At 44.8% G+C, this 57,671-nt stretch carries 49 protein-coding genes (1 of these 49 running past the window's edge); 22 read left to right on the forward strand and 27 right to left on the reverse strand.

From position 1 onward, the window contains the following. Nucleotides 1-184: 184 nt before the first annotated feature. The 6 genes from EWM62_RS16145 to EWM62_RS16165 form a co-directional block, all read right to left on the reverse strand. Nucleotides 185-1,024 carry a type 1 glutamine amidotransferase gene (locus EWM62_RS16145; protein ID WP_129877715.1) on the reverse strand — a complete coding sequence of 280 codons (840 nt, stop codon included), beginning with the start codon at nt 1,022-1,024 and terminating at the stop codon, nt 185-187. A 93-nt stretch (nt 1,025-1,117) separates the two neighbouring features. Beyond that, nucleotides 1,118-2,215: a carboxylate-amine ligase gene (locus tag EWM62_RS16150; RefSeq protein WP_129877716.1), complete on the reverse strand. Its 1,098-nt coding sequence runs from the start codon at nt 2,213-2,215 to the stop codon at nt 1,118-1,120. A 13-nt stretch (nt 2,216-2,228) separates the two neighbouring features. Further along, the gene (locus EWM62_RS16155; RefSeq protein WP_129877717.1) at nt 2,229-2,672 is read right to left on the reverse strand and encodes a DUF4262 domain-containing protein; all 444 of its coding nucleotides are present in this window, start codon (nt 2,670-2,672) and stop codon (nt 2,229-2,231) included. Between the two features lie 167 nt (nt 2,673-2,839). Further along, nucleotides 2,840-3,247: a hypothetical protein gene (locus tag EWM62_RS19600; RefSeq protein ID WP_238989372.1), complete on the reverse strand. Its 408-nt coding sequence runs from the start codon at nt 3,245-3,247 to the stop codon at nt 2,840-2,842. After that, entirely contained in the window at nt 3,211-3,918 is a 708-nt protein-coding gene (locus EWM62_RS16160; protein WP_238989373.1) for an ATP-grasp domain-containing protein, read from the reverse strand. The genes EWM62_RS19600 and EWM62_RS16160 overlap by 37 nt, the downstream gene beginning before the upstream one ends. A gap of 75 nt (nt 3,919-3,993) precedes the next feature. Beyond that, on the reverse strand, nt 3,994-4,701 hold the full coding sequence (locus tag EWM62_RS16165) for an alpha/beta fold hydrolase (RefSeq protein WP_129877718.1): 708 nt from the start codon (nt 4,699-4,701) through the stop codon (nt 3,994-3,996). A gap of 128 nt (nt 4,702-4,829) precedes the next feature. On the opposite strand from EWM62_RS16165, the gene EWM62_RS16170 reads away from it, so the two are divergent. Next, nucleotides 4,830-5,642: an alpha/beta hydrolase gene (locus tag EWM62_RS16170; RefSeq protein WP_129877719.1), complete on the forward strand. Its 813-nt coding sequence runs from the start codon at nt 4,830-4,832 to the stop codon at nt 5,640-5,642. Nucleotides 5,643-5,652: 10 nt separating this feature from the next. On the opposite strand, the gene EWM62_RS16175 is transcribed toward EWM62_RS16170, so the two are convergent. Then, nucleotides 5,653-9,675, reverse strand: a complete 4,023-nt coding sequence (locus EWM62_RS16175; protein ID WP_129877720.1) for a methylmalonyl-CoA mutase family protein — start codon at nt 9,673-9,675, stop codon at nt 5,653-5,655. Nucleotides 9,676-10,066: 391 nt separating this feature from the next. On the opposite strand from EWM62_RS16175, the gene gapS4a reads away from it, so the two are divergent. Beyond that, nucleotides 10,067-10,990 carry a GapS4a family protein gene (gapS4a, locus tag EWM62_RS16180; RefSeq protein WP_129877721.1) on the forward strand — a complete coding sequence of 308 codons (924 nt, stop codon included), beginning with the start codon at nt 10,067-10,069 and terminating at the stop codon, nt 10,988-10,990. A gap of 3 nt (nt 10,991-10,993) precedes the next feature. Next, complete coding sequence (locus EWM62_RS16185) at nt 10,994-12,148, forward strand: hypothetical protein (protein WP_129877722.1); 1,155 nt, start codon at nt 10,994-10,996, stop codon at nt 12,146-12,148. A gap of 54 nt (nt 12,149-12,202) precedes the next feature. On the opposite strand, the gene EWM62_RS16190 is transcribed toward EWM62_RS16185, so the two are convergent. After that, on the reverse strand, nt 12,203-12,586 hold the full coding sequence (locus tag EWM62_RS16190) for a helix-turn-helix domain-containing protein (protein ID WP_238989374.1): 384 nt from the start codon (nt 12,584-12,586) through the stop codon (nt 12,203-12,205). Between the two features lie 72 nt (nt 12,587-12,658). Further along, nucleotides 12,659-12,988, reverse strand: coding sequence for a type II toxin-antitoxin system RelE/ParE family toxin (locus EWM62_RS16195; protein ID WP_129877723.1), 330 nt, complete (start codon nt 12,986-12,988; stop codon nt 12,659-12,661). Between the two features lie 804 nt (nt 12,989-13,792). Here EWM62_RS16195 and EWM62_RS16200 point away from each other — a divergent pair. From EWM62_RS16200 to EWM62_RS16220, 5 genes are all read left to right on the forward strand, one after another. Then, nucleotides 13,793-14,755, forward strand: coding sequence for a TIGR01212 family radical SAM protein (locus EWM62_RS16200; RefSeq protein WP_129877724.1), 963 nt, complete (start codon nt 13,793-13,795; stop codon nt 14,753-14,755). Nucleotides 14,756-15,002: 247 nt separating this feature from the next. Next, the gene (locus EWM62_RS16205) at nt 15,003-16,244 is read left to right on the forward strand and encodes an acyltransferase family protein (RefSeq protein ID WP_129877725.1); all 1,242 of its coding nucleotides are present in this window, start codon (nt 15,003-15,005) and stop codon (nt 16,242-16,244) included. Between the two features lies 1 nt (nt 16,245). Next, nucleotides 16,246-17,547, forward strand: a complete 1,302-nt coding sequence (locus tag EWM62_RS16210) for an acetylxylan esterase (protein ID WP_129877726.1) — start codon at nt 16,246-16,248, stop codon at nt 17,545-17,547. An 8-nt stretch (nt 17,548-17,555) separates the two neighbouring features. After that, complete coding sequence (locus EWM62_RS16215) at nt 17,556-18,401, forward strand: hypothetical protein (protein ID WP_129877727.1); 846 nt, start codon at nt 17,556-17,558, stop codon at nt 18,399-18,401. Between the two features lie 12 nt (nt 18,402-18,413). Continuing rightward, the gene (locus EWM62_RS16220) at nt 18,414-20,435 is read left to right on the forward strand and encodes a tetratricopeptide repeat protein (protein WP_129877728.1); all 2,022 of its coding nucleotides are present in this window, start codon (nt 18,414-18,416) and stop codon (nt 20,433-20,435) included. Nucleotides 20,436-20,550: 115 nt separating this feature from the next. Here the strand turns inward: EWM62_RS16220 and EWM62_RS16225 are convergent, their stop codons facing one another. The 4 genes from EWM62_RS16225 to EWM62_RS16240 all read right to left on the reverse strand — a co-directional run bounded on the left by EWM62_RS16225 (nt 20,551) and on the right by EWM62_RS16240 (nt 23,347). Next, a complete protein-coding gene (locus tag EWM62_RS16225; RefSeq protein ID WP_129877729.1) occupies nt 20,551-21,018 on the reverse strand; it encodes an SRPBCC family protein in 468 nt (155 codons plus the stop codon). A 134-nt stretch (nt 21,019-21,152) separates the two neighbouring features. Then, nucleotides 21,153-21,995 (reverse strand): sulfurtransferase, encoded by an 843-nt coding sequence (locus EWM62_RS16230; RefSeq protein ID WP_129877730.1) that lies wholly within the window; start codon nt 21,993-21,995, stop codon nt 21,153-21,155. A gap of 145 nt (nt 21,996-22,140) precedes the next feature. Continuing rightward, nucleotides 22,141-22,614, reverse strand: a complete 474-nt coding sequence (locus EWM62_RS16235) for a ribonuclease H-like YkuK family protein (RefSeq protein WP_129877731.1) — start codon at nt 22,612-22,614, stop codon at nt 22,141-22,143. Between the two features lie 142 nt (nt 22,615-22,756). After that, nucleotides 22,757-23,347: a hypothetical protein gene (locus EWM62_RS16240; RefSeq protein WP_129877732.1), complete on the reverse strand. Its 591-nt coding sequence runs from the start codon at nt 23,345-23,347 to the stop codon at nt 22,757-22,759. Nucleotides 23,348-23,411: 64 nt separating this feature from the next. Between EWM62_RS16240 and EWM62_RS16245 the strand changes: the two genes are divergently transcribed. The 3 genes from EWM62_RS16245 to EWM62_RS16255 are packed head-to-tail and all read left to right on the forward strand — an operon-like array spanning nt 23,412 to nt 25,176. Next, nucleotides 23,412-24,119 carry a M23 family metallopeptidase gene (locus tag EWM62_RS16245; RefSeq protein WP_129877733.1) on the forward strand — a complete coding sequence of 236 codons (708 nt, stop codon included), beginning with the start codon at nt 23,412-23,414 and terminating at the stop codon, nt 24,117-24,119. Further along, nucleotides 24,116-24,874, forward strand: a complete 759-nt coding sequence (locus tag EWM62_RS16250) for a DUF4846 domain-containing protein (RefSeq protein ID WP_129877734.1) — start codon at nt 24,116-24,118, stop codon at nt 24,872-24,874. Before EWM62_RS16245 ends, EWM62_RS16250 begins: the two co-directional genes overlap by 4 nt. A 50-nt stretch (nt 24,875-24,924) precedes the next feature. Next, entirely contained in the window at nt 24,925-25,176 is a 252-nt protein-coding gene (locus EWM62_RS16255; RefSeq protein ID WP_129877735.1) for a hypothetical protein, read from the forward strand. On the opposite strand, the gene EWM62_RS16260 is transcribed toward EWM62_RS16255, so the two are convergent. Together EWM62_RS16260 and truA are read right to left on the reverse strand one after the other, a co-directional pair. Beyond that, on the reverse strand, nt 25,177-26,931 hold the full coding sequence (locus EWM62_RS16260) for an ABC transporter ATP-binding protein (protein WP_238989380.1): 1,755 nt from the start codon (nt 26,929-26,931) through the stop codon (nt 25,177-25,179). It abuts the gene before it with no gap. Between the two features lie 145 nt (nt 26,932-27,076). Continuing rightward, a complete protein-coding gene (gene truA / locus EWM62_RS16265; RefSeq protein ID WP_129877737.1) occupies nt 27,077-27,835 on the reverse strand; it encodes a tRNA pseudouridine(38-40) synthase TruA in 759 nt (252 codons plus the stop codon). 130 nt (nt 27,836-27,965) lie between these two features. Between truA and EWM62_RS16270 the strand changes: the two genes are divergently transcribed. Further along, nucleotides 27,966-28,433, forward strand: a complete 468-nt coding sequence (locus tag EWM62_RS16270) for a DUF4293 domain-containing protein (protein WP_129877738.1) — start codon at nt 27,966-27,968, stop codon at nt 28,431-28,433. Nucleotides 28,434-28,436: 3 nt separating this feature from the next. Here the strand turns inward: EWM62_RS16270 and EWM62_RS16275 are convergent, their stop codons facing one another. Further along, nucleotides 28,437-28,745, reverse strand: a complete 309-nt coding sequence (locus EWM62_RS16275; protein WP_129877739.1) for a type II toxin-antitoxin system RelE/ParE family toxin — start codon at nt 28,743-28,745, stop codon at nt 28,437-28,439. Then, on the reverse strand, nt 28,730-28,963 hold the full coding sequence (locus EWM62_RS16280) for a hypothetical protein (protein WP_129877740.1): 234 nt from the start codon (nt 28,961-28,963) through the stop codon (nt 28,730-28,732). The genes EWM62_RS16275 and EWM62_RS16280 overlap by 16 nt, the downstream gene beginning before the upstream one ends. 317 nt (nt 28,964-29,280) lie before the next feature. On the opposite strand from EWM62_RS16280, the gene EWM62_RS16285 reads away from it, so the two are divergent. Then, nucleotides 29,281-31,125, forward strand: a complete 1,845-nt coding sequence (locus EWM62_RS16285; RefSeq protein WP_129877741.1) for a DEAD/DEAH box helicase — start codon at nt 29,281-29,283, stop codon at nt 31,123-31,125. A gap of 107 nt (nt 31,126-31,232) precedes the next feature. Here EWM62_RS16285 and EWM62_RS16290 read toward each other — a convergent pair whose 3' ends face one another. The 5 genes from EWM62_RS16290 to EWM62_RS16310 form a co-directional block, all read right to left on the reverse strand. After that, entirely contained in the window at nt 31,233-31,553 is a 321-nt protein-coding gene (locus EWM62_RS16290) for a hypothetical protein (RefSeq protein ID WP_129877742.1), read from the reverse strand. Nucleotides 31,554-31,611: 58 nt separating this feature from the next. Next, a complete protein-coding gene (locus EWM62_RS16295) occupies nt 31,612-31,956 on the reverse strand; it encodes a hypothetical protein (RefSeq protein ID WP_203235066.1) in 345 nt (114 codons plus the stop codon). 36 nt (nt 31,957-31,992) lie between these two features. Then, nucleotides 31,993-33,000: an NAD(P)H-dependent glycerol-3-phosphate dehydrogenase gene (locus tag EWM62_RS16300; RefSeq protein WP_129877743.1), complete on the reverse strand. Its 1,008-nt coding sequence runs from the start codon at nt 32,998-33,000 to the stop codon at nt 31,993-31,995. Nucleotides 33,001-33,372: 372 nt separating this feature from the next. Beyond that, nucleotides 33,373-34,710: an efflux RND transporter periplasmic adaptor subunit gene (locus EWM62_RS16305; protein ID WP_129877744.1), complete on the reverse strand. Its 1,338-nt coding sequence runs from the start codon at nt 34,708-34,710 to the stop codon at nt 33,373-33,375. 25 nt (nt 34,711-34,735) lie between these two features. Beyond that, entirely contained in the window at nt 34,736-36,175 is a 1,440-nt protein-coding gene (locus EWM62_RS16310; RefSeq protein WP_129877745.1) for a TolC family protein, read from the reverse strand. A gap of 73 nt (nt 36,176-36,248) precedes the next feature. On the opposite strand from EWM62_RS16310, the gene EWM62_RS16315 reads away from it, so the two are divergent. The 3 genes from EWM62_RS16315 (at nt 36,249) to EWM62_RS16325 (ending at nt 41,055) form a co-directional block, all read left to right on the forward strand. After that, nucleotides 36,249-36,887: a polysaccharide deacetylase family protein gene (locus EWM62_RS16315; RefSeq protein ID WP_129877746.1), complete on the forward strand. Its 639-nt coding sequence runs from the start codon at nt 36,249-36,251 to the stop codon at nt 36,885-36,887. A 606-nt stretch (nt 36,888-37,493) separates the two neighbouring features. Further along, on the forward strand, nt 37,494-38,603 hold the full coding sequence (locus EWM62_RS16320) for a PQQ-dependent sugar dehydrogenase (RefSeq protein ID WP_129877747.1): 1,110 nt from the start codon (nt 37,494-37,496) through the stop codon (nt 38,601-38,603). A 184-nt stretch (nt 38,604-38,787) separates the two neighbouring features. Next, nucleotides 38,788-41,055: an aconitate hydratase gene (locus tag EWM62_RS16325; RefSeq protein WP_129877748.1), complete on the forward strand. Its 2,268-nt coding sequence runs from the start codon at nt 38,788-38,790 to the stop codon at nt 41,053-41,055. Nucleotides 41,056-41,209: 154 nt separating this feature from the next. On the opposite strand, the gene uvrA is transcribed toward EWM62_RS16325, so the two are convergent. Next, nucleotides 41,210-44,230, reverse strand: a complete 3,021-nt coding sequence (uvrA, locus tag EWM62_RS16330) for an excinuclease ABC subunit UvrA (RefSeq protein WP_394342865.1) — start codon at nt 44,228-44,230, stop codon at nt 41,210-41,212. 404 nt (nt 44,231-44,634) lie between these two features. On the opposite strand from uvrA, the gene EWM62_RS16335 reads away from it, so the two are divergent. The 5 genes from EWM62_RS16335 (at nt 44,635) to EWM62_RS16355 (ending at nt 50,092) form a co-directional block, all read left to right on the forward strand. After that, nucleotides 44,635-45,219, forward strand: coding sequence for an RNA polymerase sigma factor (locus EWM62_RS16335; protein WP_129877749.1), 585 nt, complete (start codon nt 44,635-44,637; stop codon nt 45,217-45,219). A 313-nt stretch (nt 45,220-45,532) separates the two neighbouring features. Then, the gene (locus EWM62_RS16340) at nt 45,533-45,730 is read left to right on the forward strand and encodes a hypothetical protein (protein ID WP_129877750.1); all 198 of its coding nucleotides are present in this window, start codon (nt 45,533-45,535) and stop codon (nt 45,728-45,730) included. A 217-nt stretch (nt 45,731-45,947) separates the two neighbouring features. Further along, on the forward strand, nt 45,948-46,709 hold the full coding sequence (gene nth, locus EWM62_RS16345; protein ID WP_129877751.1) for an endonuclease III: 762 nt from the start codon (nt 45,948-45,950) through the stop codon (nt 46,707-46,709). Nucleotides 46,710-46,893: 184 nt separating this feature from the next. Continuing rightward, a complete protein-coding gene (gene recA / locus EWM62_RS16350) occupies nt 46,894-47,901 on the forward strand; it encodes a recombinase RecA (protein ID WP_129877752.1) in 1,008 nt (335 codons plus the stop codon). 133 nt (nt 47,902-48,034) lie between these two features. Beyond that, a complete protein-coding gene (locus tag EWM62_RS16355; protein ID WP_129877753.1) occupies nt 48,035-50,092 on the forward strand; it encodes an IPT/TIG domain-containing protein in 2,058 nt (685 codons plus the stop codon). Nucleotides 50,093-50,179: 87 nt separating this feature from the next. Here the strand turns inward: EWM62_RS16355 and EWM62_RS19360 are convergent, their stop codons facing one another. Further along, on the reverse strand, nt 50,180-50,350 hold the full coding sequence (locus EWM62_RS19360) for a hypothetical protein (protein ID WP_162499859.1): 171 nt from the start codon (nt 50,348-50,350) through the stop codon (nt 50,180-50,182). A 93-nt stretch (nt 50,351-50,443) separates the two neighbouring features. Further along, nucleotides 50,444-51,445 carry a tRNA (adenosine(37)-N6)-threonylcarbamoyltransferase complex transferase subunit TsaD gene (tsaD, locus tag EWM62_RS16360; RefSeq protein ID WP_129877754.1) on the reverse strand — a complete coding sequence of 334 codons (1,002 nt, stop codon included), beginning with the start codon at nt 51,443-51,445 and terminating at the stop codon, nt 50,444-50,446. Nucleotides 51,446-51,618: 173 nt separating this feature from the next. Between tsaD and EWM62_RS16365 the strand changes: the two genes are divergently transcribed. Then, complete coding sequence (locus tag EWM62_RS16365; protein WP_129877755.1) at nt 51,619-56,100, forward strand: translocation/assembly module TamB domain-containing protein; 4,482 nt, start codon at nt 51,619-51,621, stop codon at nt 56,098-56,100. Here the strand turns inward: EWM62_RS16365 and EWM62_RS16370 are convergent. Together EWM62_RS16370 and EWM62_RS16375 are read right to left on the reverse strand one after the other, a co-directional pair. After that, nucleotides 56,097-57,302 (reverse strand): bifunctional 3,4-dihydroxy-2-butanone-4-phosphate synthase/GTP cyclohydrolase II, encoded by a 1,206-nt coding sequence (locus EWM62_RS16370; protein WP_129877756.1) that lies wholly within the window; start codon nt 57,300-57,302, stop codon nt 56,097-56,099. The two genes, EWM62_RS16365 and EWM62_RS16370, sit on opposite strands and share 4 nt — an antisense overlap. 100 nt (nt 57,303-57,402) lie before the next feature. Continuing rightward, nucleotides 57,403-57,671, reverse strand: the final stretch of a protein-coding gene (locus EWM62_RS16375; protein ID WP_129877757.1) for an LptF/LptG family permease. The gene runs 1,153 nt beyond the window's last position; only the last 269 of its 1,422 coding nucleotides appear in the window; its start codon lies off the right edge, out of view; the stop codon is at nt 57,403-57,405.

Consider the following 57,671-nt stretch of genomic DNA (forward strand, 5'->3'; position numbering starts at 1 on the left):
CTTGTCATCCTGAGGAACGAAGGATCTATCCGCGAACTTTACTATCGCCTACTGTTCTATCGGCGAATAGATGCTTCACTACGTTCAGCATGACAAATCTTTTTTAACCCTTGTCATCCTGAGGAACGAAGGATCTATCCGCGAACTTGCATGGCCGTAAGCATGGCGGCGAATAGATGCTTCGCTACCGCTCAGCATGACAAAAACTCAAAATCGCCTCATCCAAAAAATTAGGGATGATGGTGCTTTGGGTGTGCGCTATTTTGTCCGGGTCATCCAGGCGTTCCAGCATTTCTCTGTATTTGCTTTCGCCATGCTCGTTTATCACTTCTTTCTTTTTATCCTCGCGCAGCAGCATGGTTTTTATCCCGTGGGCATCTGCCTCGGGGTGAAACTGCGTGGCAAAAAAGTATTCGTTAAAACGGATGGCCATAATGGCACGTGGCAGGTCTACATAGGGGCGCTCTTTTTCGAGTGCCAGTATTTCCATACCCAGTTCCTTAAAACGTTCCATATCAGGGTTTATCACCTGCCAGCTGCGCGAATCTACCGTGTAGAACGGGTCGGCAAGGCCTTCAAAAACTTCCTCGTTGCGGCCTGCTTCGGTTAAATGCACCGGCAAGATGCCAAACGATGGCGAGCGCCTTGTATTGATATCGCCAAAGCCGTATTTACGGCACATCAGCTGGAACGAGTGGCACACAAAAAATACGTGTTTCTTTTGCGGGGCGTCGCTCCGGTTATGTTTCTCCAGCTTGTCTATCAGGCGGAAGTATTTTTTCTCCCATTCGGTACCCTCGCTATCCAGCGGACTACCCGGCCCGCCGCTTGATATATATACATCAAAGCTGGTATCGGGTACCTGTGCCTTGCGGCGTACATCAAAAGTTTGATAACTTAAATCAAGGCCATGTTGCGCCTTATAACGGTCCAGTATATCCCGGAAACCCCGCATCCCTTCATTCGCCACCCCGTCGTACAGGTCTAATATGGCTACTCTCACTTCCGGTTTATCTGTGTTCATTTAGCCTTCTCTGAATCTCCCCCGATAGGGGAGACTTTTTATTATTTGTTTAATTATTAAGCCCTCTCCTTCGGGGAGGGTTTGGGTGGGGCTTTAAATCCCCTTTAAAGTTTGCGATGTTATATAATCCACCACATCTGCAAAGTTATTATTTTGATTGTAAACGGCCAGCTGCCTGTCGGCGCCGGTGCCATTTTCCAGTATTTTGTGTACATACTGTAAATCGTCGCGGCAGCCCAGGTCGTCAACCACATCATCTACAAAGTCCAGCAGTTCCAGTATCAAGGCGCGGGTGTTTACCTCAAGCTCCTTGCCAAAATCTATCATTTTGCCGTCGATACCGTAACGCGCAGCGCGCCATTTATTCTCGTTGATCAGCGCACGGTTATAGGTAATAAACTTCATGTTACTAAGGCGCAATTTGTACAGCTTGGCGCAAATACACTGGAAAAGTGCTACAAAGGTCATGGTCTCGTCAATCAGCATCGGGCAATCGCAAACGCGGAATTCGATGGTCTCGAAGAAGGGGTGCACACGTAAATCCCACCAGATCTTTTTGGCGTTATCTATACAATTGGTTTTTACCAGCAACTTTACATAGTTGTCGTAATCCTCTATACTGGCAAAATAATCTGGGATGCCCGTCCGCGGGAATTTATCAAACACCTTGGTACGGAACGATTTATAGCCCGTGTTCCTCCCCTCCCAAAACGGCGAGTTGGTTGACAGTGCGTAAACGTGCGGTAAAAAATACCGCGCCTGGTTGGCAATATGGATCGCCATATCCCTCGACTGGATGCCCACATGCACGTGCAACCCAAAAATAAGGTTGGAGCGGGCGGCTTCCTGCAACTCGTCCACGATCTCGAAGTACCGTGGATGATCGGTAATCAGCTGGGTTTGCCAATGCGAAAAGGGGTGCGTACCGGCGGCGCCAATGCGCAGGCCAATATCGCCTGCCAGTTGAGCAACAGTGCCGCGCAGCTTACCTACTTCTTTCCGTGCCTCTTCGGTATTGCGGCATATGTGGGTGCCAACCTCCACAACGGCCTGGTGCATTTCGGCCTTTACCTGGTCTTCATGGATCTTTTGCGCGCTGTCAACAATCTTCTGGTCGTGCGATTGCAGCTCCCTGGTAACAGGGTCAATCACCATAAATTCTTCTTCAACACCTAAGGTAAACTCGTTCATAATTGGTTAGGGGTTATATATTAATTGAACCTAAAATTGGTTGTAAGTCTTTTATTTCTTTCGGCCACTTATCCTCCCATGGATAAATACCTTGTACAGTTGGATAGATGCACTGTATCAATGGGAAATCATCTCCGCCATAATAGTTTTGTGCCTGGCCAACGTAGCTATCGTAATTTTCCTTGTCTACCTCTATTATATAGCAATTAAAATCATCGATAATGTCCTCTTCATATGTTAGTGCTGCGAATACTTTGCCTTCTTTAATATCGTTAGCCATGTTATTAATTAGCGTATGCGCTAAATTCTGTTTAAGCCCAACAATAATTATTTCTGCATGTCCATAACTTTTAAATAATCCAACCGAATAACTAAATCCTGGCCCAAGTTCGTCCTCTAATACATGCTGAACCTGTAATCCGTATTGCGTTATATTATTTTCCAAACTTTGTACCATTTCGGTTTAACCCTTTGCTTTATTTAAATGCTCTATGGCGTTGCCTGCGGCCCGGGCTTTCCGCTTATACTGCACAGGCCTTAGCCACAAGGCCGGTATCCGCTGCAATCCCTAACGCGGGTATACGTAAAGCGATGGGTTTTACACCCATCGCTGTAATCGGTTTGCTATTTCTTCGCCGCTACCTTTTTCGGCGCAGCGGCTTTCTTTTTCGGTTTTGCTTCGTCGGTTATGGCGTGGTCAACCTTGCCTGCGCTTACATCTGCCTTAGCCGTTTTTGCCGCTGCCGCGATAAGTGGCTTGCCGGCCGCGCCGGTTTTAACATACTCGCCCCAGGTTAGGTTGTCGCGGTCGTCTTTTTGTGCTTTGGCGCGCTCAATGGCGTAGCTTGCGGCGGTTTCTACTACCCATTCAAAGTTGTCCTGGCCTACGCTGGTCACTTCGGCATCAGGGGCAGGGTTACAAAAGTCTATGGCATATGGTATGCCATCGCGCACCGCAAATTCTACCGTGTTAAAATCGTAGCCCAGGTACTGGTTTAATTGCAATACATATTTGGTAATGGTATCCAGCATTTTTTTGATGCCGGGGCTTTGCCATGCTCGTAACGCAGGTGGTGCGGGTTGCGGGGCTCGTACTGCATAATGCGTACGTGCTTGCCGCCAATGCAATAGCAGCGGAAGTAATCGTCAAAAATAATTTCTTCCTGCAGCAGCATCACCAGTTGGTGTGTTTGCGCAAATTTTTCCCAAAGGTCTTCTTTATCGCTTATCTTGTAAACGTCGCGCCACCCGCCGCCGTCAAACGGTTTCATGTATGCGGGGAAGCCAACGTAGTCAAATATCGCGTCCCAATCTAACGGAAAGGCCAGGTTGCGGAACGAGCGGTCGCTGGTACTTGCCGGGTGATCTTTCGATGGCAGCAACACCGTTTTTGGTACCGGCACGCCCAGCTTAACGGCTAAGGCGTTGTTAAAAAACTTCTCGTCGGCGCTCCACCAAAAGGGGTTGTTTATAACCGCGGTGCCTGTAATGGCCGCGTTTTTTAAAGATGCCCGGTAAAAGGGTACGTCCTGCGAAATGCGGTCGACAATTACGGAATAGCCCAACGGCTCGCCCTGCATCATTTTATCGATGCGTACAAACTCAGCTTCGATTCCTTTCTCGGCCTTTTGGTTGATCCGGTCGACAAACGCCTGCGGAAATGAATTTTCCTGTCCGAATAAAATGCCTATTTTCTTTTTCATGTTTAATGTTTTTATAGTGTAGTTGGTATATGCCTTGTTCTTCTGTCTTGATTCCTGACGCTTGATTTCTTAATTCTATTTAATAGTTGATAAATAATGCGGGAACATCTCTTTCCATATCGGCCAGTCATGGTCAGCAAACGGGCGGATATCCAGCCAATGGTTAATGTTCTTTTCCGTAAGGATGTTTGACATCCGGATGTTATAATCCTTACACATATCGTGCTCTGACGTACCCAGGATAATATTCATGTTCCACAGATCGGGCTTGTTGCTGCCCGGCAAAAAATCTGCCGGGTTGTTGTAAAAAATATCGTCGTTGTAAAAGCCGTCGGTAAACATTTTTATATCGAACGCGCCGCCCATGGTAAACAGGTGCGCCACCATTTCGGGGTGTTTAAACGCGAAGTTGGCCGCGTGGTAACCCCCAAAACTGCAGCCGGCCACGGCCACTTTGCCAACCCCGGTTTCGTGCATGGCCCAGGGCGCAAGTTCATCAACCAGCATTTTATCGTACCAGGCGTAGTTGCGTGCGCGGTCGGCAGGGTGTATGCCTTTATCGTACCAGCTACGGTCGTCAATGGTATCGGGGCAATATATTTTCACCAGGCCTTCATCCACAAACCATTTAACGCTTTCTATCAGCCCAAAGTCTTTATTCTGATGATAGCGGCCTTTAGTGGTAGGGAAAAGGATAACAGGGAAGCCCCTGTCGCCAAAAACCAGCATTTCAAGGTCCAGGTTTAGGTTGGGAGAATGCCAGCGGTGATATTGTTCAGTCAAAACCTTGTGTTTAAGAGGGTAATATAGCAGGATTGCATGTAAATGTCAACAACGTGCCAAATAATTATGTTTTAAGCAATTTTTAAAACTATAAAGGTATTTTTGCCCCTTTAATATTTAATACTACTATGTACTACAGTACAGAAACTGAAATGACGATAGCACAACAGGAACTTACCATACCATCAAAAATACTTGAACGCGACGTTACCTGCACTTTGCTGATGCCCGAAGACGGCGCGGTGGCCGGGCCCCTTAATTTACTTTTACTGAACGATGGCCAGGAACTGGAAAACCTTAAACTGGTTGATACCCTTGAGAATTTATACGAACGCAACTGCATAAAGCCACTGCTTACCGTAGCCATACATGCAGGCGAAGCGCGCATACAGGAATACGGCGTAGCCGGTAAGCCCGATTTTAAAAAGCGCGGCGCAAAAGCCGACCTTTACACCAAATTCATCAAAACGGAACTGCTGCCCTTTATACATGAGCATACCGGTATCGAGCATTTTGAAACCATCGCTTTCGCGGGATTTTCGCTTGGTGGTTTAACTGCTATGGATATCGCCTGGAACAACGCTGACCTGTTTGACATAGTTGGCGCTTTTTCAGCCTCGTTTTGGTGGAGGAGCAAGGACCTGGCAAAGGGTTATACTAATGACGACCGCATTATGCACAACGTTATTAAAAACGCTACCGGCAAGCCCGATCTTAAATTCTGGTTGCAAACCGGCACAAAGGACGAAACTGCCGACCGCAACAAGAACGGCATCATAGATTCCATAGACGATACTATAGATATCATAAAAGACCTGCTTGCCAAAGGCTACCAACGCCCTGCCGATATCCAGTACCTGGAGGTTTTAGGCGGCACCCACGATCCCGAAACATGGGGTAAAGCCATGCCCAAGTTTTTGAGCTGGGCTTTTGGTAAGTAATCCGCAGTAGTTACATATTGCGCCTGTACTGCCCGCCCACCGCGTACAGCGCGTTGCTGATCTGCCCTAAACTGCAATATTTACAGGCCTGCATCAACGCCTCGAAGATGTTATCGCCGGCTATTGCGCGTTGCTGTAGTTCTTTCAATAATTCTGGGGCGTGCTCCTCATTCCTTTGCTGGAACAGGTGCAGGGCCGCTATCTGGAATTGCTTCTCCTCCTCGGTAGCGCGGATAACTTCCGACGGTACGATGGTTGGCGAACCTTTCTTATTAAGGAAAGTATTTACCCCGATAATAGGATATTCGCCCGTATGTTTTAGGGTCTCGTAGTAAAGCGACTCCTCCTGGATCTTGCTGCGCTGGTACATGGTTTCCATTGCGCCAAGCACACCGCCACGGTCGTTAATGGCTTTAAACTCGGTGAGCACGGCTTGCTCAACCAGGTCGGTAAGTTCTTCGATGATGAATGCCCCCTGTATTGGGTTCTCGTTTTTGGCGAGACCAAGCTCGCGGTTAATGATCAGCTGGATAGCCATCGCCCTGCGCACCGATTCTTCGGTTGGGGTGGTAATAGCCTCATCGTAAGCGTTGGTGTGCAGCGAATTACAGTTATCGTAAATAGCGTACAGCGCCTGTAAAGTGGTGCGGATATCGTTAAAGTCGATCTCCTGCGCGTGCAGCGAGCGGCCACTGGTTTGGATATGGTATTTAAGCTTCTGTGAGCGATCGTTCCCCTTGTACTTGTTCCTGATAGCTTTGGCCCAGATACGCCTTGCCACACGGCCAATCACCGAATACTCCGGATCGATACCGTTGCTGAAGAAGAAGGATAGGTTAGGCGCGAAATCATCGATGTGCATGCCCCGGCTCAGGTAATACTCTACATACGTAAAACCGTTGCTGAGCGTGAAGGCCAGTTGGGTTATAGGGTTGGCACCCGCCTCGGCAATGTGGTAGCCAGATATAGATACCGAATAAAAATTCCTGACTTTCTCCTTTATAAAATATTGCTGGATATCCCCCATCATCCGCAGGGCAAACTCGGTGCTGAAGATACAGGTGTTCTGCGCCTGGTCTTCCTTCAAAATATCGGCCTGAACGGTACCACGCACGGTAGCAATAGCGTAGGCACGAATTTTCTCATATACATCGGCAGGTAAAACCTGGTCGCCGGTTAGGCCAAGGAGCATTAGGCCAAGGCCATTGTTGCCGGGGGGGAGAGCCCCCTCTGCTGTAGAAGCCTCACCTAAATCCTCTCCAAAGGAAGCCCCCTCTAAATCTCCCCCGATAGGGGAGACTTTAGCTTCGTCCTTTCCGTAAATATTTCGTTCAGGTTGAGAATTTAGGCGTGCTGTTATTTGCTCTGTAACATTTTTTACATTAGATAAAATTTCATCATTAGTAAAGCGTATTACATCAAACCCATAACCTTTTAAAACTTCTGTTCTAACTTCGTCTTGCTCGGATGTAAAGGTGTGATACCCACCGTCAACTTCGATAACCAAACCTCTTGATAATGAAACAAAATCGGCGATGTAACCATCAATGGCATGTTGTCTTCGTATTTTATGGCCAGTTTGTTTGTTACGTAATTGCTGCCACAAAACATTTTCGGCCTCGGTCGGGTTTTGCCTGCCTTCGATAGAGTTAGCCTTTAAAAACTCCCATATCCTTAAATCAGCAGTTTCAAACCCCAATCTTCTCACCCCCTGCTTTCCTACTCCCTCTCCTTTGGAGAGGGCCGGGGTGAGGCTTTTTTCAACTCCCTCTCCTTTGGAGAGGGTTGGGGAGAGGCTTCCTTCGGAGAGGCGTTTTCCTTTCGGAGAGGCTAATTGGTACCGTGGCCGTTCCAGCCCTTTCTCATCATAAACCCTCCTATACGCCTCCTCCACCAAGTGCTCTAAGCCGTGCTCAGTGATATACTTCTCGCATTGCTGGTCAATAGCGGCATTCATGAAGAACCCCAGCAGCATGGGGGCGGGGCCATTGATGGTCATGGATACGGAGGTACTGGCGTGGCAAAGGTCGAACCCCGAATACAGCTTTTTGGCATCATCCAGCGTGGCGATGCTCACGCCCGAGTTGCCTATTTTGCCGTAGATGTCCGGTCGCTCGTGCGGGTCCTCGCCGTACAGGGTAACCGAATCAAACGCGGTCGACAACCTGTGCGCAGGCTGACCAAGCGATACGTAATGGAACCGTTTGTTCGTTCGCTCGGGGCCGCCCTCGCCGGCAAACATGCGGGTTGGGTCTTCGCCCTCGCGCTTCAGCGGGAACACCCCTGCGGCGTACGGGAACTCGCCCGGTACGTTTTCGGTAAGTAGCCAGCGCAGTATATCGCCCCAGGCCTCGTATTTTGGAAGCGAAATCTTGGGCACCTTCAACTGCGACAGCGAGGTGTAGTACAAAGGCTGTTTTATCTCTTTATCCCTTACCTTATATATAAAATTCTCCGCCTTGTATTTAGCAACCGTCTCCGGCCATTCTTTTAAAAGGCGCTTACAATCGGCATGCAAGTGGTCTTCCAGGTGGTTGTAAATATCCTGCAAAGCCCCCTCTAAATCTCCTCCGCTGGTTAGCGGAGAGACTTTCTTTCCTGCCCCCTCTCCTTCGGAGAGGGCTGGGGAGAGGCTTCCTTCGGAGAGGCCGGTTAGGCTCATTACCCCCCTCACATTATACATCTGCTGCGCAATCTTACATTGCTCATTCACCCAATCGGTATAAGCCACGCTGCTTTCGGCAATCTCTGCCAGGTACCTGATCCTATCCGGCGGGATGATATAGATCTTCTCCGATTCCCCTTGCTCCGCTCCCCGCACTCCGCTCCCCGCACCAATCAAATCAATGCCGGTTTTTTCACGAACCGTTTTCATCAACGCCGTAAACAGCGTGTTCATGCCCGGGTCGTTAAATTGCGAGGCCATGGTGCCGTAAACGGGCAGGTCATCGTCTTTGGCATCGAACAACATATGGTTGCGCTTATACTGCTTGCGCACATCGCGGATGGCGTCTAAAGCGCCGCGTTTATCAAACTTGTTAAGGGCAACCAGGTCGGCAAAATCAAGCATGTCAATTTTCTCTAACTGGGTAGCCGCGCCAAACTCCGGGGTCATCACGTAGAGCGAGAGGTCGCAGTAATCGGTTATCATCGTGTCCGACTGGCCTATGCCGCTCGTTTCCACAATCACCATATCATATCCGGCGGCCTTGCAAATATCAATAGCTTCCTGCACGTGCTTGCTGAGGGCAAGGTTTGCCTGCCTTGTTGCCAGCGAGCGCATATACACCCGCGGACTGTTTATGGCATTCATGCGGATCCGGTCGCCAAGCAGGGCGCCGCCCGTTTTACGCTTGCTGGGGTCTACCGAAATAATGGCCAGGGTTTTATCCGTCTCCATTAAATAACGGCGAACGATCTCGTCTACCAAACTCGATTTACCCGAACCACCTGTGCCGGTTATTCCCAGTATGGGGGTGCGGTGCGTGGTTTCGGGAGCGGGGAACGGGGTGTAATGGCCATCTTCGGCTGCCGAAATATGGCGGGCTATGCGTTTTATTTTATCCGCACCCGCACCCAACTCCCGCTCCGTTAGGCTAAAATCACAAGCCTGCATCATATCGTTTATCATCCCTTGCAGGCCCATGGTGCGGCCATCGTCGGGCGAGTAAATTTTGCTGATGCCGTAGGCCTGCAGCTCGGCAATTTCCTGGGGCAGGAACACCCCTCCCCCGCCGCCGAAGATCTTGATATGGCCTGCGCCGCGTTCGGCAAGCAGGTCGTGCATGTATTTAAAATACTCTACGTGGCCGCCCTGGTAACTGGTGAGGGCAATGCCCTGTACATCCTCCTGTATAGCGCAATTTACGATCTCGTCTACACTGCGGTTGTGGCCCAGGTGTATCACCTCGGCACCGGTGCTTTGCAAAATGCGGCGCATAATGTTAATGGTAGCGTCGTGCCCGTCGAACAACGAGGCGGCAGTAACAAAGCGAATTTTGTGTTGCGACTTATAATGGGCAATAATTTCCATGCAGGCATATAGTTGGTACCCGCAAAATTAATGAATTTAAAGAACTATGCATGCATAATAATTGGAAAGGAAGGCAGGTGGTCAATAGTCCATAGCGAGTGCGCCGGTAGTTCATATGTCTATACACCATAATTCGGCAATGTAGCCACTATGGGCTATCGACCATGAACTACGGACTAATTCGTAAAGGTGCTGTTCCGGTGATTCGGATGCGATAGCCCCGCTATTCGCTTATACGCCCGCAGGCCTTAGGCGCGAAGGCCGGTATCGCTGCTATCGGGTTTAGGAGGCGGAGCTTTCTTTGTAGTTAATTGAAAAACAGGTATTTATACGTGGTTGTAAATTGATATTTAAATCATATTTTTATAGCATAACCTAATTAATATAACCAATGGGAGAACAGGCTAAACGAATTGGTGAGCTTGGAGAAGAAGCTGCATTTAAATTTTTAGAACGAATTGGATGGACACATGGACAAAGAGGTGTTTCTATACCATGTAATGATACTGTGAAACATCCAGATAGAGAAACACATGGTGTTGATTATTTAAAAGTTTATTCGTGCCCTTTAATACAGCAAAGATTAGTAAATGCAGTCGTCTCAATTAAGGCTAAGGAGGATACGTACGATAAATATCCGAATTCGGTATTAAAGAAACATTTAAAGGAGTTATCCGATATATGTAATTGCTACAATAGATCAGATATTAAAAGTGAAACTTTAAGCAATTTTATAGTTGATCAGATCTTTGAACATGAAAGTATTGTCGGCGTATTAATATGGATAGTTAACAATAAAGAAGAAATCAATCGTGATCTTTTGAAAGAAACCTCTACGGCCATAATAGATGGTATAGAAGATTACCAGTTTGAAGCAGCATATTTAGTCGATTTACGAAGAGCAGAATACATTTGGGAAATACTTAATCATGCCGATAAAAACTTTGATGGGTGGGAGTTTTTATATATCGAAACAGGGTTAAATTATAGAGAAGATATTAAAATCAAGAGCGGTAAGCTTTTACCTGTAGAATATATAAATTCATCAGTAATACCATTTAAACAATCGAAAGGTTCTCAGGAAAATATCGTATTGTACACAATTGATAATTTTCATGAAGATGATCTAAGGAAACTTATTGGTTTAGCTAATAAACTTTCGTCTTCTTTCGCCTCAACAATATTTATAATTTTTCCAGATTATACGAACCTCAAACACGAAAATGTTGTGAGAAAGGTACTTGCATCCTTTAGTGATGCGGACATTATGGAAAAAATTAAAGTTATTTCTTACAAAGACTATTTAGTAAATTAAAATATGGCGAATATAAAAGTTAATCCAAATTCATTTATTCCAAGTGGAGAAATGATTAGAGAACTCGCTAATCAAAGCTATATAAGTGAGTCAGATGTAAAAACAATTTTACGACAAAGAGGCATTTTTACACCTACTAATAATAAGGATAAAACGGTATCCATACTTTCTTGTTTGTTATTATCACCTCCTGAATTTGAAGTTCTTGTTGAGAGACAAACTGTTAAAGAAGACAATTTAAAAAGTGCTGGCAGCGGAAAAATAGCTGTAAACTCCACTTTTACAAATTTGACAAGTTTTATACATGATAATTACATTCCAGACTTAGTCAGTCAGTTATCTCCTAAAAGTGAATCACTTAAAAATAACTTTAAAATTGTTGGAGTGCCGATTGTAAAAACCATTGAAAAGGATAAGGAAATAGAAGTTGAAATAAATATTGAAAGAAGTAACTACAATAAGTCATGGGTGAATCACAAGTCTCAATTTAAAGGAATAGTTAATTTTAAACACGACCAAAATGAAGTTACTTTTCAACGATTTTTTACTTCAAATGAGTCGAAAGCGGTTGTTGAAAAAAGCGTCTCCATTTTTGAAAAGAAATGTAAGGAACTGAAATTAATTGATGAAAAGCAACTTGAGCATCGCATAAGATTTAATGATTTTAATAACGATGAAAGGATCCAATTTTTCTTGAAGATATATAATTCGGATGAATCAAGATCGCTGAGTATAGAGGGATTAGACGTTTCATTATTTGAATTTGCTCCTGATACTTCATTATCTCTCCCGAGTGAATTGAAGTGGATGGATAATAAGGAAGAACTAATATTTAGAGGTAAAAGAGTTGAGACGACATTTTTTCTTAATGAAATTAAATATTATCAGCATCTAATTGTTTGGAGGATGCAGGCGGTATTCAAATTTGAATTAGTTGGAAGAGGCGTTAAAGGAAAAGTGAAAGTGGATTTTAACTTTCATGAGTATTTCAAAGATAAGTCACACAAGGCGCCTTTAGAAATTAATATCCTCTCTGCATTAGATCTTGAAAATGGAACTAACCTTACCCTTTCCCAAAAAGAGACGGCGAAAAAAGAAATTTTAACAAAGTTAGAGACTATAAAAAGTGCAATTTACAATAAGCATTTTAGCAAATAACGCATTAATCCATATGCCTTTTTAAAAGGTATATGGATTAAATTAATTTTTAATCTATAGTTCTAAATGCTGTCCATCAATTTCAACAGAAATTCTAACAGTAGCTTTTAAAGCATTAAACACTTTAGAAATAGTTATAATAGAAGTGTTTTCATACCCCTTTTCCAATTTGGAAATTTGAGATTTTTTTACACCAATCAGTTGTCCTAATTCCTCTTGGGACAAATTTCTTTTTTTACGTGCTGCTTTAATAAGTTCTTGAAAAACTTCCATTTTCAATTCTGATTCAAATTGATTTCGTTGATTTGAACCAGGCTTCCCAACCGTGTTGTCTATAAATTCATTAACATCTATTCCCTTCTTGCGATTGCGGGGAAGCGTTACAATCGTTCCGTCTGAAATCATTTCATTCAAACTGGTCGACGTACTTTTATGCATTTTGCTATAATTTAAATATTACCCTTCTATTTCAAATAGAAGGGTAATGTAATTATTAAGTATGATTAAGGGCTAATAATCCTTTTTAGTATAATCCGCCTTATCAATTTCTGATCGCGGTATCTTGTTAGTTTTTTTCTTGAAGCCATGGGTAGCCACAATAGTGGCATACATATCTCCTTCGAAATGCGTTAGAAAGGCGAGGATTCTAAACCACATACCCTTATCTTTCACCCTAAACTCAAATAAACTATTGGTTCCCGGTAACTTTTTGAAATCTTCAGCTGTATTATGCCCTTCTTGCACCTTACGGAAGACTTTAGTAAATTTTAATTTTGTTGAACTTTCTACATTTTGCAGAAAATTAGTTGCTTCTTCTAATTTTAGGATAAAGTACTTCATTGAACAATAATTTAATTTTTTGCGGACATTTTTTTTGGCTGTTCATAACATGTAGTTTTTAGGTGTAAACAAATAATAAACAAATATAGTAAAGTTTCCATATATATCAACATTTTTTTATATTTTTATATCAATCCTTTCAATAAGTCTCTACAATAGAGACCCGCGATCGAAAACGTTCTCCCCCGCTACCGCGAGCGTACCCGCTTGTGCCCACTTTCAAGGTGTTTAAGCGTATCGGCTACCTAACCCTCATCTAAGATTTTCCCTCGTACCTCGTTCAAAATGACCGGCTGGCGAGAGACGTGTTCAAATCATAGCCATCAGGTAAATCTATTTAATCAAGGTTCAAGACAAACAAACGTCCGTAACCAATGCATCATTACAGCATCCTCGCTTGTGGCATTAAGCGTTATCATTTTCCCGGCTACTAAGGTCTACAAAATCGTTTCAAGCCGCAAAACCAGGGTATCCCACCTATATCATTTTCCCCTCACCTTATGGTGTCACAACCCTGTCACCATTTAAATGTTCAATATGCTGATTATTAGCGTGTTCATGATATTCACATCGGTCGCGCAAACGTGAACGTGAACATTTGCTGCGCGGCCAGGCCCGTTTTTGTGAAATCCCCCACCCCTTGTCATCCTGAGTGAGCGAAGGATCTATCGACTGTGCATAGCCGCTAAGCATATCGGCGAATAGATGCTTCACTACGTTCAGCATGACAGGGTGGTTAGGCCATCGGTGTAATCAAAATAATCGTTAAAATCGGTGCGATCAAAAATCCTTATCTTTGCCGCAATGCAATCAGTGGAATCAACAATACAATCAGTAGAATCGCCGTGGGAGAAGGGCTATAACAATTACGGCCCGTGGCTTAAGGAGAAATACCCCGGTCACCGGGTGTTTAAGGTGATCGTTGATGGCGGCTTTACCTGCCCCAACCGCGATGGAAGCAAGGGCTATGGCGGGTGCACTTACTGCAACGTAGATTCGTTTACGCCGAGCGTGAGCCGCAACGCCCCAACGGTTAAGCAGCAGGTGATAGAGGGTATGGAGCGCGCCCGCAAGGGTAACAAGGCCGATAAGTTTATCATCTACTTCCAGCCCAATACCAATACCTACGCCCCCGCGCATTACCTTAAAATGATGTACGACGAGGCGCTGAGCTACGGCACCGAAGATATTGTGGGCCTTAGCGTGGGTACCCGCCCCGACTGTATAGACGCCGAAAAAATTGCCCTGCTGGAAAGCTACACCGACCGCTTTGATGTTGACCTGGAGATGGGCATGGAAAGCATTTACGATGATACGCTGAACCAGATAAACAGGGGCTGCAGTCATGATGAGTTACTGAAAGCCCTCAAGCTTACCGAAAATACCAAACTGGATGTTTGCGTGCACACCATATTTGGTTTCCCCTGGGAAACGCACGATATGATGCTTAAATACGCCGACGAGATAAACCGCCACGCGCAGATAAAATTTGTAAAATTTCACCACCTGCATATTGTAGAGGGCAGCGTTATGGGCGTTAAATACAAACGCGAGCCCTTTAAGCTTTTCGGTATTGACGAGTACGCCGACTTTTTGTGCGAGCTGCTGCCCCGCGTTCGCCCGGATATCATTATCCAGCGCCTCTTCGGCCTCAGCGACCGCGACCTGCTTATAGCCCCCAACTGGGGATTGAAGAAAAGTGAGATCCAGTACTACATTGACCAAAGGATACTGAGCAGAGGGGTGGTGCAGGGGAGCGCGCTGTAATCATTGAGTCATTGGGTCATTGAGTCATTGGTATGATGCCGGCATATCATTTTAAGCCAAGCAATGACTCAATGACAGCGCAGCGAATGACCCAATGACCCTACGCTATTCCCCAAAGTTTTACGCAGTTTTAAACAATTATTCTGCAAATTCATTAATTCTGTAAATTCTGATTCAGACAACTGGTACTTGCTTTGCATAACCATAGGCGATAATTACACGTAAAACACAAATTTAAACTACAGTTTTGGCGCAAAAACCCTTACAAAACTATATTCCGGCGCTAACCGGGGTGCGTGCTTTGGCTGCCTATCTGGTATTTATATCGCATTACGCGTACGCCTTTGATGAAAATTTTCCCCGTGCTGTGCAACGTTTTCTTAACGAGTTCCATATCGGGGTAACCATTTTCTTTGTTTTATCGGGCTTTTTAATCGCTTTCAGGTATTTCGACAGCTTTAAACTCACCGGCGACTGGTTTCGCCAGTACCTCAAAAACAGGGTGGCGCGTATTTATCCCATGTACTTTTTGCTTACCCTTGGGGCCTTTGTATCGTACTATTTCACACACGACCAAAAGGTAACCAACGGCTTTGCAAACCCCATCGGGCTGTTTTTTATGCATATCACCTTTGTACGGGGCTTTTTTGATGATCTGAAGTTTACGGGCATAGCCCAGGGCTGGAGCCTTACGGTTGAGGAATGCTTTTACTTTTCGGCCCCGTTTATATTTTACTTCGCCAAAAAATACAATAAGTTTTGGCTGCAGTGGGCGGTAGTAACAGGCGTTGGCGCTTTGCTGGTGGTTATATTCAGCAGGGTTAACTGGTATGGCTTTTTTGGCAATTTTACCTTTATGATGCTGTACACTTTCCTGGGCCGCTGTTTCGAGTTTTTCGCGGGCATCCAGCTGGCGCTTATCGTAAAAAAACGGCAGGCGCAAATTGGCGGGCAGGCAAAAACATGGTTTACCTACGGTGGTTTTGCGCTGATATTTGTTTGCGTGTGGATCATGAGCATACTGCCTATCCCCAAAGGCCATGTGGCCGGGTTGTATCACCCGCTGGGTATTGCTACCAACAATTACCTGCTGGCCATATCAATAGCGCTGTTCTTTTACGGCCTGCTTACCGAAACTACCATCCTTAAAAAGATCCTGTCGAACAAATTTGTGGAGCTGCTTGGCAAAAGCTCGTATATATTTTACCTGGTACATTTAGGGTGGATGTACGATATCCTGCACAACGCTTTTAACAAATGGAACGATGATATTTTTGAACTTTACGATAAATGGGGCAAGGATTGGAACTCGCCCTTTCAGTACGATAATTTGAACGTGCTTTATGCCTTTATCATCTTAAACGGGGTATCTATCCTGTTGTTTAAGCTGATAGAGGAGCCGCTAAATCATTATATTCGCAGGTCGGATTTTTTGATCAAGAACAAACCACGTAACCCCGATAACAAATCAGAAGCAATTAAGGCTTAATATGGTGAACAGATCAAATAAGATATTTTTTATACTCCTTTGCCTTATCACGCTTACGGGTTCCATGCCCGCCTTTGCCCAGGACGATGAGGACGGCATATCTACCGTACTTACCGCCGGCAGCAAAAACGCCATATTCGATAGTAACGCCAAATATACATTCGAGGTAAAAAACCCTACGGATGTTTTGCAGGAGGGCACGGTATCGTACCTGATCACGCAGCATGGTAAAAAAATAGGTTCGGGAACGCAAAAAGCCCGCATAGGTAAAAAAAGCGCCGAGAAATACAACTTTGACCTGCCCGCCCTTAAATCGGGCTTTTACAAGGTAGATTTTATGGTGAACATCACCGAGTACGATGATACCACCCGCCGTGTGTTCGGCATAAAGCCCGAGGAGATCCGCTCCAAATACGCCAAACCTGTCGATTTTGATGCTTTCTGGCAAAAAGCAAAGGATGAACTGGCCAAGGTAAAACCCGAGTTTAAAGTTACCGCCATGCCCAAAATGAACACCGATAACCGCAAGGTGTTCCTCATCGAAATGAAATCGCTGGATAACTACACCATTAGGGGGTGGATGACGGTACCCATAAGCAGTAACAAGAACCGCAAGTTTTCCGTATTACTTGGTTTACCGGGTTACCAGGTAAATTTGCTGCCCATAACCGGGCTGGATGAAGACCTTGCCATTATAACCCTTAACGTAAGGGGGCAGGGTAATAGTCGCGGGCCGATTGATACCCGCCGGGACGAGTTTATTTTTTACCATGTAGAAGACCGCGACCGTTACGTAATGAGGGGTGTAATTATGGATTGCATCCGCGCGGTTGATTTTGTGTACTCGCGGCCCGAGCTGAAGCACGATAATATACTGGTATCGGGCGGCAGTATGGGTGGGTACCTGGCTATTGCCACGGCAAGCCTCGATAAAAGGGTTAACCTGTGCTCGGCACAAAACCCTATCCTGTGCGATGTAAATAATTTAGATGGCGAGGTTACCTGGCCGATAAACGATATAAAAAAATACATAAAAACACAACCGGGCTTAACCTTTACAAAGGTGCTTGATAACTTAAACTATTACGACGGGAAGAACTTTGCCAGCAACCTAACCTGCAATACCATTATGGGGATAGGCCTGTTAGACCCCTACGCACCGCCGTATAACGAGTATGGTACGTATAACATCATCCCCGGTAAAAAAAGGCTGCTGGTGTTTAAGGACCTTGGGCACGAAGTAAGCCAGGTGTATAAAGATTTAGAGGGAAGGTGGATGCGCGACGCATTTGCATTATTTTAACTTGAAAAATGAATTTACCTAAAACTTACTTAAAGTATTTACTGATAGCCATAGGCCTGATAATGCTGGCACCCAACAGCAGCCATGCAGGCGGTTTCCCGGTGCGGCCAAAAAGGTTGTTGCTATCGCCATCGTTCAGTTATTTTTATGCCGACAGGGGCTGGGATTCGCTGCGCCGTAAAACGCTGTTCCCGCAGGGCGGGCAGTTCGAGTCGTTAGGGTTTTCGTTATATGCCGAGTATGGCTTAAGCAGGCGTTTTACTTTGGTGGCTTTGTTGCCTTATGTAAAAAACACATACGAAGATAACACCGCCAAAACCGTAACCATGGGCTTTACCGACCTGGAAGTGGGGGTTCGTTACTATTTGGCCAACATCAATTACATCTATTATTTTACCATACAGGGTACATTTGTACAGCCCCTGTACAACGACCTTGGCCTGGGCTACAAACAGCAGGGTGCGGAAATTAAGCTGGCCTTTGCGGGTAGCGGCAAGGTGCTGGGCAAAAATTACTATTTCACTTTAGAGAATGGCGTGCGCCAGTACTTTGGCCCGCAAGGCCCTATACAGGACAGGTACACCGGCTCCTTCGGGTTAACGCTGGACAGGAAGTTCCGTCACCAGGTATCGGTATCGGTAGGCGGGTTTTATTCGGCCAGTAGCTTTACCAGATTTTCGCCTATCCAGTCGGCCAATAAAAACTTCGCGTTTAACCAGGCCTCGTTAACGTATGGATACACCTTTAACAGGCGGTTCTCAACGTTCTTATCGGCAGGGCATTTTATAAACGGCCGTAACACCGGCGATGGCACCACGGCGTCTGTAGCATTTTTATACAAGCCTTTTAGATAGCACACAACAGATATGGCCAGATTATTCCTTCTATTTTTTCTATTACCCTTTTGCTGCGCTGCTCAAACAGCCGAAACTTTGATGCAAAGCGGTAACGCGAAAGCAGGCCAAAAGAATTATAACGCTGCCATTGCCGATTTTACCAAAGCCATACAGTTGGATGCCAAAAACGGTCGTGCCTACTTTTACCGCGCCAATGCTTATAACGACCTGAAGGAATACACCATGGCCGTGCAGGATTACGACCGATCTATCGAGCTTGACCCTAAAAACCCCTTCGCTTATTTTTATCGCGGTAACGCAAATAACGCGCAGCAAAAATATGCCGATGCCATAACCGATATTACCAAAGCCATTGCCCTTGCGCCCAATGCCGATATGTACCATTACCGTGCCAATGCAAAGGCCAGCCTGGGCGACCACGCCGGCGCGGTTGAAGACTTTACCAAAGCCATCGCCTTAAACCCTAAAGATCCATCGTTATACGAATACCGTGGCGTGGCCAAAAGCAACCTGACGGACAACGACGGAGCCATAGAAGATTATGATAAAGCGGTTGCGCTCGACCCAAAAAATTCCGACCTGATCTATTACCGGGGCAACGCCAAAGGCAATGTGGGCGATTTTAAGGGTGCCATTGCTGATTATACCGCGGCATTGGCCCTAAATCCTAAAAATGCCGAAGCTGTATTTTATCGCGGTAACGCATATGGCAACCTCAAAAATTATAATGCTGCCATTGCCGATTATAAAAAGGTTATTACGCTAAACCCCAAAATGCCAAACCTTTACAAATACCTGGCAAACGCACTAAGCAATAATAACGATAAAAAGGCCGCGCTGGAGTATTTTGCACAGGCCATAAAGCTTGACCCTAACAACTACGAGTTATACCTGTTTGACGGCATTGTAAGGCATAACATAGATGATTTGGAAGGCGCCATGACCGACTTTAACAAATCTATCGAACTGAAGGAGAACTCGGATGCTTACCAGAACCGGGCAGATCTGAAAGTTAACCAAAAAAACTTCGACGAGGGTAAAGAGGATGCTGATAAGGCCATCGAGCTGGATGCCAAAAACAGTTATGCCTATATCACCCGCGCCCGTGCCGAACTGGAACTGAAAGACACCGTTACCGCCCTGGCCGACCTGAACCTGGGCATAAAAATGAACCCCAATAACGATTACTCGTATGTTGTTTTGGGGATGATCGCCTATGGCCGTAAGGATTACGCCACAGCGCTTAAAAACTACACCCACTCGCTGGAAATACAGCCCGGCAATGTGGAAACCCGCCTGAGGCGTGCCGATGTGCGCTTAAAAGTTGGCGACAGGCCGGGTGCCTTAGCCGATTATAAGAAGATAGCGGATATTGGTACCGATGACGATAACTTCTATTCGCGCATGGTAAAGGCGATGATGAAGGCCCGTTTCTACAGCGAAAGCCTGCCTATATTAAATGACCTGATCACCAAAAACCCAAAAGTAGCTACTTTTTATGTGGGGCGCGGCGCTGCTAAACAAAGCATGGGCAACCCTAATGGCGCTATTTTAGATTATAACATCGCCATAAAAATGGATACTGCATCAGTTGAAGCTTACAGTAACCGGGGCAGCGCCAAATTCGACCTGAAGGATTATCCTGGTGCACTGGCAGATATTGCCAAAGCCATCAAGATCCATGAGGGTGACGAGGAGCCGTACCTGATCCGTGCAAAGGTGCGCATGGCCATGAAGAACTACCAGGGCGCTATAGACGACTATAACAGCGTTTTATTTATCAACCTGGATAACAACATCATTTTTGCTTATCGTGGCCTGGCACAAAGCTATTTGCCCAATACACAGCGCATGAACGCCGACTTTAACTACGCCCTAAAGCTGGAACCTAAAAACGAAGAGGTGTACTACCTGCGCGGCCTGGCCCGTATCAATACCAAAGATGTTACCGGCGCGTGTGCAGATTTTAAACAGGCTGTTGTTTTAGGATCAAAAGCCGCGGTGGAAGAGGCGAAGAAGTATTGTAAGTAATAACAAATTGTCATGCTGAACGCAGTGAAGCATCTATTCACAGCCATGCATGTAGGCGATTGCACAGTTCGCGAATAGATCCTTCGCTATCGCTCAGGATGACAAAGGCAAATTTCTACATCTTCCCAAACAACTCTTCAATGGCCTTTACCCGGTATTCAAATATTTTTTTGATCTTACCGGCCACAAATACGTTATTGGTTAACCGGCCAATGATGCCGAATGGGATAGCATAGTTTAATATATCAGTCATCTCCACGCCGCCGGGGATCTCTTTGAAATGGTGCTGGTGGTGCCATAGGGCGTATGGGCCAAAGCGCTGCTCGTCCACAAAGTATTTACTTTCCTGTACATGGGTTATTTCGGTCATCCAGTTTAGCTTGATGCCCAAAAGCGGCGAGATCTTGTAGGTGATGATCATCCCCGCGTACATTTTAGTTTGGGCACTATAATCGGATGTTACCACAAACCGCATGTCGGGCGGGGTTATCTTCTCCAGGTTAAGCGGCGACGAAAAAAAATCCCATGCCTGCTTCAAACTTATGGGAATATCCTGCTTTAATTTTAACGCGTATGTTTTCACGATGGTGTAACAGGCTGTTTGGGTAATTGTTGTATTCTTTTATTGTTGGGCTAAAGCTATTGTTATATTGTTTGATGGTTGTATTGTCCAGCAATCGAACAATTCAACAATATAGCAATCCAGCAATACAACAATTACAACCCATTCGCTTCCGTAGCTATTGGCAGTTCCCTGCGGCTCCATTCACTCCACGAACCCACATAAAGCTTAGGCCCGGTTATACCCGCATGCTCCATACCCAGCAGGGTGTGGCAGGCCGTAACGCCCGATCCGCAATGCACTATAACATTTTCGGGCTTAACATCTCCTATAGTTTCGTTATAAAGGGTAGCCAGCGCCTGCGACGTTAGGTATTTGCCCCCGGGAGATAGGCTGTTGCTGTAAAACAGGTTTACGGCCCCCGGTATATGCCCGGCCACAAGGTCGAGCGGTTCGGTGTGGCCTAAGTACCGCGCACCCTCGCGCACATCAATAACCACGCGGTCGTCGGCTTTGGCAGCAGCTTTCACTTCTTCAATATCCACGGTATTGCGGTAGGCCGGCGGCACGGGGTAAGGCGTAACTGCAACGGGCTGGTAATCATCGGTGCTTAGCGCTACTCCCTCGTCGGTGGCGGCTTTTAACCCGCCATTTAGTACTTGTACATGTGGGTGGCCTATCGATCGCAGCATCCACCACAGGCGTGCGCCGCCCATCGCCGCCGCCTTATCATCGTAAACCACAATGTGGCTATCGGGCCTTATGCCCCAGCGCCCCAAAGTAGCGGTAAAATCTTTTAATGATGGTAAGGGGTGCCGTCCGCCAAAGGCAGGGTCCTCGGGGTGTTCGGCCAGGTCATTATCCAGCGTGGCTAAAATGGCATTGGGCAGGTGGCCTGCAAGGTAACGTTCGCGGGCGTTGGCGCCTGCGCGTACATCAATCAATATGGTTTCGGGGTCAAGTACCCGCGGGTCGGTAATTTCTATTAATGGGGACATGGTAGTTAGAGATTAGTTAATCAGGACTTAGAGATTAGGTGAACCATGGCCAAATAATCTCCAAAACCTTGCCGGCAAGTTAAAAAAAGCCTGCCAAAAACAAAATAACACCGGCAACTAATCTCTAATTACTAATCTCTGTCCCTTACTGCACCATCTTATTGGCACAGCACGAGCTGGCGAAGGCCTCGGGTTTGGCCTTAAATACAAAGCCCATGCTCAGGATGTAGCCCATTGCTTCGTGCAGGGCAGCGTTGCTTTTAAACATAGGGTTGGTGTTGATGTCGGCGTGTACCTCAAGGCCTACATCATACAGGTCAAGCAGGTCGCAAAGCTTGTAGGCAATATCAATAGATTTTTGCACCTCGTAAAGCATCCGTTCCTTTATGCTCATTTTTTGCGAGGTACGTTCCTGGTGAATGAACATGAAGGCGCCGCGCTGTTCGCGGATAAAAACAATAACGGTAGCAAAATCGGTAACAGAGCCCTTCACCTGCGAATCTGTACCGATACAAACTTTTAATTTATTGCCCAGGTTGGTTTCCCGTTCAATGGCAGCTTCCACTTCTTCCAATATGGGTGTTTGGATCACCTCTCCGCTAAATTTTCTCCAGGTCATAAAAATTGTATTAGAGTTATTTTAGTACGGCCTTTTTACAGGTCTATAAAAATAAGCGATAAACAATTTTATAAACGTTATTATGCGGTTATTTATTTGTTAACATTTACCTGAATATTAACAGGTTAGGTAAATACTATTCCTATCGCTGGCTTAACTCCGCCTCATCGATATATATTTTAAACCTCGGGAACATCGTACCTTCTACCTTTATGGATTTTATACGGCCGGATACACCGTACACCTTGCCTGCATTGTTTTTAAACTCATCCAGCGGCATGGCTTTTTTGGGTATGATATACTCAAAGCTAAAGATCTGCGTCGCTTTTATATTCGAAGCAGTTACCATCAGGGTATCGGTTTTATCATTTACAAGCTGGATGCTGTTGAACCCTTCTTTTGAAGTAAGCGGGTGCCCGGCCAATATTACCCTGCGCCCTGCGAAGGCAGCTACTTTCTTTTGGGCTTCGTTCTTTGTCACTTTTTGCTCGTTCATCAGCCCCGCTTCCGAAAGGATGTACATATACCTTAAACCGGCCGCTTCGTCCCCGTCCTTATCTGCATCCGGGATCCTTTTTAAAAATTGCAGCGACAGGCTGTTAGCCCCATCCCACTGCTCGGCCGAAAGATACCCGATCAGCTTATCCCATTCTTCATCTTTTGTTATCGATTGGGCTTTCAGGTTAATAGAGATCATAAGCAGCAGGACAAACAGCGCAAGTATTTTTTTCATGGTGTAATATAACAACCAAAAATTGCATACCGCGTTGCTTTTTTATAAATTTAGTCACCAATTTATGAAGAAGCTGCTACTGATATTCGCTATCCCTTTATTTACAATTTCGGCTTTTGCGCAGGATGTAAGATCTATATGCATAAAAATTAACGAGCTTAATAATCGGGTACTTAACGGCACCATTAAACGGGCCGATGCGGCAAGGCAGTTTAAAACATTGCTGATACAGATAAAGGTAAGCGCTTCTGCAAATAACCCCACCTGGATATTCCCGCTTAGCGGTTACAAAAGCAGCGCTATTGGCGGCACAAACGGCAATGGCTACAGCGATAAGGGCTATAACTACCTTGATGGCAACAAGCACGCCGCCCACCCTGCCCATGATATTTTCATAACCGATAAAAACCAGGACGGCATTGACGATAAAACAAGCAAACCTGTTGATGTACTGGTGGTGGCCGATGGTATTGTTGTAGCCTGCAGTAATCAGTGGGAACCTGCAAGCACCCTGCGCGGCGGCAAATTTATTTGGGTGTACCACCCGGCAACGGGCATATTTACTTATTATGCGCACAACCGCGCCATATTTGTAAACCCCGGCGATGAATTAAAAGCCGGCGACAAGATTGCCCAAGTTGGCCGTACCGGATTAAATGCTTACAAGAAACGCTCGCCTACGCATTTACATTTTTCTGCATTTAAAATAGTGAATGGGCTGCCTGTACCTTTTAACCCCTACCGGCAACTGGTTAAATCAATAAAACGATGAAAAATATTTTAGCCTTGATTTTATTGGTATCTATGGTATCGTTTATCCCTGCGGATAATGTGCATACGCGCTTTAAGCCATCAGCAGGATATGCGAATATTGCTGTTGCACCGGGCAGTTTTGGGGCATACCTGCAAAACCTGAAGCTTAAACCTGCAGGCACCCATACCAAAACCTATACCGGCAGCATCGCCCGCACCGACCCTTACACCGCCGCCGTGGTTGATATGAGCGTTGGCACACAAGACCTGCAGCAATGCGCCGACGCCGTAATGCGCCTGCGCGCCGAATACCTGTATCAGCAGGCAAACTACAAAGCCATATCCTTTAACTTCACCAGCGGGTTTAAATGTGATTATGTGCACTATGCCAACGGTTACCGTTACGCCAATGAGCGCTGGGTACTAAAAGGAAAAAAGGATTACAGCTATCCCAACTTTTTACGCTATATGAACCTGGTGTTCTCGTACGCGGGCACCTTATCATTACAAAAAGAATTAAAGCCGGTTACCAACCCTGATGATATAAAGGCCGGGGATGTGTTTATAAAAGGCGGCTCGCCGGGGCATTGTTTTATGGTGATGGATGTATCCGAAAATGCCGCCCATAAAAAACAGTTCCTGCTGGCGCAAAGCTTTATGCCTGCTCAAAATATACAGGTACTGCAAAATGGCTCGCCTTGGTTTAGTTTGGGTACCGTAGCCGGGATCCCCTACGGCGAATTGGTAGATGCAAAGTATTTGAAAAGGTTTTGATAAGGCTGTAAATCCAATCAACAATTTATCGGTTTACCTGTTATGCTAACATGACAACACCTGCAAACAACCCCGATAAACCTTCGCCATCAGACACACCTACAAACAGGCCGCATGATGAAGGCCATAAAAGTGTTGTAAAAAAAGAGGATAAGGAATACCATGCCGACGAGCCTCAACAGGAGAACGTGGCTAAATATTACGAAAACCGCGAGCAGCCGGTTACCCCGGTGAAAAACCCGCCTAAAGAAGACCAGCCAAATGGTGCTGTAGATGGTGCACGCCGTTTAGAATCTAAGTAACTATAAGGGTTTGGCTATCCCTGCCGAGTTAAATTGTAGATCGTATAGTTTGCGGTAGTAGCCGTTGTCCATCCTAAGCAGTTCCTGATGGGTACCCATTTCTTTTATCTCGCCATGGTCCAGCACGATGATCTTATCGGCGTTTTGAATGGTAGACAGGCGGTGGGCGATCACAATGGCTGTGCGGCCCTGCATCAGTTTGCTAATCGCGTTTTGGATCAATAGTTCGGTTTCGGTATCTACCGATGAGGTGGCTTCATCCAAAACCAAAATGGCCGGGTTATAAACCAGCGCACGGATAAACGAGATCAATTGCGCCTGCCCCGCCGAAAGCGTTGCCCCGCGTTCCATCACGTTATAATCGTAGCCTCCCGGCAGGCGTTCAATAAACTCATGCGCGCCCACATCTTTTGCTGCCGCGATGATCTCTTCCCTGGTGATGTCCGTGTTATTAAGGCTGATATTATTGCCAATAGTATCGGTAAACAAAAAAACATCCTGAATCACCGTGGCTATTTTCGAGCGCAGATAATCCACCTTATACTCACGGATATCGTGCCCGTCAACCTTTACCTCACCCTTTCCAATATCATAAAAACGGTTCAGGATATTGATGGTTGATGATTTACCTGCGCCCGTAGCGCCCACCAAAGCCAGCGTTTCGCCGGGTTTTACGTGGAAGTTGATATCCTTAAGTACCCAGTTCTCGTCGTTATAGGCAAACCAAACGTTGTTAAATTCTATTTCGCCCTGTAGGGTTTCCGGCGCAAGTTTGCCATCGTCAATAGCAACCTCGTCGGTATCCAGTACTTTAAAGATCCTGTCGGCACCTACCATACCCATTTGCAGGGTGTTAAATTTATCGGCCAACTGGCGTATGGGGCGGAACAGCATGTTCAGCAACACAATAAAACCTGTTATAACCCCCGGCGTAATTCCATTTGGCGATGCCGATAATGCGTGCATCTGCTGGTCGTTAAGGATGCGTTTACAGCCATACCATACCAGCAGGGCCATGCAAATAGCAAACAAGATCTCTACCACCGGAAAAAAGATAGAATAGTACCAGTTTGAGCGAATGTTGGCATCACGGTACTTCATATTCACCGCTTTAAACTTTCGCATTTCCTGCTCTTCGCGGGCAAAATACTGGATGATGCCGATCCCGCTGATGTGCTCGGCCAAAAAAGTGTTTAATTGAGCGACCTGTGTACGCACTTCCTGGAAAGATGATTTAATGGCCTCTTTAAACACATAGGTCGACGCAAAAAGCAATGGCATAGGTATCAGCGTAATGAGCGCCAGCTTCCAGTCCTGGTACAGCATAATGCCAATAACGGCAACCACCAGCAGCAGGTCGCCCATGATAGAGATCAGCCCTTCCGAAAATATATCGGCGATAGTTTCCAGGTCAGATACGGTACGGGTGATGAGCATCCCGATAGGTGTACGGTCGAAATATTTTAAGCGCAGGCTGGTAATGTGGTTAAAAACATCCTTCCGCAGATCGCGGATAACCGATTGCCCAAGCGCGTTGGTTAAGTAGGTTTGGTAATATTGCGCTATGGTTTGTATAACCAGTTGGGCTATCATCAGCCCAATCATAAACACAAGCCCATCGTAATCGTTACCCAAAATGTTTACATCAAGCGTACGTTGGATCAGTATGGGCTGTACAATGGCAACAGCGGCCAAAAAAATGGTAAGGAAAGTAGCAATAATAAAAGTGCGGTTATATGGCGTTACGTAATGCATAACCCGGCCCAGCAGCTTCCAGTCAAGCGCCTTGCCGGTAACGCTGCCCCCTCCGCCCCCGTTGGCTAACGGGGGAGTTTTTGAATTACTATCTTTATTTTCTTTGCTCATTATTCTAATAAAAATCTTGTTCCCCTTCAGGGGGTTAGGGCGCTAAATAATTATATTTTACCTCCGTTAAATACAAGCCGCAGGCCGGTACGCTCATGCCTGCCTTACTGCGGTTTTTGCTTTCTATTATCCCGCGCACTTCTTCGGGGCTTATCTCGCCCTTGCCAACCATCATCATGGTACCTACAATAGCGCGTACCATGTTGCGCAAAAACCTATCGGCAGAGATTTGAAAAACGATGCCATTTTGCGTTTCCACCCATTGGGCTTTTGCAATTTTACAATTATTGGTTTTAACCTGCGTATTACTTTTGCTAAAACAGCTAAAATCTGTGTATTCCATGACTATTGCTGCCGCCCGGTTCATCAGGTCCAGATCAGGCTTGTCGCGCAGCAGCCAGGAGTAACCGTGTAAAAACGGGTGCTTTTCAAAATGGATGTGGTATTCGTAAGAACGCAGGGTGGCATCAAACCGCGCATGGGCATCGGCATGAATGGGGATGATATTTTTGATGGCGATGGAATGTGGCAGCAGGGCGTTTAAACTGCGTTTGTCCATGGTCGATGGTCTATGGTCCATGGACTGTATATCTATATGCGCGAAATACTCTTTAGCATGCACACCGGTATCCGTGCGGCCGCAGCCCACAGTTTCAATAGGCTGGCGCAGCAGGGTCGCCAGGGCTTTATCCAGCACTTCCTGTACGGTTATGGCATTTGGCTGTGCCTGCCAGCCATGATAGCTGGTGCCATCGTAACTTAATTCAATAAAATATCGTTGGGTGTTTGCCACGCGGCAAAGTTAAGTTTGTTATTTGGTTGTAAAGCTTAAAAATGTTGTAAAAGTTGAAATTGTAAGCTACTTATATCTGTTATATTTGCACATTAACATACAACTACTGTAACCTTTCAAATAAATAGTTATGCTACAACGTATCCAATCTATATACTTGCTGTTTGCATCCTTAGTGCTTTTCGCGCTATTTGTTTTCCCCCTTGCGCATAACATTTTTGTGGATGGCAAACTGGTAAATGTAACCGTTACCGGCGTTTACGAAATTGTTAACGGGCAGGATAAGCAGATACAGCCATTTTTACCACTCACCATTATCACTGTTATTGCCGCACTGATACCGCTGGCAGTAATATTCCTTTATAAGAACCGCAAGCAGCAAATTACTTACAGTTACATAGCTATACTGTTGCTAATAGGCTATAGCTTCTGGATGGCGCAAACCGTAAAAAACGTAGTTGGCCCTATAAAGCTGGAGTATAAAAACATGGGGATAGGCCTGTTCCTAACATCGCTCAGCATTATCCTGATCATTTTCGCTGTAAAGGCCATCCAAAGGGACGAGAAGTTAGTAAAATCGGCGGATAGGTTGCGGTAGGGGTTACATTGCAGGATAATGCTTTGATGGCTTTTGCCGTGCACTCCTGATGTTGATCAATTCGATCTGTTTCTTCAGGGGTTTTAAACGGTAGGTAACTATGGTAAGAGGATTTATTGGGCCACGGTATGCATTATTCTTTTTGCCCGACCGCTGAAGTATTTCGGGATGCTTGCTCAAAACCTCAAAGAAATTCTCAGCTTCATTAATAAAGTTCGTCACCTCTCTATCGGTCCAGTTCGCTGCCAAATATCTTACGATCTTATCAAAGCCATTTGCGGCCTGCCTGGTCCAGATTATTTTGAACGCCATTTATCATACTTTGCCATAACCTCTTCGTGTGTTAAGGTTTCACCGTTATCGGCCTGGTTTATCCCTATTTCAATTTCAGCTTTTTCCTGTTCATCTATCTCGTCCCACCAGTCTGCCTGTTGTTTATTTTTCAAATCAATAAAGCTTCTTATAACCGCCGGCTCATCAATATCAGTAAGCCATTTTATAAGATTTAATTTTTCGGCCTGAATATCCATACCCAAATATACCAATTTTCTTTTTTTATCCCCCCTCTTTTGACCTGCAAATCATATCGCTGTAACAATCATTTTTATACAACCATTTATACTTTTTAACGCCTTGCCATTACAGCTTAAAACACAGGGTATGTATCCTTTACACTAACATCAAAACCATTAGTGTAAAAAACTTATTGATTTTAAGCAAGTTACGCCAAATAGCGATGATAAATTTACCACAATTACAAATTCAAAAAACAGTATTTGAAATACCAATTATTAATTGTACTTTTGCACCCGATTTGGCGATGTAGCCAAATACGTTATTTTAATTCATGAACCCATTTATTAATCTGGGAATCCGTCATGATATTGTTAATGCCATCTCTGAGTTAGGGTTTGAAAATCCTACACCAATCCAGGAACAGTCAATTCCGGTATTGTTAACAGGCAGCAACGATTTTGTCGGATTAGCCCAAACAGGGACCGGTAAAACAGCTGCTTTTGGACTGCCGCTATTAGAACTGCTCGATTTCGAAGAAAATCATCCGCAGGCGCTTGTTTTATGCCCAACACGTGAACTTTGTTTACAGATCACGAACGACATTAAGAACTACGCCAAGCACATGAACAACGTTAATGTTGTTGCCGTTTACGGTGGTGCAAGCATTCAGGATCAATTACGCCAAATTAAACGTGGTGTACAGATCGTTGTTGCTACACCCGGCCGTATGCTTGACATTATTAACCGTAAGGCGATCAATTTTTCGCAGGTTAAGTTTGTAGTATTGGATGAGGCTGATGAGATGCTCAACATGGGCTTCCAGGAAGACATTGACAGTATTTTATCAACCACGCCCGACGAGAAAAAAACATGGCTATTTTCGGCCACTATGCCTTCTGAAGTTAGAAGGATCGCTAAGAAATACATGACCGACCCTTTCGAGCTTACTATGGGCGAGAAAAATACAGGTAATGTTAATATCGACCACGAGTACTACGTTGTACGTGCCCGTGATAAATATGCAGCCTTTAAACGTATTGTTGACAATAACCCCGAGATCTTCGGTATCGTATTTTGCCGTACCAAAATAGAAACGCAGGAAATTGCGGAAGCGCTTATGAAAGACGGCTACAACGCCGACTCGCTACACGGCGACCTTTCGCAGCAACAACGCGACAAGGTAATGAAACGCTACCGCGAGCGCAGCCTGCAATTGTTAATTGCTACTGATGTTGCAGCACGTGGTATTGATGTTAATGATGTTACACACGTTATTAACTACAGCTTACCCGATGAGATAGAAAATTACACCCACCGTAGCGGCCGTACAGCCCGTGCAGGTAAAACAGGTGTATCTATCGCTATCATCAACAGCAAAGAGCTTGGTAAAATTCGCCAGATAGAACGCACCATAGGTAAAAAGTTTGTAAAAGCTGAGATCCCAACAGGTTTTGATGTTTGCGAAAAACAATTATTTGCCCTTGTACATAAAGTACATAACGTAACCATTAACGAAGAGCAGATAGAGCAATACATCCCGCGCATTATGGATGAATTTGCGGAGTTAACTAAAGAAGATGTGATCAAACGTTTTGCATCGCTTGAGTTTAACCGCTTTTTAGATTATTACAGTAATGCACCAGACCTTAACGCTCCTGCAGATGATTTCCGCAGGGATGGCGAAAGAGGGGAGCGCGGCATGCGCGACGCTGGTGGCAAATCAGAATATACACGTTTGTTTATCAACTTAGGTAGTGTTGATGAGTTTAACCGCGGCGATTTGCTGGGTTACATTTGCAACAACACCAAAATAAGCGGCCGTACCGTTGGCAAAATTGATGTTAAAGGTGTTTACTCGTTCTTTGAAGTAAGCAACGGCGATGTTGACCAGGTAATGAACAACTTTAAAGGCGTTGAATTTAAAGGCCGCGAAGTTAGGATAGAAGTATCCGGCGAAGGCACCAGCAGCCCAAGAAGCGGTGGTGGCGAACGACGTGAAGGTGGTTACCAAAGGCGCGAAGGCGGCGGCGGCTTTAACCGTGACAGGAACAGTAGTGGTGGCGGACGCCGCGAAGGTGGTTTTAACAGGGACAGGAGCAGCGGCGGTGGCGGCGGTTTCCGCGATTTCTCTGGCAAACCCCGCGAAGATCGCCCGGAACGCCGCAGAAGATTCTAATTAGTTAGTTTTCATAGTAGCTTACGGAGTAGTTACCGTAAGCATAGTTTTAGTTTAGTTTTGTTTACAAAACCTCTCGTTTGTTTATCATCCGGGAGGTTTTTGTTTTAGCGGCTAAATTTTACTACAACCGAATCGGGGTATAATAGGTTCATCTGCTGGTCGTCCAGCTTTTGAATAACAAACTTGGTATATGGCTGGTTGCCTTCAAATGAGGTGAAAATGGTATCGCCTTTTGTAAAATAATCCTCGGCGTTTTGCTCATCGCCATCCATAATAAACTTTTTATCGGTTATTTTAAGGGTAACGTTGGCATCTTTTGATTTCCAGCTGCCCAGCAATTTAGTGTTCGATCCTTTTTTTTCGCAGGCGGTTATCAGTAATGCCATTCCACATAGCATCCCCAATATTAAAGCATGTTTTTTCATTTTGAGCATAAAGTAATAAAAAAGCACCGGTTGGTTAATCGGTGCTTTTAATAAATTATTAATTGGCGGGTTTATCAACCAGTTGCACTTTTGGCACATAAATATGGCGCCCTTTTTTATTAACGTAATAATAGTACGAGTTTTTATCGATGTAAATGGTTTGGCCCTGCGGCCCTACCTTGGCATCATACTTTTTATCTGTTACGGCCGATGCGCCCTTTGATGCTACTTCGGCTGTTTTGTTGCCCACTGTTTTAGCTGCCTTTTTGGTGGCATGCCAGCCTTTTTTGGCGGTTGTGCCTACCTTTTGGCCAAGTGTTGTATCCTTATGTGTTTGCGCATAGCTTGTTGATGCAGCAAATAATGCCGCGGCAAACATGGTGGTTTTAAATAGCTTTTTCATTTTCCTGGAAGATTTTTGTTTGGTTAACTGCAGTAGTTAACTCAATTTCTCTGCCAGTTTCTGCATTTCTACAGCGGGGATGCTTTTCTTGTATAAAATAGCATAAACAGCATCGCATATGGGCATATCAACCCTATATTGCTTGTTTACCTGGTGTAGGCAATTTACTGCATAATAACCTTCGGCAATCATATTCATTTCCAGTTGGGCCGATTTTACGGTATAGCCCTTGCCTATCATATTACCAAAGGTACGGTTACGGCTAAACTGCGAATAAGCGGTTACCAGCAGATCGCCCAGGTAGGCCGACTCTTTGATATCCCTGTCAATAGGGTGTACCTTGGCTACAAAACGTTCCAACTCGCGTATGGCGTTTGATATCAAAACCGACTGGAAGTTATCGCCATAACCCACACCACGGCAAATACCGCCCGCAATAGCGTAAACGTTCTTTAGTACAGCACCATACTCGGTGCCGTATATATCATCAGATACAATGGTTTTAATATACCGGGTGCTTAGCATCCCGGCAAATTCGGCGGCAAGGCCGGCATCCTGCGATGCAATGGTTAAGTACGATAGTTTCTCCAGGGCCACTTCTTCGGCATGGCACGGGCCGCTTATCACCAGGAAATGATCAAACGGTACATCGTAATACTCGTTCAAAAACTCGCCGATGATCTTATTCTCATCAGGCACTATCCCTTTAATTGCCGATACTATCTTTTTACCTTTCAAATCGGCAGCGGTAATACCCTGCAGCGCCTCCTTTAAAAAGGCAGCCGGCACATTCAGCAGCACATAATCTGCCAATTGTATAAGCGATTTAAGATCGGTAGAGATGTTTTGAGCCGGTACTTTTATTTCAACCGAGCTAAGGTAATTTGGGTTGTGGCCAAATTTTATAATATGCGATACTGCTTCCCCGTTACGCATCCACCAAAAAATCTCTTTTTCGACAGGGTTATCGGTAAGCATTTTAATATTAGCGGTGGCCCAGCTTCCGCCGCCCACAACAGCAATCTTGTTTTTTTGCTTAAGCATTAAATCAGTAATGAACCAAACGGGCAATTGGTTTTCCCGTGATGCAAATTAATGAAATATTATTGGGAAAGGCAGAAGGTTGAAGCTAAAAGGTTAAAGGCAAAAGGCCTCTTCAGCCTGAGCTTGCCGATGACTTTTACACATCTTAACGATCCAAAATGTTCACGTTCACGTTTGCGCAAGTACGCGAAATTTCTCAATAACCTCATAATCAGGCTACTCAACTTTAGCGTACTGACAAAATGGCGCCACCACCTTTAAACAAATAAATGCTATCGCAGGGAGGTGGCTTATCTTGACATCCCTTTAAAACACAAAAGGCGAAAAGTCCTAAAACCTTTCACCTTTTGCCTTTTACCATTCAGCTAAAAACTACTTCTTGGCATCGGTATTAAATAGTTTCGATTTATCTACTTTCTCTACTATCATACCATCTTTCAATGTTTTAGAGATGGCTGCAAATGGCGCCGATACTACATCCTCACCGCCTTTAAGGCCGGATAATATCTGGATATAAGTATCATCCTGTATGCCGGTGGTTACTTCAACCTGCTTAACTTTATTGCCCTGCAAAACAAATACGTACTCTTTTGAAGGCGCGGTTGTGGTTGTTTTCTTATCATCCTTCTGTGCATCGCCGCCTGTGGCTGCGGGCTTTTTCTCGTCGCGGGTGGTAACAGATTGTATTGGTACCGATAATGCTTTTACATGGCTGGTTTGTATATCAACTGTAGCGGTTAACCCCGGGCGAAACGGCGAATGATTTGCAGCGTTCTTTTTCAACAGATCGATGTACGATTGCGCGGTGATCCTAACCTTAACGGTAAAGTTGGTAACCTGGTCGGCATTGGTGCCTACCACGTTTGCCGAACTCCCTATCTCAATAACCTCACCTGTAAATTTCTTGCCTAAAAAGGCATCTATCTCAATTTGCGATTGGTTACCTATAGCAATACGGTTAATATCGTTCTCGTTCACATCCACATTAACGTCCATTTTGGTAAGGTCAGATATGGTCATGATCTCGGTACCGGCAAATTGCTGGGTACCTAAAACGCGCTCGCCCTGCTCAATAGATAATTTTGATACCACACCATCAACCGGCGAGTAAATGGTTGTTTTGGCCAGGTTATCCTGCGCTTCTTTTACAGATGCCTGAGATTGCTCTAAACCGTATCTTGAACCTACAACGTTTTGTTTGGCCGCCTCTAAAGAAGCTTTAGCACCTTCGTAATTGGCTTTAGCCTGCTCAAACTCGGCAATGGTTAAAACCTTTTTATCAAAAAGTTCCTTGCTGCGTTTGTATATCGATGCCTGGTTGGCAAAAGTAGCTTCGGATTGTTTAAGCATTTGCGATGAATTACCTACGCTTGCCTTTTGGGTGTTGTACGATGCCACAGCGCGGTCGTAACCCGATTTAAGGATGTCGGGGCGGATACGGCACAGCAACTGGCCTTTTTTAACCACGTCGCCTTCTTTAATAGGCAGCTCAACCACCTCGCCCGATACTTCGGGGCTTATCTTCACCTCAATGTGCGGTTTAATTTTACCGCTGGCAGATACGGTTTCGTTAATGTCGCGGCTTTCGGCCTTTTCAATGGCTACCTGCGTTAACTGCGGCTTACCTATTATGCCGGCTGCTTTGCCAATGATCAGTAATACGATCAGTGCGCCAAGGCCTATCAAAATATATTTAGTAGTTTTTCCCATGATGATTTCAGGATTGTTTTGGTGTTTAAAGTGTTATAGGATTTCCGAGATAGTAGTCAATTACTTTGCTTCTGAACACAACTTCGTATTGCGCCTGTATCAGGTCGAATTGCGATTTATTTAAATTAGTAAGCGATGTGTTATAATCAAGCGAGTTTACCAGGCCAACATTATAACGTTCTTGTATTACGTTAAATGCCTCCTTGTTAGCGTTATACGTTTGCTGCATAGATTGGTATTTTTTTTCGGCAGCCTGCACATCCCATACCGCCTGTATAATGGTTTTGCTTAAATTATTTTTTGATAACTGTGTAGATACCTGGGCGTTTTCGTAATTGATCTTTGCCTTACGGACAGCGGTACGGGTAAAGAAACGGTTGAATATAGGTATCTGCAGGTTAAAACCTACCGATTGGTTAAGGTTATTGCTTAATTGCGTTGCAAAAGATGTTGTACCGCCAAATACCGGGGTTGTTGTAGGTAGGTCAATAGTAGAAGGTACGCCGTTAATATTACCATTAACCGTTTGAAAACCCTGCACAGTACCTAATACGGCCTTACTTGTGCTGCTGTATTGAGTTACTACCGAACCCGAAAAACTTAAAGTTGGGTAATAACCGCCTTTAGCAATTTTTATAGCCTGTAAATATGCTTTCTCGCGCGTTTGTGCAAGCACTACATCAGGGTTTATGGCAAGCGCGGTATTTAATACATTTTGCGGGTCGTAAGCGGTAGCTACGGTAAGTTTGCTAACGTCCGGTTTTTCAATAGTTATCGGGGTTAGCGGCGGCATCTCCATGTATTGCTTTAACACAAGTATAGATAAGTCTAACTGATTTTGCGCGGTTGTTAAATTTAATTCGGCGGTAGATTGCTGCGCTTTTGCCTGCGATAGGTCGGCAAGGGTTTGGTTACCTACATCAAAATTCTTTTGTGCCCTGTCCAGCGTTATTTTGGCCACGCCAATTTGCTGCTGTGCTGCGGCTACAAGGTCCTGGTTGGTTAATATAGACAGGTATTGTGTAACAACATTTAATATCAGGTCGTTTTTTATTTTAGCTGTGTTTGATTTATCGGCATCGAGCAATAAGCGGTTTTGTATGATCTGGTTACGCAGCTGCCCTCCCTGAAAAACGGTTATTTGGGCCGAGGCCGAGTTGGTATTGTAAAAAAAGCTCCCGTTATTAATGGCCAGGTTGGTTTGGTCGGTAGCACGGCCAAAATTATATGAGCCCTGCGAGTTAACAAACAGGTTTGGCAATAAATTATTTTTGGCTTGCCTGTAATCTTCGGTGCTTAACGCTTCGGTAAGCTGCGCTTGTTTTATAGTTAAATTGCGTTCAAGGGCCCTGTCAATGGCTTTTTGCAGGGTAATAACCTCCTGCGCTTTTACACTTAAGTTAACCGTTGAAAGTAATATGAAGCAGGCAATAGTTACTTTTGTGATGTGTAAGTTTAGTTTCATAATAAATGTATACAATTGTAAGTAACTGGTAATTACTTTGCAAGCTCTATTTTATTGATTAATATTAAAACGAATGTACCTGGTAAAAACTCCCTGGTGGCTAAAAAAACTGTATCCTCAATTAATTTGGGATACTAAACCAGGTGCCCGTTGCATTTATTTGACTTTTGACGACGGCCCCATACCCATTGTTACACCGTTTGTATTAAATATTTTAAAAAAGCACCATGCGAAGGCCACCTTTTTTTGCATTGGCGATAATGTACGCAAACATCCCGACATATTTGAGCAGGTAAAAAAAGATGGGCACGCTATTGGGAACCACACCTATAACCATCTTAAAGGCTGGGATACCGATAGCCAAATATACTTAGAAAATTTTTTACAGGCCGATAAAATCCTGGATACCCCCCTGTTTAGACCGCCATATGGCCGGATTAAAAAAGAGCAGATTAAATTACTGAAACAAGCCCGCCCCGACCTGCAAATTATAATGTGGGATGTACTTAGCGGCGATTTTGATATGGCGCTAAAGCAGCACGAGGCTTTGAATAATGTATTAAAGCACGTAAAGGACGGTTCTATAGTGTTGTTTCATGATAGTGTAAAAGCATTTCATAAACTGGAGTACGCCTTGCCGCTGGCGATGGAGCATTGGAGCAAAGAGGGATATACGTTTGAAGTATTGAGCCCCCCAACCCCCGTTGGCTAACGGGGGAGCTTTTGAGTGGCTTTTTTCTCTTCACCTGTTTGCGCAGCAAAGAGGATGGACAAGCGAGGTGGATAAATCACCAGTCAATTCATTGCCGTCACTTTTAAGGGACGGAATAGCAAACTGCATAATTGGCTTTAGCCAAAGGCTGCTTTAATAATTTTGGCTAAGCCGGGAAAATATTTATGCCCATCCGTTGGCTAAAGCCAACGGCAATGAATTCCTGAGTAAGCCTAACTGTAACCATTTGCCGCATATTCTCGTCTTTTCGATAAGTGTATAATCTATGACCCGTAGGGCCTGCCGCTTTGTAGCCGACGAAAGAGAATAGTTTTGCTCCGTTAGGAGCTACCCTTTACCAATTTGCCAAGTTTAATAATGCAAATGGCCAACCTGCCGATAGGTGGGCAGCCGCTACGCGGCACAAATTACATGTATTATTATTTCTATAAAGCGGCAGACCCTACGGGTCATCTCTTCTTACAACTTATATTTTGTGAATATATGATATGTAAACCAATACGCTAATAAGACTGAATAACCATCCTTACAACAAATCGCATAAATCCCTGTTATTCAATAAGCACCCCACTAAAAAAAACGGATATGAGAGCATGGATAACATTAGCAGCGGTAGCGGGCCTTTTATTATACAGTGGCTGTAAAAAAAGCTCGTCGCCAAACACCCCGGATAACCCCGGCGATACCAGCGAACTTACCGACAAAGTATTAACCGATAAACTAACCTTCCCCTGGGAAGTATTGTGGGGGCCTGATAATAAGCTTTGGATAACCGAGCGCGGCGGCAAGGTGAGCAGCGTTGACCCGGTTACAGGCAATATTACCCTGATAAAAACTATCAGCGAAGTAGTGTCGCGAGGCGAAGGCGGCTTGCTGGGCATGGTGCTGCACCCCGATTTTGCTGCCACCCCCGAGGTTTTTGTAGCTTATAATTATGATAAAGCAGGTAACTACCTTAAAAAAATAGTGAAGTTTACTTACAGCGGCGGTACGCTCATCAACCCGGTTACTTTGCTGGATAATATCCCCGCAGCTAATAATCATAATGGTACGCGGCTGGCTATCTCGCCCGATAAAAAGCTGTTCATCACCAGCGGCGATGCAGCAACATCATCCCGGGCTCAGGATAAGGATAACCCCGCCGGTAAAATTCAGCGCATTAACCTGGATGGCAGCATTCCGGCAGATAACCCTATTGCCGGCAGCCCGGTTTGGAGCTATGGCCACCGCAACCCACAAGGCCTGGTATTTGTCGGCGATCGCCTGTATAGTTCGGAGCATGGCAACGCTACCGACGACGAGATCAACATCATTCAAAAAGGCCGCAATTTTGGCTGGCCCAATGTGCAGGGGTATTGCAATACCAACGATGAAAAAACTTTTTGCAGTGCAAACGACGTAGCCGAACCTATCCAGGCCTGGTCGCCCACCATCGCCCCATCCGGTATTGATTATTATAATAAAGATGCCATCCCGCAATGGAAAGGTTCGTTGTTACTGGCCGTACTAAAAGATTCTGAGTTGTTACAGATAAAACTTAACTCGGCCGGTACAGGTGTAGAAAAGGTAAACACTTTCTATAAAAACAAATATGGCCGCATGCGCGATGTGGCCATATCGCCCGATGGAAAGGTGTATATTATTACCAGTAATGGTGGGAGCGATAAGGTAATAGAAATACGTAAAGCCCCCTAACCCCTAAAGGGCGAACAGGATTTTCAAAAGCTCCCCCTTTAGGGGGGTGGGGATTATTATTTAGAACATATCCAAATAACAATTGTACAAGGGCCTCACTGTGAATAAAGTTTATATTTTGTAAATTCGCGGCTGTTGCCCAAACGGGTTACAACATCTTTTACTACACTAAAAATCAAACATTATGGCTTTTGATTTAGATATGATCAAAAAGGTTTATGATCGCTACAGCACCCGTGTGGATGCTGCCCGCAAAGCGACCGGTAAACACCTTACTTTAACCGAAAAAATATTATACGCCCACCTTTCTGAGGGTGATGCTAAAAAAGCTTTTGAACGCGGTACCGACTACGTTGATTTTGCACCAGACCGCGTGGCCATGCAGGATGCTACCGCGCAAATGGCTTTGCTGCAATTTATGCAGGCGGGCCGCCCGCAGGTTGCAGTACCATCAACCGTACATTGCGATCACCTGATACAAGCGAAGGTTGGCGCCGTTGCCGATCTAAATACCGCGGTAGATATTAACCGCGAGGTTTACGATTTCCTTTCTTCTGTATCTGATAAATACGGTATCGGTTTCTGGAAAGCCGGTGCAGGTATCATCCACCAGGTTGTTTTAGAGAACTACGCGTTCCCCGGTGGTATGATGATAGGTACCGATAGCCACACCCCTAATGCAGGTGGTTTGGGTATGGTTGCCATTGGTGTTGGCGGTGCCGATGCCTGCGATGTAATGGCAGGTTTGCCATGGGAGCTAAAATTCCCTAAACTGATCGGTGTTAAATTAACCGGTAAATTATCCGGCTGGACATCAGCTAAAGACGTTATTTTGAAAGTAGCAGGTATCCTTACCGTAAAGGGTGGTACAGGCGCTATTGTTGAATATTTTGGTGAAGGTGCACGTTCGCTTTCTGCAACCGGTAAAGGTACCATCTGTAACATGGGTGCCGAGATCGGCGCGACCACTTCTATCTTTGGTTACGACGAGAAAATTGCCGCTTACCTGAACGGTACCAAACGCGAAGAAGTTGCTACGCTTGCCAACGCTGTTGCCGAGCACTTAACCGGCGACGACGAGGTTTACGCAAACCCTGCGGCATACTTCGACCAGGTTATCGAGATCAACCTGAGCGAGCTTGAGCCACACGTTAACGGCCCTTTCACTCCGGATCTGGCTTGGCCTATCTCTAAATTCGCGCAGGCGGTTCGTGAAAACAACTGGCCGGAAAAATTAGAGGTTGGCTTGATAGGTTCTTGTACTAACTCATCTTACGAAGATATTACCCGTTCTGCATCAATAGCAAAACAGGCTATCGATAAAAACTTAGCTACTAAAGCAGAGTTCACCATCACCCCGGGTTCGGAACTGGTGCGTTACACTGTGGAACGCGATGGCTACTTAGGTACTTTCGAGAACATGGGCGGTGTAGTATTGGCAAACGCTTGCGGCCCTTGTATCGGCCAGTGGGCACGTCATACCGATGACCCTACCCGCAAAAACTCTATAATCACATCGTTTAACCGTAACTTTGCCAAACGCCAGGATGGTAACCCTAATACACACGCTTTTGTGGCCTCCCCGGAGATCGTTACCGCGTTTGTTATTGCCGGCGACCTTACCTTTAACCCGCTTACCGACAGCTTGACAAACAAAGCCGGCGAGCAGGTAAAATTCGACGAGCCACAGGGTATCGAAATGCCGATACGTGGTTATGCTGTTGAAGATGCCGGTTACCAGGCACCTGCCGAAGACGGTAGCGGCGTTGAAGTATTGGTTGACCCGCGCTCATCACGCTTGCAATTACTGGAGCCGTTTACCGCATGGGAAGGTACCGACATTACAGGTTTACGCCTGCTTATTAAAGCACGCGGTAAATGTACTACCGACCATATTTCGATGGCAGGCCCATGGTTGAAGTTCCGCGGTCACCTGGACAACATATCTAACAATATGCTTATCGGTGCTATCAACTACTTTAATAACACTGCAGATAGCGTTAAAAACGAACTGACCGGCGAATACGGCCCAGTACCTGCCACACAGCGCGATTATAAAGCGCATGGCATAGGTTCGATTGTGGTTGGCGACGAAAACTACGGTGAAGGTTCATCTCGCGAGCACGCGGCAATGGAGCCACGCCACCTTGGTGTACGTGCCATACTGGTAAAATCATTTGCCCGTATCCACGAAACCAACCTGAAGAAACAAGGTATGCTGGGCATCACCTTTGCCGATACCAACGATTACGAAAAGATCCAGGAGGACGATATCATAGATATTACCGGTTTAACCAACTTTGCCCCCGGCCAGCAGTTAACGGTAGTGCTGCACCATAAAAACGGCACCACCGAAAGCTTCCCGGTAAACCACACCTACAATGCACAGCAAATTGAGTGGTTTAAAGCAGGTGGCGCGTTGAACATCATACGCAGGCAAATGATTTCTTAATTTCGGATTTTCGATTTTAGATTTCGGATTTATAAATGAAAGCCTTCCTGAATGGGGAGGCTTTTTTTGTTGCACCCTCTCCACCACGGAGGTAAAGTGGAAATTAGAAAGGCAATGAATAACTCCATCGCCTTTCTTAAATCCTGCTCCCCCTTCAGGGGGCTGGGGGGTATCGTTCCTTCAAAAACTTGCCCGTATAGCTATCTTCTACCTTGATGAGGTTTTCGGGAGTGCCTTCAAAAACCACTTTGCCGCCGCGGTCGCCGCCTTCGGGACCGATGTCTATTACCCAGTCGGCGCATTTGATGACATCCATATTGTGTTCTATTACAATAATGGTGTTCCCATGTTCCAGCAACGCGTCGAATGATTTCAGGAGTTTCTTGATATCTGCAAAGTGCAGTCCGGTAGTAGGCTCGTCAAATATAAAAAGCGTTTTATGCGTGTTGTTCCCCTTTACCAGGAAGGATGCCAGTTTGATCCGTTGCGCCTCGCCACCCGAAAGGGTATTTGACGATTGCCCTAACTGCACATAACCCAAACCAACATCAACCAATGGCTTTATCTTAGCCAGGATCTTTGGTTCTTTGGCGAAGAACTCCAGCCCCTCATCAATGGTCATTTCCAAAACTTCCGATACGTTCTTTTCGTTATAAGTAACGTCAAGGATATGCTGTTTAAAGCGCTTACCATTACAGGCCTCGCAGGTCAGGAAGATATCTGCCATAAACTGCATCTCTATCTTCACCTCGCCCTCACCCTGGCAAACATCGCAGCGGCCACCCTCAACATTAAAAGAGAACGCAGATGGTTTTAGCCCGGCTGCTTTGGCAACAGGCAGGGCAGCATAAAGGTTACGGATCTCGTCCCAGGCCTTAACGTAGGTAACCGGGTTCGATCGCGACGAACGGCCTATAGGGTTTTGGTCAACCATCTCCACCTGTTCAATTTTGGCGTAATCACCTTCAATACTATCAAAGGCGCCGCTTTGGTCGCCGCTGTAATTACCCAGTGTTTTTTGCAGCGCCGGTGCCAGTACGCGTTTTACCAAACTGGTTTTACCCGAACCTGATACCCCTGTAACCACCGTAAGTACGCCAAGCGGGAACTTAGCGTTGGCGTGTTTCAGGTTGTTTTCACGGGCGCCTTTTATCTCTATAAAATCGCTCCATTTGCGGCGACTTTTAGGGATGGCAATTTCTTCGCGACCGCTCAGGTATTTGCCTGTAAGGCTGTCGTTATCTACAATTATCTGTTCGTAGGTACCGGTGAATATAAGGTTACCGCCATGCGTACCGGCTTCGGGGCCAATATCAATGATATGGTCGGCAGCTTTCATAATCTCCTCTTCGTGCTCAACCACCAAAACGGTATTGCCCACATCGCGAAGGGATTTTAACACAGTGATCAAACGTTGCGTATCGCGCGGATGCAGGCCAATGCTCGGCTCATCCAATACGTATATCGAACCTACTAAACTACTCCCCAAAGAGGTAGCCAGATTGATCCGCTGCGACTCGCCGCCCGATAGCGTGTTTGATAATCGGTTAAGCGTCAGGTACGCCAAACCAACATCATTTAAAAAGCTAAGCCGGTTGGTTATCTCCAACAACAGGCGCTTGCCAATTTTAAGGTCGGTTTCGTTCAGTTTAAGGTTGCTGAAAAATCCAAGCGCGGTATCTAAAGGCATCAGCACCACATCGGTGATGGATCTGCCATCTATTTTTACATAGGTTGCATCCTTACGCAGGCGACTGCCCTTACATTCGGGGCAGGTTGTTTTACCACGATAGCGCGATAGCAGCACCCGGTATTGAATTTTGTAGGTCTGCTCCTCCATTTCCTTAAAAAAGGCATCCAGCCCGCGGAAATATTGGTTACCTGTCCAAAGCAGGCGTTGCTGCTCTTCGGTCAACTGGTTATACTGGCGGTGGATAGGAAAATCAAATTTAAGGGAGTTTTTTACCAGCACATCGTTCCATTCGCGCATCTTTTCGCCGCGCCACGGGGCTATAGCGCCCTCGTAAACGGTTTTGCTTTTATCAGGGATAACCAGATCCTCGTCGATGCCGATGATTTTGCCATATCCCTCGCAACGCTTACAGGCGCCATATGGGTTATTAAAGCTGAAGAAATTTGGTGTAGGCTCCTCAAAACGGATATTGTCCAGTTCGAAACGGTCGCAAAAGAAGCGTTCGGTAGCCCCACCCAAACCCTCCCAGAAGGGGATGGCTTCAGAACTTAAAGTCTCTCCGCTAACCAGCTGAGGAGATCCGATAGCAATCGGATTAGAGGGGACTAATGGGGCTAAATACTGCACATAACAATCACCCTTCCCTTCAAAAAAGGCAGTCTGTATAGAGTCAGCTAAACGGCTGATAGTTTCGTCTTCTTCGCTCTTGGTGATCCGGTCGATAACGATGCGCACCACAGAAACAGCAGGCAATGATGATTCTTCCTCTTCTCCTTTTTTTGCTTTGGTCTTTTTAGTTTTAGCAGGGGTTGCTTCGGCATCAACCAGCATTGATGCACCGTCGATGCTTTCATCTTCCAGTAACGATTCGATGCGCGATACCTGCCCGTTAAACTCCACCCTTACAAAACCCTTTTGCATCAAAACGGCCAGTTCCTCTTTAATGCTGCGGTTGTTGTGCGGATGCAGGGGGCATAATATAGTTACCTGGGTTTCATCCGGCAGGGCCGTAATAAAATTGATAACATCGGTAACGCTGTCCCTTTTTACAACACCGCCCGATATTGGCGAAATGGTTTTACCGATACGCGAAAAAAGCAGTTTAAGGTAATCGTAGATCTCGGTAGAGGTACCAACGGTCGAGCGCGGGTTACTGGTGATAACTTTCTGCTCGATGGCTATAGCCGGGGCTATCCCTTTAATATAATCTACATCGGGCTTGTTCATGCGGCCCAGAAACTGGCGCGCGTAGGATGACAGGCTCTCTACGTAGCGGCGCTGCCCTTCGGCATATAAAGTATCAAACGCCAGGGACGATTTACCCGAACCCGACATGCCGGTGATAACCACCAGCTTGTTTTTGGGGATGGCCACATCCATATTTTTTAGGTTGTGTACCCTTGCCCCTTTTATAATAATATGTTTCTGCGGATCTTTTTCTGCTTCTTTGATCATAATATTGGTTGGTGGTTCATGGTTCATAGATCATAGTAAGAAATACAATGCTGATTAAACCCTGACCACTAATGAAAGTCTAACCCGTAACCGATTAAACATGTTTGGTATTTTGCTTTTCGGACTATGAACAATGATCTATTATCTATGAACATTTTCCGGCTGCAAAAATCCTAAAATATTTAGCTTTATCCAAATGAGTTTTGGTAATTATAAAGGTTAATGGGTTATTAATAAAAGAGTTTGCATTTTAGTGACATATACCTTTATTGTAACGACGTAACATACCCAGTTAAAAAATATTTGCTTTTATTTTTTAAGATTATTATATTTGAGGGTACATTTTTCTTAAACCCTAAAAAGAAACGCTATAGATAGAACTCTACTTTTAATAACGACGAAAAATTTAATTTAGTTTATTAGTAGCTTCTATGGATTTTCAATTGAAAAGTGATCAGGATCTAATCCATCTTTATATCGCCGGTAACGAGGCAGGACTTGTTGAGCTGATAAGGCGGTACCAATCAAAAATTTACACTTCAATTTATTTACTTGTTAAGGACGAGGCCCTTGCCGAAGATATTTTCCAGGATACGTTTATTAAGGTTATTAATACGCTAAAAGCAGGGAAGTATAACGAGGAGGGCAAGTTTTTACCATGGGTAACCCGCATTGGCCATAACCTGGTTATCGACCATTTCCGCCGCGAAAAACGCGCCCCTATGGTAAGCAATGGCGACGACTTTGATATTTTTGAAGTGCTGGGCCATTACGATGAAAGCGCCGAAGACCGCCTGGTGCGCGAACAAACCCATAAGGACCTGAAATCGCTGATCCAACTGCTGCCATCCGAGCAAAAGGAAGTGTTGATCATGCGCCACTTTGGTGATATGAGCTTTAAAGAAATAGCCGATGTTACCGATGTAAGCATCAACACCGCCCTTGGGCGTATGCGTTACGCGCTTAATAACCTGCGCAAAATGATGCAAAGTAAAGAAATGAGCTTAAAAAATTAACAGCAGATAGTCCCCTAACCCTGTTTTGGGCCTATCTCTATAGGTAATTATTAAGCTAATAATATTGTTACAAAAGCTGCCCCATACAGGGGCGGCTTTTTTGTTGTAACCGCAACAATAAGCCATATCGTACCGCCGTTTAAAATCCGTATTGAATTATGATGAATTTCAATTGAAATAGTTAAAAATGTTAATTTGAACCGCCCATAAATGGCAAAAATTAACCCTCAAAAAAAATTTCATTTAATTTTCATCTTGATAAAATATTAATAAATAATTCTCGTTAATTTTATAATCAAACAAACAACAGCTTATGGGTGAAACCTTTACTTCAATTTTTAATGCGGTCACTAACAAAGCTCAGGTGAAACAATCAGAGGTACATGAGAATCTGGAGGCGGATGATGTGATGTTTTATAACTCCATCCGCGCTGATTTGGATCTTTTAAAGAAAAAGCCAAAACTGCAGACCATTCATCACATCCTGGATTATTCAAAAAGCCTGCGCTAAGTAGTACTACGCGAAAAACGCACTGGTTCATAGATCACGCCGCAAACGATAGCAATATCCGGCAGCCTGATTTATGAACCTTTCTATTTTATAACAGTTTCATAGATGATAGTTAATGGTTCATAGTAACTCGTTTTGGCTAATTGCCGATAATTCAGGATTATTGTAAAAATTTGGTTCTGCCATAATCCATGAACCATCAACCATGAACTAATACATGCTTAAAGCCGATCGCTACCGCCATTTTGTAGAATACTTTTCAAAGAACCAGCCAGCAGCAGAAACCGAGCTGCACTACGGCAGCCCATACGAGTTACTGGTGGCAGTGATACTTTCGGCGCAGTGTACTGATAAGCGCATCAACCAGGTTACCCCCGCCCTTTTTCAACGTTTCCCTGATGCGGTGTCCCTTGCGGCTTCCAACGCGGATGAGATCTTTACCTATATCCGCAGTGTTAGCTATCCAAATAATAAGGCCAAACACCTGGCAGGCATGGGCAAAATGCTGATGGAAGTTTTTGGCGGCGCGGTGCCTTCGGATATTAACGAGTTGCAAAGGCTGCCCGGCGTTGGCCGTAAAACGGCCAATGTAATAGCATCGGTAGTTTTTGATGCGCCGGCCATTGCGGTTGATACGCATGTGTTCAGGGTATCGAATCGTATTGGGCTCACTACCCGCGCTACTACACCGCTGGCTGTAGAAAGGCAACTGGTAGAACATCTGCCGCAAAATACTTTGGCTATTGCCCACCACTGGCTGATATTGCACGGGCGTTACATCTGCGTGGCCCGCAGCCCTAAATGCGAGATTTGCCCCCTTACCTGGTTCTGCAAATATTACGAACATCAAAACACCGAAACCGCCCTGCTTAGGGCCGAAGCCGCCAGGATCCGCAAGGCAAAAGATGCCAAAAAGAAAAAGACATTGAACACTATTAGCCGTGAACTGGCCAAACGCGGTGTTGATAAAGATATTTGATTGATAGATTTGGGTTAGGTAAGTTTACTACATCAGTAGCAAACCAAATTGTCATCCTGAGGAACGAAGGATTTAACCTCCGATAGATGCTTCATTATCGTTCAGCATGACAAATAAAAATAATTACTAAAAATATTAGTATTTTAATAAAAAGTATTTTATATTTGTTTCACAATAATTTAAGATGAGCAACGCAGATAAATTAAAGGCATTACAGCTTACGTTAGATAAGCTGGAAAAATCATACGGTAAGGGCACCATCATGAAAATGGGTGATACCGCTATTGAACCAACAGAAACCATATCAACCGGGTCATTAGGGCTTGATATCGCTTTAGGTGTGGGCGGTTTACCAAAAGGTAGGGTGATAGAGATCTACGGCCCCGAGTCGTCCGGTAAAACTACCTTAGCCATACATGCCATAGCCGAATCTCAAAAGAAAGGCGGCATAGCAGCGTTTATTGACGCAGAGCACGCGTTCGATCGCTTTTATGCCAAAAAGCTTGGTGTTGATGTAGAGAATTTGCTGATCTCTCAGCCGGATAACGGCGAGCAGGCATTAGAAATTGCCGATAACCTGATCCGTTCGGGCGCTATAGATATATTAGTTATCGACTCTGTTGCGGCGTTGGTACCAAAAGCCGAGATAGAAGGCGAAATGGGCGATTCAAAAATGGGCTTGCACGCCCGTTTAATGTCGCAGGCATTGCGTAAGCTTACCGGTACCATCAGCAAAACCGGATGCTGCTGTATTTTCATTAACCAGCTGCGCGATAAAATTGGCGTTATGTTTGGTAACCCCGAAACCACTACCGGCGGTAACGCCTTAAAATTCTATGCTTCGGTACGTTTGGATGTACGCCGGATCTCGCAAATTAAGGATACCGACGAGGTATCGGGTAACCGCGTTAAGGTGAAGATCGTAAAGAACAAGGTTGCACCGCCGTTCCGTATAGCCGAGTTTGATATCATGTTTGGCGAAGGGATCTCAAAAGCAGGCGAGATCATCGATCTGGGGGTTGAATACAACATTATTAAAAAAGCAGGATCGTGGTTTAGCTATGGCGAAACCCGTTTAGGCCAGGGCCGCGATGCGGTTAAACAACTGATACTGGATAACCCCGAATTGGCCGAAGAACTGGAAGCCAAAATTAAGGCGACCGTAACAGGTGAAGCCATGGTTGAACAATAAGCCATTACTTTTAGTACTTAACAGATACAGGCCTCTCCATTTTTGGAGGGGCTTTTTTATTGATACCCGCCGGTACGGATTAAAATATACCACATATGCGGTATATACATAAGATTTTAATTGACAGACATTTATGAAAATTAAACTCTTATCCAACATGAAGGCATATCTGCAAAAATTATCAAAAACATTGAGCTTAATGCTGCTGCTTATTTTAGCGGTTAGCTCGTGTAAAAAAGAAACTACCATTAAGCCCGTACCGGATGACCCTGCGGTAAAAACCCCAACTATAACCGGCAAAATTAACGGTAAGGCTTTCGCCATTAAAGAAAATGGCATAAAATCTACCTTGTATACAACATCCGGCGATGGCGTAAAATCGCTGGAGACATCGGCAACGCTGGATGCCGACGGCAATAAGCTTACCTTTTTTATAGATGACCTGAAAAACGGTGCCATTGCCCTTACCAAAAAATCGGGCACATCGTTTAACCCAGGCACTAAGACTATTAAGGTAAACGCCGGTACAACACAAACTTATGTACAGTATTTTAACAGTGGCAATGCTTATTATGCGCTATCGGGATCTATCACTATAACCATTACGGATACTTATATTACTGTTAAATGGAATATCATGTTCAAAGATGCCAGTAACCACGAGTTTAGCTCATCGGGCGAGTTCACCATTACTTTTGCATCGGTTATTACCAAGCCAAAATCAGAGGTTAAGGATCCTACCCCCGTAGCAGATAAGCCAACTATCGAAAATATAGCCCCCACCAAAGGCCGCGCCGGCGATACCGTTTCTATAACCGGTGTAAACTACAGCACTACCATTGCCGATAACATGGTGAAATTTAATGGTGTTAACGCCGAGGTGATATCTGCAACAGCCACAAAACTGATGGCTAAGGTACCGGCGGGCGGTTCAACAGGCACTGTATCTGTCAAAGTAAAAAATAGCGAAATAACCACAGGCCCTGCATTTACATATATACAAGCCGCAACCTTTGCAAGCTTCAGCCCGTCTTCCGGCAAAGTTGGCGACACCATAGCTATAAAAGGCACAAATTTTAGCACCACACTGGCCGATAACATTGTAAAATTTGCCGGCCCACAGGGCTTACTTGTTGGGGCCGAAGTAATATCAGCCACAGCAACACAATTAAAAGTAAAAGTACCGCAAAGCGCTGCAACCGGCACATTAACAATAGCTATTAACAACGGCGCACCTATAACCAGTGCATCAGCGTTTACGGTAACCGTTCCACAGGTGCCAAACAACGGGTGGACACAAGTAGACCAAACCGTGAGCCCGCAAACAGGCATCTTGTCGGCCGCATCGGGCAACCGCATGTTATTTGCAAATGGCAAAACAGGTAGAAATTTATATTACAGCAGCGATAAGGGTTTAACATTCACCAACATATTTAACAGCATCCCGCTGGTAAAGGATACACTTAAGGTTAACTACCTTGTAGCCGATGGCAATTACTTTTACATTGCCACAAACCTGGGTGTTATAAAAACAGATGGTACAACCTTTACTAAACTTACTATCAGCCCTAATGCGCCAAACCTTAGCTTTAACGGCATAGTTGCCAGGGGTGATAAAATTTACCTGTTATCGGGCGCAAACTACTATGTTTCGTTAAACGGCGGGGCAAATTTCCAGGCAAAAGCTGCCAACCTGGGCGGGGCTGTCAGGCTTGATAACATCACCAGCGACAATGGCGGCAAGTATTTCTACGCTATCGACCCTACATCTTCCAAATTTTACCGGTCGACAAACCAGGGCGAAACATGGCTGGTAACCCCCGCGGCTACAGGTGTATATCCATTAAGTGAGGGTTATAAAAATATATTATCATCCCCTGGTTATACATATGCCATATTCAGTGGCAGCGCACAGCTTACGGGCAACCGCTTATATCAATCGCGCGGGCAGGGAGATGTGTTTACAAAAGTTAGCGACGAGCAGGTAAATGTTATTAAACAATGGGGAGATTACGTTGCCTATGGCGGTACAAGCTTCAGCCTGTCTAATGATGTAGGCAGTACCTATAAAAACTACGCCATCCCAACGGGTTGCACAATAACCGGTATTGAACGGATAGAGAATATATTCTTTATTTTCTGCAATGCACCGGGTGGGCAATCTGTCAGAATATATAAAAGAGCGTTTTAATACGCTGAAGAATTTGTAATAGTGTTGTTTTCTACAGCCCCCGCAGCAATGCGGGGGCTTGTGGTTTTACTACCAGGCTATAAAAGCCTACTTACCCCCGGTTTTCCAGTACATATAGGCTATACCGCCAATAACCATAACGGCCAGCACAATAAGCCCGGCAAGGCCTTTACGTTTATCCTGGCGCATTAGCCAAACTAAAAAAGCCACAAGCGGCAGTACAAAAACCGCCCAAAAAATAAGTGAAGGAATTGACATAGTAATTAGTTCATGGTTAATAGTTCATGGTTAATAGTTCATGGTGTTTTGCAGATGGCCATTTGCTATTAACCATCACCTCTATATGCTAAACTACATGGGCATCCTTGCCAGCGGAGCTATCTCCTGGCCTGCAAATTCGCCTTTTAAATATTTATAGTACCCTGCAATAGCTATCATGGCAGCATTATCGGTACAGTATTCAAATTTCGGTATAAAAACGTTCCAGCCGTTATCGGCACCCATTTTGGTAAGCCCCTCGCGCAAACCTGTGTTAGCTGATACCCCACCGGCCAGCGCTATATCTTTTATGTTGTACTCGGCTGCGGCACGTTTCAGTTTATTTAGCAATATGGTAGCGATCCGTTTTTCAACAGATGCGCAAATATCGCTTAAATTTTCCTGTATAAAATTAGGGTTGGCGGCAACATTATCCCTTATAAAGTAAAGTATGGCTGTTTTAACACCGCTAAAGCTAAAATCAAACCCCGGTATTTGCGGTTCGGGGAACTTATAAGTATCGGGGTTGCCGTTGCGGGCGTTTTTATCAATTAAAGGGCCGCCGGGATATGGCAGGCCTAAAATTTTACTGGTTTTATCCATGGCCTCGCCGGCGGCATCGTCAAGCGTTTGGCCAATCACCTCCATGTCAAAGTAGTCTTTCACCAACACTATTTGGGTGTGGCCGCCTGATACGGTGAGGCATAAAAACGGGAACGCGGGCTTATGATCGCCAATAAAATGCGCCAGGATATGCGCCTGCATATGGTTAATATCTATCAGCGGCAGGTTTTTGGCCAGCGCAAATGCCTTGGCGAACGAAACACCTACTAAAAGTGAGCCTAAAAGACCCGGACCGCGCGTAAAAGCTACTGCATCAATATCATTTTTGCTTACTTTTGCGTTTAATAGTGCTTGTTGTACAGCCGGAACAATATTTTGCTGATGAACCCTGGAGGCAAGCTCGGGGACAACGCCTCCGTAAGCTTCGTGAATGGTTTGGTTGGCAATAACATTGCTTAATATCCGGCCATCTACACAAACAGATGCAGAGGTTTCATCGCATGAAGATTCGATTGCTAATATTACAGGCACTTTGCTAAGTCAAAAGTCGAAAGTTAAAAGTCAAAAAACTGGTAACTTCCGATATGGGTCATAAATAAATTCAAAAAGTAAAACACTTAGTGCGTTTTTGAATTTTTACTTTTGAATTTCTAATTAAATACAAAGTTATTAAAAAAGTACTCAAAATAGCGTTAAGCATCGTATTGATAATTTTGTTACTGGTAAGCATCCTGTTATTGCTTTTTCAGTACAAGCCGGTACAAACATGGGCTGCAAAAAAAGCCACAGCCTATTTATCAAAAGAGCTTAATACCAGGGTTGATATAAAAAGCCTTTACATTAAGCCTTTCTCATCGGTTGTTTTAGAAGGCCTATACATCCTGGATAAGCAGCAGGATACCTTATTAAGCACCCCGAAACTATCTGTCGAGCTTAGCGGCTTCTCGATATTCAACAGCATTAAAAAAAAGAAGATAGATTTTGCATCCATCCAGTTGGATAACGGATCCTTTTATCTTAAAAAATTAAAAGACAGCACTACCAATCTCCAATTTGTGCTGGATTATTTTAACTCGGGCGATACCACCAAAACTAAAAGCAAGCCCTGGTCGCTTACTTTCGAAAAGATCTCGATAAACAATTTCCATTTTAAATATAAGAACAGCCTGAGGAACGAACTGGTAAAGGGTGTAAATTTTGATGATGTTGATATTACCCGTTTCAGCACCATCATCCGTAATATGGACCTTAAGAACCATCTGTTTAAGGCACGTATAGGCGGTTTAACCTTGCATGAAAAAAGCGGTTTTTTTGTGCGTAACCTCAACTCGAACGCTACTATTGATACCAACCAGATCCTGCTGCAAAATCTTAATATACAAACAGCTAACTCAACTGTTAAAGATTTCTTCAGGATGAAATTCACATCCTTTGATGATTTTGACGATTTTGAGAACAAGGTAAATATGGACGCTGATTTCAAATCGTCGCACCTGTCATCAAAAGATATAGCTTATTTCACCAGTTCGTTGGATAAAACAACGTTCGAACTGGGTATTGACGGCCGCGTGCGGGGCATGGTAAACAACCTTAAAGCCAAAAGCGTTACCATTACAGCCGCGCAGGCAACCTTCATAAAGGGCGATTTTAACTTAACCGGTTTGCCCGATTGGAATAATACCTTCCTGCAGCTAAAGTTTGACCAGATAGCGACCAACAAAAAAGATCTTGATTATCTGTATAGCCACTTTACCGGCAAACTAAATGCAAAAGTGCCGGCAATTGTTAGCAAATTTGGCAATGTAAACTTTACCGGCAGGTTCACCGGTGTGCAGAACGATTTTGTAGCATTTGGCACATTTAAGACCAAATTAGGCCGTTTCGACCCCGATATTAACCTGAAAATAAATAAGGCCGGCATACCAAGTTACAGCGGTAAGCTTACCACCACAAATTTTGACCTGGGCGCATTAATTGACAATAGTACAGTTGGCCGCACAACCCTATCCGGTAATGTAAGCGGCAGCGGCGATGAACTAAAAAACCTTAATATTAAAGGCAACGCGCGAATAGCTTATTTTCAATTTAAAGGCTACAATTATAGTAACTTAACTACCAGCGGGACTTTTAAAAACAAGATAGCGAAGGGCAAAATTGCCATTAATGATAAAAATATAAAGTTTGACCTGGCCGGTCTTATTAACCTTAACCCTAAGCTGCCTGTATACAACATCGCCGGCAACATTAACAATGCAAGGCTGCGCGAGCTTAAGTTTTTAAAGGATACCATTACCATCAGCACCGATTTGAACACCAATTTTTCGGGCAATAACCTGGATAATTTGGATGGCAGCATTTTACTAACCAAGGTACGCGTGGTAAACCCGCGCAATAACTACGTGGTTGATTCGGTAGCCTTAACCGCCAGCGGTAAGGGTGATGCAAGGGTGATATCATTACGGTCTGACCTGGCAGACGGCAGCATTAAAGGCAGTTATGACCTGGCAACCCTGCCATCGTATTTTAAAACTATAGCCAAAAAATACATCCCGTCGTTAAAAACGGATATAACCACACCCAAGCCACAAAATTTTGATTTTAATTTAACGCTTAAAAATATAGATCCGCTTACGGCTATTTTTATGCCCGACCTTAAGGTGCCTGAACAAGGTACGTTTGTAGGAAAATTTAACTCTACTGATAAAACGGCAACACTAAACGGGTATATCAAAACCATAAAATATGGCAAAATAGTTTTCCACGATTTTATTATTGATGAAAGTACATCTGATGATATGCTTGGCCTAAACGTATCGTTAAACAGGGTTGACCTTACCGATAGCCTGTACATCAAAAATATAAACATCACCAACTTTTTAAAGAACGACAGCTTAAACTTTAACGTTAAGTTATCAGACAAAGATGCGGCCAACCAGTTAGACCTTTACGGGTTAGTACAATTTGGCCGCGATACTACAGCCAAGCTAATGATACTGCCATCTGATGTGATACTGGAGCGCGAGAGCTGGAAAATACAAGACCAGGTAAGGATAAGGCTGCTGGATGGTAAAACCCAGGTATCGGGTTTTGAACTATCGAACGGCGGCCAAAAAGTACGGATAAATGGTTTTATATCTGATAACCCCGAAGACAAGCTGAAGGTAACATTTGAAAAATTTAGCATGGCTACTATTAACCAGCTAACCAAAACATCGGGCGTGTTGTTAAAGGGGTCGTTAAATGGTGATGTAACACTAAGCTCTATCATCAAAAAACCGGGCGTAGATGCTAACTTGAGTATCGATTCGCTTGCGATGAACAAAACACTGGTAGGCAATGTGAAGATAGTATCGAACCTGGATAATGCCCATAAACAAGCTAATGTAAAGCTGAATATAACCAACCGTGGGTTAGAAACAATGAATATAGCCGGTGTTTATACATTGGCCCAGGAAAACGGCGACAATCTGAATTTCGATATAAAAATGGACCACACCGAGGCTATTATATTCGAGCCTTTTATTAAAGACTTGGTATCGAATGTTAAAGGCACTGTATCTGCAAACCTTAAACTATCCGGGTCGCCGTCTAAACCGGAGCTTAATGGTGATGTGTCTTTAAACAACACAGGCATAACTGTTAATTACCTTAAAACAGCTTACACCGTAAACGAAAAACTGGCCGTAACCAATAGCGTTATTAAAATTGATAAGATGATATTGAAGGATATCCGTGGCGGTACAGGCGAGGCTAACGGCACGGTTGACTTGAATAAAATATCAAACCCTACACTCGACATAACTGTGCAGGCAAATAACCTTATGGCGCTCAACACCACCTTTAAGGACAACCATATTTACTACGGTACAGCGTACGGAAGCGGCACATTCAGTTTCACCGGCCCGGTAGATAACATGAAAATAGATATTAAAGCTACTACTGAAGCAGGCACAGTATTTAATATCCCGCTTAACACCTCATCAACAGCTGTCGATTATGATTTTATCAGGTGGGTTAATCATAACGATACCACTACCAAAGTTATTGATAAGATAAAGGCGTTTAACGGCGTTACCTTAAATTTCGATCTTACCGTTGATGAAAAAACCACGGTACGAATAAGTACAGATTATGGCGTACTGGAGGGTACAGGTACAGCACGTAACCTAAAACTAAATATTAACAGCCTGGGCGATTTTGAAATGTTTGGTGATTTCGGCATTACATCAGGTAAGTTTGAGTTTACCGCCAAAGATTTCATCAGCAAAAACTTTGTGGTGAACCAGGGAGGAACCATCCGCTGGACAGGCAACCCATCAAATGCCGAGATAAACTTAAAAGCCATATACGAGGTGCGCACCAATATTGCCCCACTGTATACCGCCGCGGGTTTACAGGCGCCGCAGCCTAAGCAGGTATTGGTACAGGCCGAGCTGATACTAACCAAATCGCTGCTGCAACCTAATATCGATTTTAACTTCAATTTCCCGGTAGACCCCTCCATTAAGGATGACCTGAACACTTACCTTGCCGATAATAATAACCGCAGCCAGCAGGCGCTAAGCATCATTGTAAGGCGAAGTTTTGCATCGGGCACGGGTAGTAATTTAACTAACCAGGTATTGGGCACAGCCGGCGAGGCCGTGAGCGAGTTTGCCTTTAACAAACTGAATAGTTTTATATCGCAATCGAACATTAAATACTTCGACCTTAACATACGGTCATTTAATGATGCAAGCGCATCCCTTAAATTTTTAAACGACAGGCTTATTATAAACGGCAGCTTATACTCCAACAGCGGCACAAGCGATCTTTTCAATAATAAAACAAATTTGCTGAACACAGATTTCAGGACACTGACAAAAGATTTTGAAATTCAATACCTGATACGCAAAGATGGTAACCTGCGGGCAAGATACTCGTACAGGGCGTTAAACAGCACCACGTTAAATAGTATTAACGATGCTTTGGGGATACAATATGTAAATGGTATAGGTTTGGTATATCAACGGGATTTTGATACGTTCGGCGAATTTTTACGTAACATATTCAGGCAAAGGAGCCGTCGCAATAATGCACCTGTAACCCCTGCACCTGTACCTGCTACCAGCATTACCACACCGGCACCTTCAAAACCGTCTGACGATAATAACGTTACCGAGGATACCGGCGACGGCGATGATTAATGCTCGCGCATGATGGCATGGTCCATCTTATCCCTTTTAGTACGCAGGTACGCTTCGTTATGTGGGTTTGATGCAATTTCTATTGGCAGGTTCTCTACCACTTCAAGGCCGTAGCCAATTAAGCCTGCACGTTTTTTGGGATTATTGGTTAACAGGCGCATTTTAGATACCCCCAGGCTGCGCAATATTTGCGCGCCAATACCGTAGTCGCGCTGGTCCATTCCAAAACCAAGCTTTATATTGGCCTCTACAGTATCCAGCCCGTTCTCCTGCAAGTGGTAAGCTTTTAATTTATTAACCAGCCCTATGCCGCGGCCTTCCTGGTTCATGTAAACAATTACGCCCTGGCCTTCTTTGCTGATAACTTCCATAGCTTTATGTAGTTGCGGCCCGCAATCGCACCGGCACGATCCAAAGATATCTCCGGTTACACACGAACTGTGCACACGTACCATTACAGGCTCGCCGGGCTGCCATTCGCCTTTTACAAGGGCTAAATGGTTTTCGCCGGTATCCAGCTGGGTGTAAGCTATCATATCAAAATCGCCCCATTGGGTTGGCATCTTCACAGATACTTCCTTGCGCACCAGCGATTCGGTATTTAAACGATAAGCGATAAGGTCTTTTATCGAAATTATTTTCAGGTCAAATTCTTTGGCCATTACCAATAATTCGGGCAGGCGGGCCATATCGCCATCCTCTTTCATTATCTCGCAAATTACACCGGCCGGCTCAAACCCTGCTAATACAGAAAGATCGATAGCCGCCTCGGTGTGCCCTGCGCGGCGCAAAACACCACCATCCTTAGCTATCAATGGAAATATATGACCGGGCCTCCCCAGGTCTGCAGGTTTGGTTGCAGGGTCTATTAACGCTAAAGTAGTTTTTGAACGGTCTGTTGCAGATATACCGGTAGTACAGCCATTGCCCAGCAGATCTACCGATACGGTAAAATTAGTTTCGTGCGATGTAGTGTTACGGCTAACCATCGGCTCCAGTTCCAGTTCGTGCGCGCGTTGTTTGGATATAGGGGCGCAAACCAGGCCACGGCCATACCGCACCATAAAGTTGATGGTTTCGGGCGTAGCATTACGTGCAGCAGTTAAAAAATCGCCTTCATTTTCGCGGTCTTCATCATCAACCACAATAATGGTTTTACCTGCTTTAATAGCTTCTATCGCTTCCGGTATGGTATTTAGCATTTCTTCTTTGGTTTGTACCGATCAGTTTATGATTAACAACTACTGACAGTACAGCAAATTTATACGATAATATGATGAATAAGGTCGGTATTTTGTAAAACTATATAGGTTTGGTTTTACGCAAGCTAAAGCGCTTAAAAAAACGTTTGTACATTTCCGCGTCAAAAAGGGCCGAATCTGTAGCCGCTTTGTAACTAAGAAATAACCCTATGGGGAATAAAACAGCAATAGCTACCCATGCGCCAACCAACGGCGACAGGTCGCCCTCTTTAGCCGATTTTTCCCCAATGGTGCCTATAATGTAATATATCAGGAAAAATATTACCGATACAACCACCGGCAGGCCTAACCCGCCTTTACGTATAATTG

Source organism: Mucilaginibacter terrigena (assembly GCF_004168255.1).
GTDB classification, from domain to species: domain Bacteria; phylum Bacteroidota; class Bacteroidia; order Sphingobacteriales; family Sphingobacteriaceae; genus Mucilaginibacter; species Mucilaginibacter terrigena.

Bases quoted from the DNA above. Each gene is read 5' to 3' on its own strand.
- EWM62_RS16145 (WP_129877715.1), bottom strand. From the start codon at position 1,024: ATGAACACAGATAAACCGGAAGTGAGAGTAGCCATATTAGACCTGTAC.
- EWM62_RS16150 (WP_129877716.1), bottom strand. From the start codon at position 2,215: ATGAACGAGTTTACCTTAGGTGTTGAAGAAGAATTTATGGTGATTGAC.
- EWM62_RS16155 (WP_129877717.1), bottom strand. From the start codon at position 2,672: ATGGTACAAAGTTTGGAAAATAATATAACGCAATACGGATTACAGGTT.
- EWM62_RS19600 (WP_238989372.1), bottom strand. From the start codon at position 3,247: ATGCTGGATACCATTACCAAATATGTATTGCAATTAAACCAGTACCTG.
- EWM62_RS16160 (WP_238989373.1), bottom strand. From the start codon at position 3,918: ATGAAAAAGAAAATAGGCATTTTATTCGGACAGGAAAATTCATTTCCG.
- EWM62_RS16170 (WP_129877719.1), top strand. From the start codon at position 4,830: ATGTACTACAGTACAGAAACTGAAATGACGATAGCACAACAGGAACTT.
- EWM62_RS16175 (WP_129877720.1), bottom strand. From the start codon at position 9,675: ATGGAAATTATTGCCCATTATAAGTCGCAACACAAAATTCGCTTTGTT.
- gapS4a (WP_129877721.1), top strand. From the start codon at position 10,067: ATGGGAGAACAGGCTAAACGAATTGGTGAGCTTGGAGAAGAAGCTGCA.
- EWM62_RS16185 (WP_129877722.1), top strand. From the start codon at position 10,994: ATGGCGAATATAAAAGTTAATCCAAATTCATTTATTCCAAGTGGAGAA.
- EWM62_RS16190 (WP_238989374.1), bottom strand. From the start codon at position 12,586: ATGCATAAAAGTACGTCGACCAGTTTGAATGAAATGATTTCAGACGGA.
- EWM62_RS16195 (WP_129877723.1), bottom strand. From the start codon at position 12,988: ATGAAGTACTTTATCCTAAAATTAGAAGAAGCAACTAATTTTCTGCAA.
- EWM62_RS16200 (WP_129877724.1), top strand. From the start codon at position 13,793: ATGCAATCAGTGGAATCAACAATACAATCAGTAGAATCGCCGTGGGAG.
- EWM62_RS16210 (WP_129877726.1), top strand. From the start codon at position 16,246: ATGGTGAACAGATCAAATAAGATATTTTTTATACTCCTTTGCCTTATC.
- EWM62_RS16215 (WP_129877727.1), top strand. From the start codon at position 17,556: ATGAATTTACCTAAAACTTACTTAAAGTATTTACTGATAGCCATAGGC.
- EWM62_RS16220 (WP_129877728.1), top strand. From the start codon at position 18,414: ATGGCCAGATTATTCCTTCTATTTTTTCTATTACCCTTTTGCTGCGCT.
- EWM62_RS16230 (WP_129877730.1), bottom strand. From the start codon at position 21,995: ATGTCCCCATTAATAGAAATTACCGACCCGCGGGTACTTGACCCCGAA.
- EWM62_RS16235 (WP_129877731.1), bottom strand. From the start codon at position 22,614: ATGACCTGGAGAAAATTTAGCGGAGAGGTGATCCAAACACCCATATTG.
- EWM62_RS16240 (WP_129877732.1), bottom strand. From the start codon at position 23,347: ATGAAAAAAATACTTGCGCTGTTTGTCCTGCTGCTTATGATCTCTATT.
- EWM62_RS16245 (WP_129877733.1), top strand. From the start codon at position 23,412: ATGAAGAAGCTGCTACTGATATTCGCTATCCCTTTATTTACAATTTCG.
- EWM62_RS16250 (WP_129877734.1), top strand. From the start codon at position 24,116: ATGAAAAATATTTTAGCCTTGATTTTATTGGTATCTATGGTATCGTTT.
- EWM62_RS16255 (WP_129877735.1), top strand. From the start codon at position 24,925: ATGACAACACCTGCAAACAACCCCGATAAACCTTCGCCATCAGACACA.
- EWM62_RS16260 (WP_238989380.1), bottom strand. From the start codon at position 26,931: ATGCATTACGTAACGCCATATAACCGCACTTTTATTATTGCTACTTTC.
- EWM62_RS16270 (WP_129877738.1), top strand. From the start codon at position 27,966: ATGCTACAACGTATCCAATCTATATACTTGCTGTTTGCATCCTTAGTG.
- EWM62_RS16275 (WP_129877739.1), bottom strand. From the start codon at position 28,745: ATGGCGTTCAAAATAATCTGGACCAGGCAGGCCGCAAATGGCTTTGAT.
- EWM62_RS16280 (WP_129877740.1), bottom strand. From the start codon at position 28,963: ATGGATATTCAGGCCGAAAAATTAAATCTTATAAAATGGCTTACTGAT.
- EWM62_RS16285 (WP_129877741.1), top strand. From the start codon at position 29,281: ATGAACCCATTTATTAATCTGGGAATCCGTCATGATATTGTTAATGCC.
- EWM62_RS16290 (WP_129877742.1), bottom strand. From the start codon at position 31,553: ATGAAAAAACATGCTTTAATATTGGGGATGCTATGTGGAATGGCATTA.
- EWM62_RS16295 (WP_203235066.1), bottom strand. From the start codon at position 31,956: ATGAAAAAGCTATTTAAAACCACCATGTTTGCCGCGGCATTATTTGCT.
- EWM62_RS16300 (WP_129877743.1), bottom strand. From the start codon at position 33,000: ATGCTTAAGCAAAAAAACAAGATTGCTGTTGTGGGCGGCGGAAGCTGG.
- EWM62_RS16305 (WP_129877744.1), bottom strand. From the start codon at position 34,710: ATGGGAAAAACTACTAAATATATTTTGATAGGCCTTGGCGCACTGATC.
- EWM62_RS16310 (WP_129877745.1), bottom strand. From the start codon at position 36,175: ATGAAACTAAACTTACACATCACAAAAGTAACTATTGCCTGCTTCATA.
- EWM62_RS16315 (WP_129877746.1), top strand. From the start codon at position 36,249: ATGTACCTGGTAAAAACTCCCTGGTGGCTAAAAAAACTGTATCCTCAA.
- EWM62_RS16320 (WP_129877747.1), top strand. From the start codon at position 37,494: ATGAGAGCATGGATAACATTAGCAGCGGTAGCGGGCCTTTTATTATAC.
- EWM62_RS16325 (WP_129877748.1), top strand. From the start codon at position 38,788: ATGGCTTTTGATTTAGATATGATCAAAAAGGTTTATGATCGCTACAGC.
- uvrA (WP_394342865.1), bottom strand. From the start codon at position 44,230: ATGAACCATGAACCACCAACCAATATTATGATCAAAGAAGCAGAAAAA.
- EWM62_RS16335 (WP_129877749.1), top strand. From the start codon at position 44,635: ATGGATTTTCAATTGAAAAGTGATCAGGATCTAATCCATCTTTATATC.
- EWM62_RS16340 (WP_129877750.1), top strand. From the start codon at position 45,533: ATGGGTGAAACCTTTACTTCAATTTTTAATGCGGTCACTAACAAAGCT.
- nth (WP_129877751.1), top strand. From the start codon at position 45,948: ATGCTTAAAGCCGATCGCTACCGCCATTTTGTAGAATACTTTTCAAAG.
- recA (WP_129877752.1), top strand. From the start codon at position 46,894: ATGAGCAACGCAGATAAATTAAAGGCATTACAGCTTACGTTAGATAAG.
- EWM62_RS16355 (WP_129877753.1), top strand. From the start codon at position 48,035: ATGAAAATTAAACTCTTATCCAACATGAAGGCATATCTGCAAAAATTA.
- EWM62_RS19360 (WP_162499859.1), bottom strand. From the start codon at position 50,350: ATGTCAATTCCTTCACTTATTTTTTGGGCGGTTTTTGTACTGCCGCTT.
- EWM62_RS16370 (WP_129877756.1), bottom strand. From the start codon at position 57,302: ATGCTAAATACCATACCGGAAGCGATAGAAGCTATTAAAGCAGGTAAA.